The sequence below is a fragment of the Patescibacteria group bacterium genome (assembly GCA_041667185.1).
Classification (GTDB): Bacteria; Patescibacteriota; Patescibacteriia; order SG8-24; family SG8-24; genus JBAYFM01.
In genome coordinates this window covers 1-56,109 of record JBAYFM010000006.1, presented here as the reverse complement: position 1 = coordinate 56,109, position 56,109 = coordinate 1, and the positions used below count along the sequence as shown (strand labels likewise).

The window sequence follows — 56,109 nt, the reverse complement described above, 5'->3', positions numbered from 1 at the left end:
ATGGTGGTGACCGGAGCGCCGGCGATCTGAAGCCGGCTGGCGGCGCTGGCATTGCGGATCATAGTGATCCTTTGTCGTTCCGCTTCGACCTGGCAACCGCGCGCGGCGAGCCGGTCGTAACGTCCGGAGGCAAGTTTGATCAACATCTCGACCTCGCCATGCAGCAACGAGGCGCAATCGCGGACGCGGCCAAGCAGCGGCAAGACCTGTCCCTCGCCATAGTCGAGCAGGGCGGACGCGGCCTCGAGATTCCTGGCCGACGATCTCTCCAGCCGCTCCGAGATCTCGCGATCGACCTGGAAATGCTGCCGGCCGAACTGGATCATCTTCAGCGTCATATCGAGTCTGGCCCCGACCTCTTTGCGCAAAGCCTGGACCACCCGGCAATTCCAACCCAGCGGGACCGGCTCCGGATGCAGACGTCCGAGCAGATGGCACCAGGTCCGATAATGATCGACGAAGATCCGTTCGAGTTGGCGACGGCTGGCGGCGCGAGTCGCCAACCGACCGAGAGCGTAACCGACCGATAAGACGAAACAGACAGCGGTGGCCAATGTTAGCCAGTTCATGTTGACCTCCTAGTCTTCCTGAAATGATCAAAAGTGCGATCGCCGAATGAGCCCGGAGGCTTCGGCAGTCCACAGTATGGGCCGCCGGCAATTCCCGGTCAAGTTCAAAACGCCGCCCGCGGAGGCGACGTTCTGATATTCGAGGCGCTGATCAGTCGAGGACGATGTGTTCCCAGGGGAATTCGTCGCGGCCGAAGTGCCCGTAAGCGGCCGTGGGGCGATAGATCGGCCGGCGCAGATTCAGCCGTTCAATGATGGCGCGCGGCCGGAAATCAAAATGCTGGTTGACGTAGCCGCTGAGATCGCGTCCATCGCCGGAGACGGCCCGCAGCATGAGCGGCTCTTCCTTGCCGATGACGTAGGCTACCGAGATCAGGCAGCTCTTGGCGACGCCGTTCGCCACGACGTTCTTCGCGGCGAAGCGCGCCATGTAGGCGGCCGACCGGTCAACCTTCGTCGGATCCTTGCCGGAGAACGCTCCCCCGCCGTGCGGGATGAGGCCGCCGTAAGTGTCGACCATAATCTTGCGCCCGGTGAGTCCGGTGTCAGCGGCGAAACCGCCGCGCACGAAGGAACCCGTGGCGTTGATGTAAACGCTCGTGCGCCGCGCGTCATCAACGAGCGGCGCAATAAGGTTCTTGAGCAGCAGCTGCCGCATCGCGGCGGCATCGATCTCTTCGGCGTGCTGCGCGGACACGACGATCGCCACCGGCCGACCCTGATCGATCGTCACCTGGGTCTTGCCGTCCGGACGCAGCCAGGAAAAATCCGGATTGTTCTTGCGGAGATCCGTGAGCCCCCAAGCCAGGCGTTGTGCGAGTACCACCGGCGGCGGCAGATATTCTTTGGTCTCGGCCGTGGCGTAGCCATACATGATCCCCTGGTCGCCGGCGCCGCCGCCGTCCACGCCCTTGGCGATGTCCGGCGACTGCTCATCAATGTTCACGAAAACCTCGAGATCGTCGTCGTAGCCGATCTCCTTGTAGACCTTGGACGCGATCTGGCCCGGATCGACGGTCGCGCGCGAAGTGACCTCGCCGCCGATGATGAGCGCCCCGTGGGTGCCCAAAACCTCCACCGCCACGCGACTCGCGGGGTCGCGTGTCAGGTACGCATCCAAAATAGCGTCAGCGATCTGGTCGCAGACTTTATCCGGATGCCCTTCAGTTACCGATTCGACGGTCTTCATAGCCTCAAATTTGGCCTGATCAACGAAAAATCAGTTCATGAGACCATACACTATTTTCGGCTTTTTGGCAAGATGCCCCGGCCTAAAAATCCGATTGACAAAACCTCGCCTTCTTTCTAAGGTGCTATGAACCTCGCGAAGGCCGCGAGGCGGCGCATCCGGCGCCAGCAGTACTTTGACAACCAAACCCCAAAGGAGGCACGACATGATGCCCACCGACAATAGCAGTGGTTCGTCGACCCGCATCGGTCTGATTTCCCGGATTGATTTTCCGAGCGACGGTTATCGCCAGGCCCTGCTCGAGCAGGCCGCCGAAACGTTCAGCCGCGAAGACGTCCACTTCGTCGTCCTCGCTGGCGGTCTCATCGCCGCCCGGTACGTCCGGGAGAAGACGCTGAAGCTCAAGAGGCGGATCAACGAGATCAACAAGCTGATCAAGCGGATCCAGAAAGACGAGAAGGCGCAGGCCAAGGCGGAAGCCGCGGCCACGACCAAGAAGCCGACAGCGCGAAAGCCCAACAAGGCCGCCGGCAAGCGCCGAACCAAGAAGGACGCCGAGCCCGTCACGGCCGATTCGAAGGACATCGAGATGCTTGAAGCCACGGCAGCGCGGTTCCAGTCGTATCTCGATGAGTTCGAACCCGACCGCATGGCCGAACGCCTTGCCAAGTCCCTCCCCGTCTTCACGAACGCCAAGGGCGAGAAGATCAAGTTGTATATCTTCCCGAGTCCGGCGTACGACGGCGAGATCGGTGAGTCCGTGGCCCAGCTCCTCGCAGAGCTGCGCAACACTGACATCCGCGTCTACCAGACCGGCGGCGACCGCCTACCCATCAAACAGGCTGGCAAGGTCGTCGAAGTGCTCGTTCCCGAAAAATCCGTGTGGATGCGGGGCGACTACTTCTCGACGCCGATCGAGCGCGTCCTCAAAGACAAGCGCCGCCAGAGCTCCCGCGAGCTCCCGGACATCCAGGCCGTCGGCTGTTTCGGCGCGACCATCACCAAGCCTTCAGGCGAACTGCCCCGGCCGTACGTTTCGGTCCCGGTGCTGCATCGTCTGCAGGAAGTGCGGGTCAACGAGAACCAGATCGGCGTCCGCGTCATGACGGTCCATCGCGACCGCAGCGACCCCGTGGTCAAGAGCTTCAGCTTCAAGGATTACGTGCGCCTCGAACGCTCGTACATCGAGTTGCCGAAGAGCCTGACCCCGCGCCAGCAGAAGCTGCTCACGCTCCTCAAGGAGCACGGGCGGATGTCCGCCGGCCTCCTGGCTGATGCTGCCAAGCTCAGCCGCGAGACGGTCGAAGCCGAACTCAAGCCGCTCGCGAACCGCTACGGCAAGCAGCCGAAGAACTGGCCCGGACTGCGCTTCGACAGCCAGTCCAAACGCTGGGACTTCGACAGCTACTGGATGCGCGAAAATCTGCGTTATCCGGCCCTGGTTCAGGAGTGTCACACTGACTCCATCGTGGCGTTCGGTTGTCTGCACGCCGGCTCGATCCGGACCGACATCCGATATTTCCTCGATACCCTGCCCAAAGCCATCATCGAACGCGATGCGCAGATGCTCATCGGCGCCGGCGACCTCGTCGAAGGTTACAAATACCTCGATGAGATCTACGCGGCCATGAACGTCACCGAGCAGGAGACCCTGGCTGGCGAACTCGTCGCCAAGGTCTTGCTGAAGGTCTTCCACCACCGCTTCAACACGGCTATCGAGAAGCTCTCTTCCGGCACCGCCGCGGCCGACCAGATCGCTCGCATCTGCGAGCAGTCGCTGCCGACATTCGTCGTCATCCCCGGCAACCACGACCTGTGGTCGCTCCGGGACGGCCACACGCCGCTCGTGGTGATGAAACATGTCATCGCCACGCGCGTCTACGAGGCGATCGCCGACCTGCTCAACGCGAAGGGGTACTATGTTCCGCACCTCATGGGACTCGTGAACGGCAAGATCGTGGAACCGGAAAACGGCGAGTTCGATCTCCCGTCCGGCCTCCGCGTCTCCGTCATGCATCCGCACATGAGCCGGGCCAAGACCACTTCGCTCCGGCCGCAGGAGATGCTTGAGATGGCGGCGGAAAGCCAGCTCGTCGTGGGCGCCAACTTCCACGTCAGCGAACATCTCGAGATGTGGGATGCCCACCTCGGGCAGCGCGTCTGTCTGGAGCTCGGTACGATCAAGCGTGGTTCGGCCTTCGAGGATCACAAGCTCAAGACCGTTGATACCGGCGTGGGCTTCATCCGCATCGAATCGTCCGACAAGCGCATCATCGCCACCGAAGCGACCTTCTACACCAAAGAACCCGTCGAGGGATCGCTCATCGACCGCGGCAAGCCCTTCAAGGACTTGATTGCGCTCGTTCGCGGCTCCTCCAAGTAGGTTCTTTCGACTCTACGCCCCGCAGCATTCCGCTGCGGGGTTTTTTGTGAGAGACGAAGTCAGGGAGAGACGGAGTTCGGGAGAATCTCTCAACGACTCCGTCTCTCCTACACTTCCTGACTCCGTCACTTCTAAAAAAAGACGGCCCAAGGCCGTCCGAAGATCGAAAAAACGAAGCTGTTCAATTATTGCTGGCGGGCTGGTCGCGTCGGCGAAAACCGTGAGCCGCGGTCAGGAGTTCGCCCGGTTCCGCCCCGTCGCAGAGTTCGGCTTCCGTGAGTCCGGGAAAATGCTGCCGTACGGCGGAATAGATGAGGCAGTAGACCCAGGACTGTTCCGGATGCACTCTGGCCCGAACTCTGGGTCCGTGATCGCCGGGCTCATATTCCAGCACCTCGATGCCGTGGTACCGCAATTGCCCGACAAGATACTGGGTCGCCAGAGCATATTGCAACTGGCGTTTGACCAGAGCGCGCTGGCGCCGCAGTTCCTGAAATTCGGCGAGCGGTGAAACGAGCCAGCGGCGGATCCGGCGAACGAGACCCGATCCTGATGTGGCAATCTTCTCTTTCAATGAACGTCCCATGACTGACCTCCATTCTGTGATACGCTGCTGCTCTGGCAGATGACGCCATCAAACTACTTGTTTCCGGTTCAAAGGTCAATTTGCCAAATCCGCCGAACGCCCGACGACAGGCTTGCACCGGATCCGCTTGACAGACCTCCGATAAAAGCCTGAAAATAAGATTGGATTAAGAAGTGACGGAGTGCTGGAGTGCAGGAGTGCGGGAGAGACGGAGATATGTCGCTCTCGAACGGCGTGACAGAGTTTGGGAGAGTAAAGAATTGAAGGAAAAATTATGATTATGACAAAACATGGCCGCAAGGACAACCGCACCTATCTCGACCCGGCCAAAGCGCCGGATTATTTGCGGCTCCCGCCCCAAAAAGCCGACAAGCTCATCGCGGCCAAAACCAAACTCATCCGGAAATATTTCCAGCGCCACGGCTTCAAGAAAGCTGTGATCGGACTCTCGGGCGGCATCGATTCCGCCGTGGCCGCAGCGCTCGTGACCAGAGCCATCGGACCCGAGAACGTCATCGTGCTCCGGCTGCCCTGCGGACCCGCGACCGAATCCGTGACGATCGCCGGCGAAATCGCGGCCGCGCTCGGCATCCCCGATGTGAACGTCCACACCGTCAACATCGGCGAAGCGGTGGAAGCGAGCTGGCGCGCCGCCAAGGACGTCCTCGGCGAGCGCGGCGACTCCGCGCTCCAGCGCGGCAACATGGCCGCCCGCGAGCGGATGAAGATCCTCGAACACACATGCTCGCTGTTCGGCGGCATCCTCATCGGCACCGAGAACCGGACCGAGCACCTCCTCGCCTACTACACCATCGGCGGTGACAACATCTCCGGGCTCGAACCGTTCCTCGATCTTTTCAAGGTCCAGATCTACGCGCTCGCCGCCCAGCTCGGCCTGCCGGAGAGCGTCCTCAAACGCAAACCGACCGCCGAACTCTGGGCCGACCAGACCGACGAAGGCGAGCTCGGCGTCGACTATCTGACCATCGACATCATCCTCGCCGGCATCTGGGACCGTCGACTGGCGGCACGGACGATCGCGAAGCGCTACGGCGTGGCGCCAGAGACGATCCGCAAAGTGATCGCGCATGTCGCCTCGAAGACCGGCAAACGCGAAGCGCCCTACATCGTTCCGTAACGGCTAGCGCCGACCGCCCGGCCGAACGGACGGTTTTTTCATCGCTCGCGCCCGGCGGCATTGATCACCAGACTCTTGCTATAATACGATCATTGATCTCGAGCTTATGACCGACCAACTGAAAAATCTGGTCATTTACTTCATCGTCGGCGGCACGGTGACGACCCTGATCGTCGCGCTCGAACAGAGCAACTACCGGCTCTTGTCGGGTCTCGCGACGCTCATCCCGGTCTTCACCCTCGTGGCGTATTTTTTCATCGGCGACTCCCGCGGCGGCTCGGCCGTGGCCCAGCACGCCTGGCTCGTCCTCATCGGCTCCATCATCGCCTGGGTCCCCTACATGCTCATCGTCGCGCTGCTGGCTCCCAAGATCGGACCGCACAAGGCGATCGCGGCCGGCCTGCTGGCCTTCTTCGTCCTGGCGCTCGGCTACCTGGGCGTCGTCCAGCGCTTCAACCTTTTCCGCTGATCCAAAAAAAAGAATACCGCCACAGAGCGTGGCGGTATTTCAGATGTCCTCAGCGCCGGATGTCGGCGGCGAAAGCGCCGCGGAAGACGTTCTCTTCGAGCTGGCGCTGCTGCTCCGGTGTGAAGCCGTAAGCGGCGTCGCAGACTGCGGCGACCTCGGGCAAAGAAGCCATGAACAGGTCGTCGTCGGCGTTCAGGGTGTAGATGACGCCCTGATCCAGGAGCTCGCCGATGCGTAATTCGCGCACGTCGCTCAGTAGCCCGCAATACTTGTTCGACAGCGGGCAGCCGGCGACGCGGATGCCGTTCCCGACGATGAACTTGATGAGTTCTGGTTCGTCGGCCAACGGGATCGCCTGGCCGATGCCGTCGACCCGAAGATCGTAGAGCGCGGTCCGGATGTTCCGGACCAAACGTTCGCGATAGGTCGCGGCCGGTTCTTTGGCGACCCACTCGCCGGCGTGGCAGTCGCGCCGGACCTTCGTGCCCTGCGTCAACTTGAAGGCCGGCAGATGCTTCTCCGGCGGGTGGTTCGCCTCGTCGCAGACGAGATCGAGCGCGGCTTCGCCGTCGTACTCGAGCGCGATCCTGGCGATCTTGACGCCAGTCGCCGGATCAGCCTCGCGGCCGATGCAGATCACCGGCAGGATGCGGATAGAGGAAGCGCATTCCGCGCGCCTCAGACCGCTGATCATGGCCTTGGCCACGGCAGCCATCGCGAGTCCGCCAAACACGTGATACTGCGGGGCGAACTTGGCCTCGACATACTTCAGCCCTTCGGCGGCGCGCCGTCGGCCGTAAGCGTAGCCGAGCAGCTCCAGCGCCTCAGTGCTCTGCAGGACGCTCGTGACGGTGTTGAACCGCTTCACGATATCCTCCTGCGGATTCTGGAAGAACGCGAGCCAGGCCTCGACCGACGGGAACGGGAAGTCCTTCCCGGCCAGCCGGTAAAGATCATCAATGATGTCGCTGACGGCTCTTGAGCCGTCGATATGGTCATGATGAGTGCCCTTAAGCAAGGTCATGGCGAACCCCTTTCTGTTGAATAAAGAACGCCACCCAGACCTTGGCATACGAAACGGAAATAATCAAGACGACAACAACGAGACACGCGAACCCGATCCGGATTGTCCTGATCTCGTGTCGTCCGCCGCTTTGACGCCACCACGCTCGACCAAACTCTTGTGCCCGCAGGCGTCCGTGTGTTACGATGACTATAGCAGTTATTCAGCCGCGCCCTTGTCTAGGATCGCGAGTTGAAAAAAGTCGAAATGTTTTTACTCAAACAGGTCATCGTTACAACTATGGCTAAGAAACTCAAGAAGGCGAAGAAGGCCGTGAAGAAAGTCGCCAAGAAATCGAAGAAGGTCGCGAAGAAGTCCAAGAAGGCCGCGAAACGCCGCCGCTAAGCGACTCTTTCCCGAAGATCAAAAGAGGCTCCGCAAGGGGTCTCTTTTTTATTTTATATTTCCGTTCCGACGCGCGAACAAAAGATCGCGCCGCTGACTGCCGGGTCAACCACGCCTCGCCGCAACAGCGGCCGGGATTGACAATCAAGCTTATTTGTGCTAGAGTCCGTCGTCTCGTACCTTACAACAACGCAAAAACGGAGGCTGCAATGAATTATCTAGGCAAAGCCGTGGCGCTCAGACAAACGCTTATCAAACAAGCGCAGTACCCCTTGGTCATGGATGAGGTCATCAAAATCGCCGACCCGCTGTTCGTAGCCTCGATCATCGGCTGCCTGAATCTGGCTCCTGCCTCGAAGATCAATAAAAAAGGCGTCAGGGATCTCCTCGCCATGAGCCTCAACCGCGAAGTGAAAAATGTCATCTGTCTTTCGGCTCGCTCGTTGCGCGACCAGCAAACTCAGGTCGTCACCGACGTCCGCAACACATTTGAGATTTCTGGGTCACCAGAATTCATTCAGCGCTCGGTGAACGGCTGGGCGAACTGCACCCTGGATGACATCGAGCCGACCATCAGACAAGTGAACGACAACGGCAAGCTCGCTGACTTGATCTGGACAGGACTCGCATCCGAAATTGCGAAGCTGCTCGACGCCATCTGCGGTCAGCAGCTCGGCAAATCCCTGAGCCTCGGGATCTGGTCCTGCCTCTGCCGCTGCTTCGATGCCGCCATCACCTGTTCGAAGAAAGAAATGCGGATCCAGACACCGCTCATCAGGCTCATGCCAGCCATGATCCCGCTCGGCTACTGCGTCGGCCAAACCGACACCTGGGTCGTCCTCACAGCCTGACCCGTTCGTATCAGAATGACCCGCCACGATCTCGTGGCGGGTTTTCTTTTGGATTCGAGGCGTCATGATGAGGTTGGACTAGACGTGGCGGAAGCAAATAAAAAAACCGCCGAGCTGAGCTCGGCGGCGAGGCGACGGCGGATGGACAGCGTCCGCTAGGATCTGACCGCCGGCAGCTACTGCTTGGCGGGACAATCGACGACGGTCGCGAGAGCTCTGCCGCCGGTCGGATCCTGGAAAGTCTTTTCTCTTTCATGCGTGAAGATCACGCATTTCGCGGCGGCGGGCAGAGGCTGAGCGAGCTCGTAGTACACGACATCAGTGCCGGCGCTCTGATCGCGCAACAGGGCGAAAGAACGGCCGTCTTCGAGCGTGAAGGCGCCGAGCACCTCCTGGACCTGGCCGACCTCGAGCATGTGGCTGAACCGGGCCTGGCCGAATCTGTTGACCGCGAGAGACGTGGTCGCGACCATGATGCCCAGAAGGAACATGCAGCAGACCAGGACTCTGGAGATCGTCGCGTCATCCCCCTGTTTCCCGACGGATTTGACCACTGTGTTGACGATGACACCGAGCAAAAAGATGATGAACGCGCCAAAGAACACACCAGCGTATGCAGACATTGTAGTCCCCCTTTGTTAAAGAACAGCTTAAAATACCCGATTTCGGGCTAATTGTCAAGCCACCATCCCAGCCGGACGCAAATCGCCCGATCCGAACCTAAAACCCGCCGCGGTTGCGGCAGGTCTGCTCTGGATATCCTCCCCCCCTCGTCGGACGATTCGCCGTCCGCCGAGATCTCGCGAGCGGCGCTTATTCTTGATCAGTTCCGCTCGCGCCGCGCTCCTCAAACATCCCTTAAAAAGCTTTTTTTCTTCCAGTCGTCATTCACGCTCTTCATCCGCTCCCCCACTTCCTTCAGTTCCCCCGTCTGATCAACTTCGACCGACTCATCGTCGAATCCCGGATCGGACCAATCGTCGCCACCCGAGCGGCTGCCGGTGCGACGGCCCGCGAGACAGGCGCCGTCCTTCAGGCAAGCAACGTCGATCTCTTCGAGGAACAGCGACGGCGGCGCGTAATCGAAACCGCCCTCGCGCCCGCCCATAGCCGCGGGATAACTCAGGAACAGCCACTTGCGCGCCCGCGTCACGGCGACGTAGAACAAGCGCCGCTCTTCTTCGAGACCACCCTGTTCAGCCGCGGCCTTGCGGTTCGGGAACGACTGGTCGTTCAGGTGGATGATGAACACCGCGTCCCATTCGAGCCCCTTGGCCTGATGGATGGTCGACAGCACAATGCGGTCGCCGCGCGACGGGGCGCGCCGGCCGCCGCCGGCTTTGAGTTCGCGCGCGCCGCCGAAGACGCCGTCGTCCAAGGTGACGTCCGCGAGAAAATCCTCGACCTTCTCGTAATTCCGGCTGAACACGGCGAGCTGGTCCAGATCCTCCAGCCGCTCGCGGTAATTCGGATATTCGGCTTCAAGATAATCGATGTAGGTCGAGGTCGTCACAGCCTTGATGAGGTCGGCCGGCTTGCCGCCCGCCGCGTGCAGCGCCTCCAGGATGTCGCGCAGATCCTTCCAGCCGCGGGCCACGCGATTGCCGAACTGCTGCTCGATGGGCGCGAGAATGGACTTGGCGAGACTGCCGGCGGCGCGCAGAGCCTCGAAGATCTTGCCAGCCGAGACATCGCCGATGCCCTCCTGAAGTCCCAGCACCCTGAGCCAGGCGGCCTCGTCGCTGAAATTGACCGTGAGACGCAGGAACGCCAGCGTGTCCTTCACGTGCGCGCGGTCGAAGAATTTCAGGCCGCCGCGGTAGTCGTAAGGCAGAGCGGCTTTCATGAGTTCGAACTCCAGCATCTGCGAATGGTGCGTGGCGCGGAAGAGCACGGCGATCTCACGCGCCGGCACGCCGGATTCGAGCAGTTGTTCGATCTTATTGAACACGAACTGCGCCTCCTTCGAAGCGGAGACTGCCGGCACGACCGCTGGTTTCTCCAGGCCTTTCGACACGCTCGTCAATTCTTTCGGGAACTGATTGACGTTCTTGGCGATGATGTCGTTCGCGAGGCTGAGGATCTCCGGCGTCGAGCGGTAATTCGTCTGCAGCCGGAAGACCTTGGCGTCCGGGAACTGCTGCGGGAAATCCAGGATGTTCCGCACGTCGGCCGCGCGGAAAGAATAGATGCTCTGGGCGTCGTCGCCGACGACAAGCAGATTGTGTTTCGGCCCCGCGAGCTCTTTGATGAACGCCACCTGGAGCGCATTCGTGTCCTGATACTCATCGACGAGGATGTAACGGAACTGCTGGGACAAAAGTTCGGCCAGGCGCGGTTCCTGTTTCAAAAGTTCGTAGAGCCGGATGAGCAGGTCGTCGAAGTCCATAGCGTTCGCGGCGCGTTTCTTCTTTTCGTAGAGCGCGGCGATGTCCGTGAACTTGGAGAGGTCCGAAACGAGCCGCGCATCGTGCCGTTCGACCGCTTTCTCCAGGCCTTTGGTCGAGTTGCGCGCGTAGCTCAGGATCTCCTTGACCCCGGCCGGCGACAGAAAACGGCGGCCGGCGGCGTCGAGGTTCAGCTCCTTGATACAAGCCTTGATGAGCGCCTTAGCGTCCTCTTCGTCGAGGATGGTGAAATTCTGGCCGTAGCCGATCTGGCGGCCGTAGATGCGGAGCAGCCGGTTCGCGACCGAATGGAACGTGCCGCCCCAGAGACCGACCGGCCGCGCGTCGCCCGCGAGCCCGAGGAGTTCGCCGATGCGGGTCATCATCTCGTTGGCGGCCTTGTTGGTGAAAGTGAGCAGGAGGATGCTCGACGGATCCACGCCGTGCTCCACGAGATAGGCCACGCGATAGACGATGGTCCGCGTCTTGCCGGAGCCGGCGCCGGCCAAGACCAAACACGGCCCGTCGGCGTTCTTCACGACCGCGAGCTGTTCAGCGTTCAGTTCCTTTTCGAAATCGATGTGCGGCATAACGGTCAGTTTTGGGGATGCGACCGGACCCACGCCTGGAGCAGGATCAGGGCTTCGGGATTGATGAACGGCCGCGGCACGGCGGCGGGATCGCACCAGCGCCACTCGGCGAACTTCTCCGGCTCCATGAGGCGCGGCGGCTGGGACGAACGGCCGATGAAGAGCGGGACGATGTCGCCGGCCCGGGCGCCGGGTATCTCGGCCAACCAGTCGGTGAGCTCGAGTTCGGTCAGGCCGGCTTCCTCGGCCGCTTCGCGCCGGACCGCCTGGCCGATGGTCTCCCCGGTTTCGCAGCGGCCGCCGGGGATGGTCCAGAGATCGGTCGCGGCGATGCCGTGCTTGGCATAGTGCCGCAGACCGACGAGCACTTGGCCGCCACGCAGCACGAAAACGCCGGGACAATGCGCGTTGTCCCCGGGACGATCCAGTTGTCGGGCGAGTTCATCCATGGTCACAACGAAATATTAATGAATGCCCGGCTAGTGTACCGCACCGCCGATTTCCGGGCAAAAGGTACCTGGTACCTTTGGCACCCCAAAAGTACCTGACACCTTTTGTGGATAAATGGATAAAAAAGACCGCGTCTGACGAGACGCGGCAAACTGAGAGAATCGGAAACGAAACTGACGCTGGGCGGCTACTTGAAGTCAGCTGAAGCGGCGATGATCTCAAAAGCCTTGGCAGCCTCGGCATCTTGCGCGGCCAACCAAACACTGGAGATAAGCAACGCCTTGGCGTGCTTATAGCTGCTCAGCTTGAACACCTGACGGCCGGCAAGATCAGTGCCATCAACCGTAACCGTAAAAACGACCCGGGACGAGCTCTTGTCAGCGGCGAGGTCCTGTTCGACGATCTGGCCCTGAGCCTGGTTCACAAGGTCGACCGTCGACTTCAGAGCTTCCTCGACCGGCACTTGTTCGGCCGGCACGCAGAAGACCTTGATCGCGATATCCTCCTTTGCGTTGACAAGGAGTTTCGCTTGCACGCCCTCTTCGTTCAATTCCTTAGCCACTTTCCAGCCTTCAGGCACGGTGACTTGGAACTTGGGCGCACACCCCGCCAACAGGAACAGCGCGAAGACGGACGCGACGATCGTTTTCAGGCTCATTCTCTACCTCCGATGATCTGGGTGAAAGGACACTGCAGCCCGCGGCTGCGGAGAGCACCTTAACAAAGGCCGGGGGAATGGTCAAAACGATGGGTGGGTGGAGAGTGCGGGAGTACTGGAGTGCAGGAGAGACGGAGTCAGGGAGAGACGAGGCCGTGTCGTTCGCGAGCGACATCTCTCCGTCTCTCCATCACTCCCTGACTCTGTCTCTTCACCTCAAAGTGGTGAAAAAAACCGCGCCTCTAGGAGACGCGGGAGCAGGTCAGAACGGACTCATTTGAAATCGATCGAGGCGACGAAGTCGGCGTAAACGCGGGCCAGGTCCGGATCGACCGCCTCCGGCCAATAACCGGAGATGACCAGAGTCTGGCCGAGTCCTGAGGAATCCGTCTTCACGGTGACGCGAGCGACGTAAGCCTCGCCGGAAACCGACTCGTAGGCGTAAGACAGGACAAAGAACTTTTTGGCCGCGTCGTACGCCTCGATGTCCACGGCGCCGGCCATTTCCCGGGCCTGTCTCGCCAGCGACCGGAACCTGACTTCAGGCGGCATCTTGCCGGCCGGCGCGCAGATCACGCCGAATCCGGCCTCGAGACCGGCCTTTTCCGGATTCAGGACCAACATCGCCCGACCGCTGCGGACCAGTTCGGCCGTGACTTTCCAGCCCTGAGGCGACTCGGACCAGAGTCTCGGCTCGCCGGCTGGCGAACAATCGACAGCAGAAAACAACTGGGCCAGACCCAGGATCGCTAGCAGCGAGATCTTCATCCTGAACCTCCTCTGAAGCGGCGTTGTTAAAAAGGTGCGACGAACATCCGATCGACTGCCGCCACCTTAACACGCGGCCGAAATAGTGGAAAGTATGGGAGTGCAGGAGTGCGGGAGAGACGGAGTCAGGAAGTAACAGAGAGACGGAGTCGCGTCGCTTGTGAGCGATATGGCTCCGTCACGTCGTTCGCGAACGACGTGACTCCGTATCTTCGTATCTCCCCAACTCCGTCTCTCCCTGACTCCGTCTCTTCACCTCAAAATGGCGAAAAAAACCGCGCTCATGAGAGAGCGCGGTGAACTGAAGAGAATCGGAGCTGGTGGCGAACCTGCTACTTGTAGTCGACTGAAGCGGCAATGGCTTCGAAGTCCGGCCTGATGACCGCATCCTTATCCAGCGGCCAAACACCCCTGACAGCAACCGTCCGCTTGCCCTTGGTCGACTTGCGCAAGATGATCCTGCCGATGCCCAGAGTGCCATCTGCCAATTCGATCGTGAAGGCCAGCCGCGCGAAGCTCTGATCGGCAACAACCAGGGACTCGATCAGCTTGCCGCCAACACTTTTGATGTAACGGAGATCCGAGTCCAGCTGTTCCTTAACGCGCGGATAAGTTTTATCCGGGGCTATTTTGACGAAGATGTAGGCCTGCTCACCCTCGTTTGCCAACGTCTGGCTGAAGCCGGACTCGAGATCGTGTATCGAGGTGGCCTGCCAGCCGTCCGGCACGATCAGATGCGCCTGCGGAGCGGCGCAGCCTGCAAAAAGACACAGCGCGAATACGGATACGATGATCGTTTTCAAATTCATTCCCCACCTCCAGATGATATTGATGAAAGAACGCGGCAGCTTGCAGCTGCGGGAAGCACCTTAACAAAGGCTGAAGTAATGGTCAAAAAACCGCCTACGGGGCGGTTTTTTGATGAAGACGGAGAGTGTGGGAGTGTGGGAGTTCTGATCCCTCTCCGCTAAAACTGCGGGGGATTCGCGTCTTTTATTCAACCTCGGCTGACGCCGAGGTTTTCTGATAGTTGCGAAAAAAACCGCGCCCTTGAGAGAGCGCGGCGAGCTGAAGAAAATCGGAGCTGATGAAGAACCCGTTACTTATAGTCGGCCGAAGCGGCGACGGCTTCGAAGGCTGGTCCGGCGGTCGCAGCCTGGGAATCCAACCACCAACCAAAAACGACGATGGTCATATTTCTTTCAGTCAACTGACGAAAGAAGACCCGACCAGTCCTGTGAGACTGTTGCGCGACGTACGTGAACTCCAGCCTCGCGGAACTTCTGTAATCCGTGATCACTTTCTCGGTGATCACACCATCCAGATCAGCGATGAGAGATAGGTACTCGTCCACTTGCTTATCCAGCGGCCAAACCTCGGCTGACATTAGGTTGACAAAAATCATGCTATTGCCCGCCTCGTTCGTGAGCTGCCACTTGCCCTGGCCAAAATTATCCCTCTGCTCTTCGATGATCTTGAAGCCGTCCGGAACATCGAAGCGAAACTTGGCGCACCCTGCCAAAAGAAACAAGGCGAAAAGAGAGACCACGATCGTCTTCGGATTCATTCTCTACCTCCGATGATGTTAGTGAAAGAACACGGCAACCAGCGGCTGCGGAAAGCACCTTAACAAAGACTGGAATAATGGTCAAAAAACCGCCTACGAGGCGGTTTTTTGATGAAGATGGGGGGGGTGAGGAAATGCAGGAGTACTGAAGTGCTGAAGTGCGGGAGTGCTGGAGGTTTGAGGTTAAGCTTCCGTACTTCAGTACTCCAGTACTTCAACACTTCGTCTCCCCCACTCTCCGCTACCCTACTCACCGAACAACCTCCGGTGCTGGCGCAACATGCAATCATCCGCCACGACCAGCAGGCCAGCCGCTTCGGCGCGGCGCGCCGCGTCCGGATTTCCGGCTCCGTCCTGCATCCAAACGACCTGGGCGCCTTTGCGGATGGCGGCTTCGACGATCTCCGGCACGGCTTCCGGCCGGCGGAAGATCTGAACGATCTCGACCGGCCCCGGCACGGCGTCCAGGTCCGGATAGGCTTTCTCCCCCAGAACTTCGGTCTCGTTGGGATTCACCGGGATGATCCGATAACCGCGGCCCTGCAGATACGAGCAGACGCCGTAACTCGGCCGCGCGGCGTTCGACGACAAGCCGACCGCGGCGATGGTCTTGATGGCGAAGATCTTCTTGAGTTGTGCGTCGGTCATAGGAATTCAGGAGTTATGAGATCAAACGGCCTACCACGATCCCCCGCCGCCACCGCCTCCGCCGCCGCCGGAAAAGCCGCCCGAAAAACCGCTGCCGCTCGAACTCCGGGACGGCGTCGAGAGCACAGCCGAATTCATCGCGGTCCCGAAACTGTTGAAAGCCGAACTGAACATGACGGCATTGAAGGCTCCGGAACCGAACGCCCGGCCCTCGTACCAGGACGGCTGCTGCAACTGGAGTCCCTCGAACGCCTTGGCCCATTTATCGACGATCCCGAAGACCATGGCGTAAGGCAGGAACTTCTCGAAGATATTTTCCCGCTCCTGCCACTGCAGGCGATATTTTTCCGCGTGCTCCAGATATTCCCGGAAACCCTTGGCGTGATCGAACGCCTGGACGCCCCGGGCCGTGCGCTTGGGCATGATGGCGCCGAAGACCAGACAAATGATGCCGGCGAGGACCGCCGCGATCGCGAGCGGTGCAATGAAGAATCCGACCAGCATGAACGCCACGCCGGCGCCGAAATACTTGGCGCGCACCCGCTCCGGATTCTGTTCGAAATATCCGAGCGTCGTGACCCGGTCATACATCGAATCGGTGATGCCCTTCAGCTGGCCCGAGAAAGCATGGTGCTCTTTGATGTAGGAAAGCCGGACCGTGTCGCCGGCCGGGAACAGCGCGGCGAGCAGTTTGCTCTCATGTTCGGCCAACGGCGCGGCGCCAGTCGGAGCCGCGAGCTTCACGAGCTCGTGATCCTGGCTCTTGAAGATCAGCCCCTGAGTCTCGACCTCGCGGATCAGCAGGAAACCGCGGACCGCCAGTTCCACGATGGCCGCCGAGACCTCCCGGATGTCGGCCGTGGCGTCGTAGATGACGCCGGTCTCGGCCGCTCCCAGTTTGTCCGGCGGATCATATTGGACCACGAGCGTCGGACTGCCTTGGAGATCGCGGCCGTACCGCCGCCAGCGTCCGAACAGATAAATGAAGACGCCCAACGGGATGACGAGCGACGGGAGCAGCGCTGACAGGATCCAGCGCCACGGCACGCCGGGCCAGGACACCGCCGGCGCCGCCGCTGCCTCGACCTTCGCGATGAGTCCCGGCGGCCAGCCGACCACCACGGTCAGCGCGCCGGTCGCCGCAAAATCAGCCTGCCGGCCCTGGACGCTCTTCTGGCAATTCTCGGCGGCCGAGCCGCGCCCGCCGGTGTAACACTTGAGTGTGATCGTTGCCGGATCGATCGGTTCGGGCAGCCTGATGGTCGCGGCGGCGCGGCGGATCGGGACCTGCCACTCGGTCCCCGTGGCGTTCCAATAGAGTTCGTCATGGTCCGCAAAATATCGGAGCGCACCGGTCGCCTCGTAAGCGATGACGTAGACCTGGCGGCCGGTGACGGTCCGGTTCGGATCGCCGATCTTGACGCGCAAGCCGCTCCCGCCGCGTTCGAGGGAATAGTTCCAGTCGTTGCCGCGCTCATCGCGGACGCTCAGGACCGTGATCGGAATGCGGTATTGCTCGCCCCGGTCGTTGACGTATTCCTCCGCGATGTCGCGATAGATGCCGTGGCGCTCGTCGGGAAAATAATATTCGATAGTCTCGACGATCCCGACGATCCCGTCGCTCCGGACCTCGATGTCGGACGCGAACGAACTGATCTCCTCGACGGTTTGCGCCACAGCCGGCCGGACCACGACTGCGAAACCGGCGATAACGAAACTGGCGATCAGGATGATCAGGCCGAATGATCTTCGCGAAGTTGAACCCATATGGTTGCCGGGCTAGCGCCGCAGATAGCGCGCTTTGTTTTGAACGTGTTCCTCGAAGGTCTTGGCGTAATGCACCGCCCCCGCGTCATCGGTCAGGAAATACCAGTACTGGTTCGGCTCCGGATCCAGCACGGCGCTCACGGCGGAGAGACCGGGATTGCAGATGGGACCCGGCGGCAAGCCGGGATATTGGTAAGTATTGAAAGGCGAGTCGGCCTGAAGATCGGCAGCGCTGGCTGCGGCGGCGCTCTTGCCGGTGACGTAATTGACCGTCGAGTCGGCCTGCAGGGCCATCCCCCGCTCCAGGCGGCGCTCGAAAAGATCGGCGACCAGGCGGCGATCCTCCGGCGATCGCACTTCCTGCTCCACGATGCTCGCGAGCGTCAGGATCTCGTTCAGTTTCTTGTCGGCGACGATCCGGTCGAGCAGGCCGGCCGCGCGCAACCGGCGCTCCAGATTGGCGACCAGTTCCTGCACGATCTCCTCGGGCGTCGCTGTCTTGAACAGCCGATAAGTGTCGGGAAACAGGTAGCCTTCGAGGCTCGTGCCGGTCGGCTTCGAGGCCAGCATGGGGAACTCTTCCGTCAGATCCGGCGCGGGCCGCTTGTCGGAACGGCCTGGTTCGGCGAGCGGCTCGCCGGTCGCCCGGAAAAATTCCTTGGCGCCGGCATACCCCAGCTCCTCCAGCCGCTTTTGGATATCACGCAGATCCCAACCCTCCTTGATGAGCAGGACAAACTCGTCAGCGGAGACTCCCCCGCTCGTCAGTCTCTTGATGAGCTCGAACTGGGTCGAGACGCCGGCCAGATCATAATTGCCGGGCTGGAGTTTCGCTTCCAGGCCGCTTTGCCTGAGCGCCAGCTTGAACAGCGCCCGGCTGCGGATGAAGCCGCGATCGCTGAGGCGCGCCACGATACGATCGACGTTCTCGCCCGCGGCCACGCTGAAACTGGCGTCGGCCGGATGCCCCGGCGTGACGAGCCAAGCCGCGATCCAGCCGCCCAGAGCGACGACCGCCGCGACGCTGCCGACCGTGATCAGTAGCTTTCTCATCAGATGAATTTCTTAAGTTTGCCGCAGCCTTCGAGTTGGCTGACGATCTGCTTCACGTCCTGAGCCCGGTCCTGCGGACAGACGAGGACAGTGTCGCCGGTATCGATGATCACCATGTCCGAGACGCCGATGGTGGCGACGAGTTTGCCGGCCGGCGAATAGATGATGTTGCCGCTCGACTCGTGGCCGACATGCAGGCCTTTGACGACGCTGGACCCGCGGGACGGCGACAGGACTTCCTTGACCGCGCGCCAGTTGCCGACGTCGGCCCAGCCGAAAGCGGCCGGTAGCACGAGCATGGACCGTTCTTTTTCCAGGATGCCGTAATCGATGCTCACGGACGGCAGTCGGGCGAACAAGCGGTCGATGGCGGCCTTCTCGCCGCGGGTACCGAACGCGGCCGCCATCCGGCGGAACAGGGCGGCGTGCCGCGGCAAGTACCGGCCGTAGAGTTCGAGAAAGCGATCGATGCGGCCGACGACCAGTGTCGGATTCCAGAGATAGCCGCCGTGCGCCAGATACTCGCGAGCGGTCGCGAGATCGGGTTTCTCCACGAACTTCTCGACCGCGAAAACGAAATCCGTCCGGCGGCTCCGGCCCGCGCCGGCCGCGAGCTTCAGAGCGCGCCGACCGGTCTTGATGTAGCCGTACCCGGTCTCCGGATAATCCGGCGCGATCCCGATGAGTACGGCGTTCTCCGGCCGCGCGGCGGCCAGGCGTCCGGCCAGTCTGATGACGCGCAGATATTCCGGGACGTCCTGAATGTAAGCGTCGGAATTGATGACGACGAAAGTCTCTCCGGGATGGCGCTGCGCGATCCGCAGCAGGGCGAAACCGACGGCCGCGGCTGTGTCGCGGCGGCAAGGTTCGAGGATCAGGTTCTCCGCCGGCAGCTGGGGCAGCTGAGCGGCGATCTTCCGCTGCTGGCCGATGCCGGCGGCGACGAAGATCTTGGCGGCCGGAAAACCGCGGCGGAGCCGGGCGTAGGTCGTCTGCAACAGTGAGCGGTCGCCGATGATCGCCTCGACCTGTTTGGGATTCTTCCGGCGGGAAACCGGCCAGAGGCGCGTGCCGCCGCCGCCAGCCAGGATGAGAGCGATCATAATTTGGCGCGGCGGCCGAGATTCTTGAGCTGTTCCTTGAGCGGCGCCAAGCCGCGGAAACGCAGCTCCGCCAGCCGCGTCACCCAGGCTGAAAAGCAGCCCACGGCCGCGCCGGCGAGAATATCGCTCGGATAATGGACGCCGACGAAGACCCGGCCAAGAGCGACGATCGCGGCTCCGACGAACAGGATCGCGCCGGCGGCCGGTTTCGTATAAACGACGGAAAAAGCCAGCGCGAACGAGATCGCCGTGTGGTCCGACGGGAAAGATTTATCGGTCGCCGGCGTGTCGGTCAGTTTATTGACCGCGCGCAGGGTCACGAACGGCCGCGGCCGGAACCAGACCATGGCGATCAGCTGGTTGATCACATAAGCCAACGCGGCCGCGACCAGGGCCCGGACCGCGGCGACCGCGGCGGCGGCCGAATGCTCCGCGTGGCGGCGCGAGAACATCTCCCCGATCTTGCGGAGGAGCGGTTCGCGCCGGTGCTGATGTTCCCGCCAGTAGATGAGCGCTGCGGCGGCCAGCACGTAACCCAGCATGATGAAGATCAGGTACTTAGCCGCAAAAATGCCGACCCAGTCGAGGATGGAGTTCTGCCCGGCGAGATCATTGAGATAACGGAACGCGCGCGTGTCGGGTATGAACATAGATCAAGTGTCAGGCGGACGTCTAGCCGCCGGATGAATTCATTTCTGGCAACGCGGACAATAATGCGTGCCCCGGCCGGCCAGCCGCACTTTGGCGATCAGGCCGCCACACCGGCGGCACTTCAGGCCCTCGCGGCCGTACGCTTTGAGAGCGGCCTCGTTCGTGCCTTTTTTGCCGTACAGATCCAGATAATCATCGGCCGAAGTGCCGCGATTGCGGATCGAGATCTTCAGACTGTCCCGCACGCCAGCATAGAGCGCCTTGAGCTCCGCCGGTCCGAGCGTGGCGACGCGGCGCTCCGGCCTGATCCGGGCGCGCCACAGGGATTCGTCGGCGTAAATATTGCCGATCCCGGCGAGACAGGTCTGATCCAGGAGCGACGGCTTGATCTTCTTGCGGCCGAACTTGCGCAGGCAGCCTGTGAACCGCGCCAGCGTGAATCCCGGCTCCAACGGTTCCGGTCCGTAATCGCCGGCCACGACGATTGCCTCCTCGACCTCCTCGGTCCGGATGAGTTTCTGATAACCGAACTTGCGCACGTCCTCGAAAAAAAGATCGCGCCCGCCGTTCAGATGGAACACCAGATGATCGTGCTTGCCAGGCCGGGTCTTGGCCGGCACGAGCAGCAGTCGCCCGGTCATCTTCAGGTGCAGTACGAGCGTCCAGCCGCTCGAAAAATCCACGAACAGCAGCTTGGCGCGGCGGCGGGCGGCAATGATCCTGGAGCTGACCAGAGCTTTGGCCAGAACCGCCGGCTTCACATTCAGCCGGCCGGAAAAACGGACATCAACGCCTTTGATGCGCCGACCGACGGCCTCTTTTTCCAACTGGCGGCGGATGGTCTCGACTTCGGGTAATTCGGGCATAAATGCGAGAGACGGAGTCAGGGAGAGACGGGGTCAGGGAGAGACTCGATCTCCCCCGCTTCGCCTCTCCCTGACTCCCCAACTCTAAATGAGCGGCGAGCCGGTCAATTCCTTCGGTTGCGGCACGCCCAGCAGTTTCAGGACCGTCGGCGCCGCATCGGCCAACATGCCGACCGGCGGCATGATCGAAAGATCGCCGCCGATCACCTCGCCCGACGGCGACGCCTGGCCGCGGAAACTCTCGGCGACGACGATGAACGGCACGGGATTGGTGCTGTGCTCTTTGTCGAGCTCGCCGGTCTGCAGGTTGATGACCTCCTCGCCGTTGCCGTGGTCGGCCGTGATCACGATCGCGCCGCCGTGCTGCAGCGCCGCGTTCACGATCGTCCCCAAGCACTGATCGATGACCTCGCAGCCCTGTTTGGTGGCTTCGAACTTACCAGTGTGCCCGACCATGTCGGCGTTCGCGAAATTACAGACGATCAGGTCGTATTTCTTCTCCTCAAATTCCTTGACGATGCGCTCGGCGATCTTTGGCGTGGACATGGCCGGTGCCTGATCATAGGACGAGACGCGCGGCGACGGGATGATCACGCGATCCTCGCCCGGATACGGCTCCTCGCGCATGCCGTTCATGAAGAACGTGACGTGCGCGTATTTTTCCGTCTCGGCGATATGCAGCTGCTTCAAGCCGGCTTCCGAGACGATCTTGGCGAGACAGGTGTCGATGTTCTCCGGCGGATACATGATCTTGGCCGGCGTCCCCTTCTCGTATTCCATCATCGTGGCGAAATACAGGTTGGGCAGGTAGTCGCGCTGGAACTTGGCGAACGACGGGATGCAGAACGCCTGCGCGATCTGGCGCGAACGGTCCGGACGATAATTCGCGAAGACCAGAGCGTCGCCGTCTTTGACGGGACCGACCGGCTGGCCACCCTCGGTGAAGATGGCCGGCTCGATCTCTTCGTCGTAGACCTTGGCGGCGTAAGATTCCTCGATGGCCTTGATCGGATCTTCGTATTTTTTGGCGACGCCGTCCTTGCCGACGATGGCATTGTAGGCTTTCTCGACCCGGTCCCAGCGGTTATCGCGGTCCATGCCCCAGTAACGGCCGCCCATCGAGGCGACGCGCCCGACGCCGAGCTCGGTCATCTTCTTCTGCAGTGCGCGCATGAACTCGATGCCCATGTTGAAGATGGAATCACGACCGTCCATGAACGCGTGCACGAAGACCTTGGTGAGTCCCTGACGCTTGGCGAATTCGAGCAGCGCATAGATGTGCTCGTCCGAACCGTGGACGTTGCCCGGACTCAGGATGCCCATGATATGGAACGCTGAATTGTTCTTCTTGGCGTGTTCGGCAGCCTTGATCAGGACGTCGTTCTCGAAGAACGCCCCGGTCTGGATCTGCATGTTGATGCGCGGCAGCGACTGGTAGAAGATCTTGCCCGCGCCGATCGTCAGATGGCCGACCTCGGAGTTGCCCATCTCGCCCCAAGACAAACCGACGGCTTCGCCGGAAGCGCGCACGGTCGCGGTCGGATAAGTACGGACCAAGTCGTCGAAGACCGGGGTCTCGGCGGCCTCAACGGGATTGCCTTCGCCGGCCGGGGCCACGCCCCAACCATCGAGCACCAGCAGCAGGACCGGTTTCGGTACGCCTTCGGGCATAAAATTGCGTCAGCGGAGAAGCGAAAATCCCGACATTTCGACCGGTTTGGGGATATGCATGATATCAAGGATGGTCGGCGCGACATCGGCCAGCATCCCGTCGCCGATCTTGGCCTTGCGGAAAACATCGCTCACGAGCAGGAACGGCACCGGATTCGCGGTATGTTCGGTCATGAGTTCGCCAGTCTCGGGATTGATCATGAGTTCGGCGTTGCCGTGATCGCCGGTGAGTATCAGGTGGCCTTTTTTCTCCAGCACCGCTTCGGCGATGATCCCGATGCAATGATCGACCGTCTCCACAGCCTTGATGGTCGCGGACAGATTGCCGGTGTGTCCGACCATGTCGAGATTGGCGAGATTCAAGACGGTAAAATCATGGAGTCCGGACCGCACCCGGCGCGCCACTTCGCCGGCGATGGTCATGGCGCGCATCTCCGGTTTGGAATCGTAATGGGCCACGAAAGGCGACGGCACGCGCATCCGCTCCTCGCCGACGCGCGGGTCGGCGAAGCCGCCGTTGAAGAAGTAGGTCACGTGCGCGTATTTCTCGGATTCGGCGATGTAGAACTGCCGCACTGGCGCGAGCACCTCGGTGAGGCCGAGCTGGATGTCGCGGCTGGGGAACGCGGTGAAGACATGCGGCAGATCAGGTCCGAAATCCGCCATCACCGCGAAGCGGGTGTTGCGCGGCACGCACTTGCGCTTGAAGACGCCTTCGGAACGCTGTTCGAAATCCTTCTGCACGAAAGCCTTGGTCAGTTCGCGGGCGCGATCGCTGCGCAGGTTGAAGAAAATGACGACGTCATTGTCGTGGACGCCGCCGATCGGCCGCTTGTCCTCGCCCACCATCACGGTCGGCAAGATGAATTCGTCGGACTCGCCGCGATTGTAGCCGTGCAGGATGGCTGCGTGGGCGTTCGCCGCCACGAGGCCTTCGCCGCAGACGATGGCATTATAAGCCAGCTCGATGCGCGGCCAGCGCTTGTTGCGGTCCATGGCGTAAAAGCGGCCCATGACCGTGGCGATCTGCTGGTTCGGATACAGCCGTTTCTCGAGATCATGCAGGAGCCGCGTGGCCGAGAACGGCGGCGAATCGCGGCCGTCGGTGAAGAGATGCAGCAACACCCGGTCAATGCCTTCGTCGCGGCAAAATTCCAACAGGGCGTAAAGATGCTCCGGACAGGCATGAGCGCTGTTGCCGTTCGAAAGCAAGCCCATGAGATGAACCGTGGTGCCGTATTTCTTGGCGTGCTTCAGGACCTCCTTGAAAGCGGTATTCTTGAAAAAAGTGCGATCCTTGATCGCCTCGGTGACATAAGAAATATCTTGCCGGACGATCCGGCCGGCGCCGATGTTCATGTGGCCGGCCTCGGAGTTGCCTTCCTGGTCGGGCAGCAGGCCGACGTAACGGCCGTGCGCCATGAGCTGGGAATGCGGATATTTGCCGAACAAAGCGTCCAAGTTCGGCGTCTTGGAGAGCGAGATTGCGTTACCCCGGCCTGGCGGTGCCAAGCCCCAGCCATCAATGACAGCCAGAACGACGGGCGGAATTTTAGCGGCGGCGATTTTTTTGGTGGTCATAATGGGCGTGGTAGAAATTATACAAGTAAGAGAGCCAAAAATGAAGCTCCCGACCACCGAAGATCAAGATTAGCCTTAATTAAGCTAAAACCGCCCCCTGCTGGCGCGGGAGGCGGTTGATTGATCCGGTTGTCAGCGGTCAGGCGATCTCCTCTTCGATCTCCATGAGCCGGTTGTACTTCTCCAGCCGTTCGCTCCGCGACAGGCTGCCGGTCTTGATGAATTCGGCCCCGACCGCCACCGCGAGATCGGCGATGAAGGTATCCGCGGTCTCGCCGGAACGGTGCGAGATGGCGACTTTGTACTTGTTCTGCTGAGCCAGCATGATCGTATCCATGGTCTCGGAGAGCGAACCGATCTGGTTGACCTTGATCAGGATGGCGTTGCCGACTTTGCGATTGATGCCCATCTCCAGACGCTTGACGTTCGTGACGAAGAGATCGTCGCCGATGAGCGCCAGCTTCTTGCCGAGCTTAGCGGTCAGGTCCTCCCAGTTCTCCCAGTCATCCTCGGCCAGACCGTCCTCGATGAGGATGAACGGATATTTGGCCAGCCACTTCTCGTACAGCTTGATGAGCTCGGCCGGAGCCAGGACCTTCTTTTCGACATTCAGGTTGTAGACTTTCTTGTCCTCGTCATAGAACTCCGAAGCCGCCACGTCGGCGCCGAGCGCCACGTCCTTGCCTGGAGCGTAACCGGCGTCCTCGATCGCGTCGAGGATGAGTTCGAACGCTTCTTCGTTCGAGGCGAGGCGCGGCGCGAAGCCGCCTTCGTCGCCCACCGAAGTGACGTAGCCCTTCTTCTTCAGGATCTTGCCGAGCGCATGGAAGATCTCGCTGCCGGCGCGGACGCGTTCCGCGAATCTCTTCATCTTCGGGATGATCATGCATTCCTGGAAGTCGATCGCGAAATCGGCGTGCCGGCCGCCGTTCAGGATGTTCATCATCGGCAGCGGCAGTTCGAACCCCTTGCGATCGATGCCGTAGACCGAGCGCAGGTAGACGTAGAGCGGGACGCCGCGGACGGCGGCGCCGGCGCGGGCGCACGCGAGCGAGATGCCCAGGATGGCGTTGGCGCCGAGCTTGGACTTGTTCTCCGTGCCGTCGAGGCCGAGCATCGCGTCGTCGATCTTGCGCTGCAGAGTGACGTCCATGCCGCGCAGCTTCGGTCCGATGATCTTGTTGACGTTCTCGACGGCTTTGAGCACGCCCTGGCCGCCGTAGCGTTTCTTGTCGCCGTCGCGGAGTTCGAGCGCCTCATGGACGCCGGTCGAAGCGCCGGACGGCACCGAAGCGGCGCCGAAGAATCCGCCTTCGACTTCGACCTTCACCGCGAGCGTCGGATTGCCGCGCGAATCGAGAATTTCCCTCGCCCTGATGTCCTTGATCTTGTTAGCCATAAGATGATGATCAGCACTTAGCGGATCTCGTAAGTCACGTCGACATTGATGACGTACTCCGCGCTGCCGGCCTGAATGTCCGGCGCAGCTGGCGCGCCGCCGACGGCCATGGCCTTGTCGGCGAAATACGGCCGGTTATAGATCGGCTCGGTGGAGTTCTCGCTGAAAGAGATGACCCGAACGATCTCGACGCCCACGACCTTGGACAGGGCGTCGGCCTTGCTCTTGGCGTTCTCTAGCGCCTTGACCCGCGCCTGCTCTTTGACCGCCTCCGGTTCGTCGACCGTGAACTCGATGCCGCCGATCTGATTGGCGCCAAGCGTGCCGGCGGCGCCGATGATGTCGCCGACGTTGTCGAGGTTGCGGATCTTCAGCCGCAGATTCTGCGCCACCTGGTAGCCGCGCAAGAGCTGTCTGCCGTCATTCCAATCGTAGACCGGCTGGATGGAATAGTTCGAGGTCTGGACGTCGGCCTTGACGACGCCGAACGAATCCAGTTTCTCGTTGAACGCATTCATGATCCGCGTGTTCTCTTTCTGCGCCGCGCCGACCGTCGGCCGTTCGACCACATTGCCGATCTCGATCTTGGCGATGTCCGGAATGACCGAGACGCGGCCCTCGCCCGCGATCGTGAACGTGTGCCGCTCGATCGGCACGCCGATGAACTCGTATTCGCGCCAGGCATTCCTGGCCTTGAGCCCGAGCCAAGCCGTGAGCGCCAGCATCAGCAGCGCAGCGATCATCATGGGCGCTTTTCCCTTGCAGCGGCAGCAGCCGATCTTGTCATTATTCATGTCCATATTCGAGCTTGGTTAAGCCGTTATTTATGCAATAAGGGTTTGATCCCCGGCAAGACCTTGCCGGACAGGTACTCCAGCATCGCGCCGCCGCCGGTCGAGATGTGGTCGACGTACTCGGCCATGCCGGTCCGTTCCAGGCAGACGATCGTCTCGCCGCCGCCGACGACGCCGAAAGCGCGGCCGCGCGAATGCGCCGCGATGACGCGGCCGAGGATGATCGAGCCGTGGCTGAACTTGCGGATCTCGAAGAGGCCGACCGGTCCGTTCCAGACGAGCGTCCTGGCTTTCTTCAGTTCGAGCGCGAAGTCGCGCATCGTCTGCGTGCCGATATCGACGATGTACTCGTTCGGGCGCACGTCATCGGGCTTGGCCACGCGGACCGCGGCATTTTCCTTGAGCGCCGAAGCCGCGAGCACGTCAACCGGTAGGATCAGTCTCTTGTTCTTCAGGAGCTTCTTGGCGAACCTGACCTCCTCCGGCTCGACTTTCGACTTGCCGATGCCGTAACCCCGGGCCTTGAAGAAACTGTTGGCCATGCCGCCGCCGACAAAAACCTTGTCGGCCGTCTGGAGCATCTTCTCGAGCGTCGGAAGTTTCGACGAGATCTTGGCGCCGCCCATGAGCACATAGAACGGTTTCTTCGGCTTCTTGAGCAGTTTGTCGAGACTCACCACTTCCTTCTCGACGAGCAGGCCGGCATAGCTCGGCAGGAACTTCGTCACGCCGGCGGTCGAAGCGTGGGCGCGATGGCAAGTCGCGAAAGCATCGTTCACGAAAATGTCGGCGAGACCAGCCAACCGCTTGGCGAACCTAGCATCGTTCTTCTCCTCCTCGGGGTAATACCGGATGTTTTCGAGCAGTGCGACCTCGCCGTCCTGAAGCTGCGCCAATTTCTTGGCGACCTGGTCGGCATCATCTTCCAGACAATCATCAATGAACCTGACCGGACGATCCAGCAGCTTGGCGAGATACTTAGCGATCGGCGCCAGCGAATATTTCGGCTCGCAGCCCTGCGGCCGGCCCAGATGCGAGACCAGGATGACTTTGGCGTTCGCGCGGACCAGGTATTCCACGGTCGGAAGCGTGGCCTGAATCTTGGCTCCTTCGGCTGGTTCGATCCGGCCTTTCGGGCCGAGAGGGATGTTGAAGTCCACGCGGACCAAGACGCGTTTGCCGGCCAATTTCTTAAGATCGGCCACGACGGCGAGTTTCATAAAAATTCACGGAAGAGTACTTAAGCTTTTCAATTATAACACATCCGGCCCGGCGGCTCTAACCGCGGCCGGGAGGCATCAATAAGAGATCTCCAGGACCGAGATTTCGGGCGGACAGAGGAGGCGGGCGCGGGTGCCGGTCTCCCCCGCTCCGGGCGTGATGAGCAGGCTGACAGGTCCGTAATCGAAGAGGCCGCGGTCGAAACGCCGGCCGAGTCTGGTCGGCAGCGGAGCCAGCGGCCCGATGAAGGGCAGCCGGATCTGACCGCCATGCGTGTGTCCGGAGACGACGACGTCGAGGCCGAGAGTCTCCGCCCGCTGGACCGCGTTCGGATTATGGGCCGCGAGGATCGTGAACGCTCCGGCCGGAACCTCCGCCAGCGCCGCTTCCCAATCCGGATGGCCGTATTTCAGATCATCGAGTCCGATCAGTCGCACCTCGCGCTCGCTGTCGCCCAGCCGCACCGATTCGTTGGTCAACACCTCAATACCGTAGGACTCGATGCGGCGGCGGATATCCACGCCGCCGATCTCATAATCAATATTGCCGAGCACGGCGTACACGCCGTCTTTCGCCCGGAGATCGCGGAACGGTTCGAGAGCTTCGAGTCCGGCCTGGTTGGCGGCGAAGTCGCCGGCGAGCAGGATGACGTCAGGTTTGAGTTCGTTGATCCGGCGCACGACGCGCTCCGTCCAGGCGCGTCCTTTGTAGACGCCGAGATGCAGATCGCTCACGACCGCGAGCGAGATCTTGTCGGAACCGGAACCAGCGCTGACCTCGTAAGTCCTGACCGTGAGCATTTTCGGCTCGATGAAACTGCCGTAAAAAACCGCCAGCCAAAGAAACCCGAGCGCTCCCGCGAAAAGGACGTAACGCCCCCGAAGCGGGATCTTCGCCCAGCGCCCGCGCAAGGACCAAAAATACAACGGGATCGCCGCCAGCAGAACAGCGGTGACCCCGTCGAACAGCCATGTCGCGACCCGGGCAGACACGGTCTTGGACTCAATTCTTGAGCATCTTCGACGCGTAGAGCTGCGCCATATCGGCGAGCCGCATCGAATAACCCCACTCGTTGTCGTACCAGGCGATGACCTTCAGGAAGTCGCCCTCCATGACCTTGGTCAGTTTCAGATCAACGATGCCGGAATTGTTGTTACGGATGAAATCCGAAGAGACCAGCGGTTCGTCGGTCACGGCGAGCACGCCCTTCATGGGTCCGGCCGCGGCTTTCTTCAGCGCCGCGTTGACCTCCTCGACGGTCGTCTTCTTCTTGAGCAGGAACGTGAAATCCGCGAGCGAGACCACCGGCACCGGGACGCGGATGGCGAGCCCGTCGAAGATGCCCGTCATCGCCGGAATGCACTCCGTGACGGCGATGGCCGCTCCGGTCGAAGTCGGCACGATGTTCGCGGCCGCGGCCCGCGCGCGGCGCAGATCCTTGTGCGGCCCGTCCTGGAGATTCTGATCGGCGGTGTAGCCGTGGACGGTCGTCATGAAAGCGCGCTTGACGCCGAAGGTGTCCTCGATGACCTTGGCCACCGGCGCGATGCAGTTCGTGGTGCAGGAAGCGTTATTGATGATCTTCTCCTTGCCGAACTTGGTCTTGCCGTCGGCGTTCACGCCGAGCACATAAGTCGGCACGTTGCCGCCCTTGGCCGGAGCGGACAGGATGACGAGCCGGGCGCCGGCCTTGAGATGCGTCGAGGCTTTCTCCTCGCTCGTGAACCGGCCGGTGCATTCGAGCACCACGTCGACGCGGAGTTTGGCCCACGGCAGCAGCGCCGGATCCTTCTCGGCGAAGACCGGGATCTTCTTGCCGTCGACGATGAGATTCTTCTCGTCGTAACTCACCTCGCGGTCCCAGGCGCCGTAAGAAGTGTCGTGCTTCAGGAGATGCGCCAGGGTCTTGGTGTCGGTGAGATCGTTCAGAGCGACGAATTCGAGATCCTTGAGCCGGCCCCAGGCTCCTTTGAGCGTATTCCGTCCGATGCGGCCGAAACCGTTGATGGCGACGCGGATAGGCATAATGGCTGATCTGGCGCTTAGTTGCCGGCCGTTAGCTGCTGGCCGACAGGAAAATATTATATCAGAAAAATAAAATGACCGCTCGGGTGTTTGCCCGAAACGGTCATATAAGAAATGACGTTGACCTCTCAACCCTGACTGGCGACGATGATGTCGATCTCCGCGCAGTCAAGACGGCGCTGGCGAAGAAGGGCTTCGATGAGCGGTTCGATCAGACCGGCTTGTTGCCGCAGCAGTTCGCTGGCGCGTGCCAGACAAAATTCGCGGATGTCAGCGGCCGAATACGATCGGCGTACGGCATCGGTCTGCCAGGGCGGACGGATATCCTCGCCAGCCGACTGCCGGCGCACCAATTCTCGCGCTACCGATCCGAAATTCTCCAGGTCATTTTCACAGCCCATGTCGCTCTGCACGGCAACCTCGCCGGCTGACACCAGCGCACCGCACTCCCAAAGAGACGCGCTGGAATTAATGTTGAGACCGCTGAGATCGATCCCGCCGAAAACCACACGTCCTCCTTCTTCACTGAATGGAAGGAGTGGCGACGTCAGCTTCGTGTAATGCACCTGGAGACAAGTGCTGGCTAGCCCTACGATCGTATGGCCAACTTCATGCCTGGCATTAAATTCGCTGTTGCGAAAGGCATGGCGTACGCCGATGAGATAACCACAGAAAATCATCGTGATCTGAAACATCATCGGGAAATACCAACACTCCGAAAAATCCGTGGTCATCGAGGTCTCCTTCTGGGTTATCAAAGAGCTTATTCAGCCCGGATGTGTGCCGGATGCAACCTGACAATTAAGCATAAAAATGCCGTCTTGTCAAGGCGCTTCGGGTCCGACGGAGCCTGGTTCTCAGCCTTCAAAAGCCATTGACAACGGCTGGGGCAAGACTATCATTCGTGTCTGCGGAAAACATCGTTCCTTGGCAACGGAAGGAGAACACATGGCAGCAGGAGTCCTTTTGCTGATCGCGGTCGCCGCCGTCGGATTGCTCATCATCAAACTCGATGAGAAACAGGCGCGGCGCCAACAACTGCGCCTCGGCCTGACGGACTGGGAGGTCGACCATTGCCGGAAATTCGGCATCAGTCTTGAAGAAATGGCGGCCCGAAAACAGGCGGCCGCGGAAACCCTCCGTCAATTCTGCGAGATCGCGGCGTGTCTGCCGCGGCAGTCGGACCTCCAGTCGAAAGCGGATCCGATCGTCGCCGCCGATCCGTCCGATCCGCTCGTCCTCAAGAATGACGGACCAAGCGGCAACCGACGCTACAGCAACGGCAGCGGCGGCCAAAGCGGCTGACGCAGCAGCGATGATCGAACGGCAACCGCTCGCAGTTCTTTTCTGCCGGACCCGGACTGGGTCCGGTTTTTTTATTGCGCCAAAAAAAAGGAAATTAAAAACCGCCCCGCAGTATTGCAGGGCGGCCAAGCTGACGAACGGCGGACTCACTTGCCGGTCGCGTCGATGATAGCCTCGATCTCCTCGTGCTCGAGGCTGCCGCGGCGCAGAAGCGCTTCGGCCAAGGCGTCAATCTGAGGACGATGCTGGGCGACCACTTCGGTCGTCCGACGCCACGCCTCTTCGCTGATGTCCGTGAAGTCAAACTGTCGGAGGGACAGATCGTTGGGCCACGGCGGACTGATATCCTGACCGCTTTGCTGTTCATCCAGGAGGACTAAAACAACATCCCGGAAGGTGCGGATGTCGTTGTCGCCGCCATCGCGCGACGAAGCGGCGGCCATGCCAGCTAAGAGCAGCACAAGCGTGTGCCACTGCTCGGCCACGCTGATATTGCCGCGACAGTCGTCGCCGCTGCAGTTCGTCGTGCGCCCCATCGTGTTGCTCAGTTGGAACGTAGTCAGAGCGACGCGATACGGCGCCTTGCCGAAACCGACGAAATGCGCGACGACGTGGCCGGCTTCGTGGCGGGCAGTCTCCGGCTCCGACATCAACTTCGTCCCCACGAGGATGACATAGGTCAATAGCGGCCAAAGTATCCCTATTACCACTCCCGCGATCAACGCAGAATGCAAATCAAGCTCGTGCCGCATCATCGACTCCTTTGGATTTTCAATGACCTACAGAAACCCGACCTGTCGTCAGGCCGCGAAAAGAGCTGTTGCCGACCTTAATCCACCCCTCGCGGGTTGTCAACTTGGGAGAGTGCGGGAGCCACGTCGTTCGCGAACGACGTGGCGGAGTGCGGGAGTGCGGGAGAGACGGAGTCAGGGAGTGCTGGAGGGCTGAAGTTTTATCGTGTCTCCCCCACTCCTCCACTTCCGCACTCTCCATCTCCTCGGTGTCTGACACCGAGGTCACTAACAATTGGGAGAGTGCTGGAGTTCTGGAGTACTGGAGTCAGGGAGAGACGGAGTCAGGGAGTTTGAGAGTGCTGGAGTATTTGGAGCGGTGAAGCAATGGGGGGGGTGAAGCGGGCGGAGCAGCCAAAAACCCCGCCACGCGGCGGGGTTTGGAATATCATTCGTTCGTGCGTGTATGCGGACCCGGGTCAGCAGACCAAAGCCTCGGAAAGCGCGAAGCGGACGAAGCGCTTCAGGACAACCTTCTCGCCGGTCTTGGCGGAAATATCCTTCAACAGCTCGCTGATGGTCTTATCCTCATCCTTGATGAACGCCTGATTCGTGAGACAGGTCTCGGAGAAATATTTCTCGAGCTTGCCGCAGACGATCTTCTCGACCATCTCTTTCGGTTTCGAAGAACCGGCGAACTCGGCGGCGTAGATCTCCTTCTCTTTCTCGAGCACTTCGGCCGGAACGGCTTCCGGGGAGAGGTACAGCGGGTTCATGGCCGCGGCCTGCATGGCGACGTCGTGGACGAATTGTTTGAACTGTTCGGTCCGCGCGACGAAATCAGTCTCGCACTGGACTTCGATGAGCACGCCGACGCGGCCTTCGCCGTGGATGTAGGCGTAGACGAGTCCGGCCTTGGTGTCCTTACCTTCGCGTTTGGCGGACTTGGCGAGGCCTTTCTTGCGCAGGATGTCGGTCGCCTTGGCGACGTCGCCAGCGGTCTCCTCGAGCGCGTTCTTGCAGTCGACGATCCCGGCTCCGGTCAGATTACGAAGTTCGTTGATGGTCTTGGCATCAATGGCCATAATTTGCGCAGTTGCTGCGGTTAGTTCCGCTTACGCTTTCGGAGCGGCGGCGACGACTTTCGGAGCGGTGACCGCCTTCTCGCGGATGACCTTGCCCTCTTTGACCGCCTCGGCCACGAGTTTGGTCATGAGTTCGATGGTCTTGATAGCGTCATCGTTCGACGGGATGGGATAAGTGATATCCTCCGGATTGACATTGGTGTCGGAGAGGGCGATGACCGGGATCTTCCGGGTCTGAGCCTCGTCGAGGGCGGTCTTCTCTTTCTTGACGTCGATGATGAAGAGCGCGTCCGGCGGACGGGTCAGGTTCTTGATGCCGCCGACCTTGTTCTCGAGATCCTCGATCTCCTTGGCGAAGTTGGACTGCTCCTTCTTGGTGTATTTGGCGAGCGCGCCGGAAGCCTGCTGGGCCTTGAGGTCATTGAAATGTTTGATGAGCCGCATGACCTCGACATAGTTCGTGAGCGTGCCGCCGAGCCAGCGGCCGCAGACGTACGGCATGCCGCAATCGAGCGCGGCCGACTTGACGATATCCTTGGCCTGGCGCTTGGTGCCGAGGAACAAAACGACGCCGCCGCGGGCGACGGTGTCGCGCACGAAGTCGAGCGCTTCGCCCAGCTTCACGAGCGTTTTTTCGAGATCGACGATATGGATGCCGTTCCGCGCGCCGAAGATGTACGGCTTCATCTTAGGGTGCCAGCGGGACGACTGATGTCCGAAGTGGACTCCGGCCTGGAGGAGCTCCAGGACTGTCGGTAATTTAGGCATAGAAACAAAAAAATGTTCCTTAGACCTCTACGCACCCGGCGGCGCGACCGCGTGATCCGCTTCAGCGGATTTTACGCGGCAGGACGCGTCACTTTGAAAATGGGGCGTATGTGGGATGAATAAGCGGGAAAACACCGTGTCGCGCGGTCCTTGCGGACTTAGTGCGATGGACGCTTTCCACGGACGATAGATTACCTAATGCCGCCGGAACTGGCAAGAGGCTGGCGGCCGACGCCGCTGGCGCTTATCCCGGATATCTTTAATATATATCCACCGAACCCCGTCGCTCACGCTGCGACTGACCGGTGACAGCCGCCTGACCCGCTCCAGACTTGATACATTTCTTCCGCCGTGCTAACCTCCTGTCATCGAAATTTAGCTATCAGAGCCTATGAAAAAAGGTATCCACCCGACCTATTTCCCGGAAGCCAAGGTGATCTGCGCCTGCGGCAACACGTTCACCGTCGGTTCGACCGTTGAAGAGATCAACGTCGAGCTTTGTTCGAACTGCCATCCGTTCTACACCGGCAAGCAGAAGCTCGTCGACACCGCGCGGCGCGTGGAGAAATTCCAGGAGCGCAAGGCCAAGAAGTCGACCGAGACCGTCGCTTCCAAGAAGACCAAGACCGCCGAGCGCAAGGCCAAGAAAGCCCTGAAAAAGTCCGCTTAGGTAAATTTTAAAGTGGCGGAAGTCCCGGCGTCCCGGCCCCTTGCGGCCGGGCCTCCGAACCTCCGCCATTTTTATATGGACATCAACAAAGCCCTGGAGACCAAGAAGCAACGCGTCGCCGAACTGGAGCGGCTGCTTTCGAGTCCCGAGGTCCTGGGCGACCAGAAAAAGATGAAAGACCTGGGTCTGGAATATTCCGCGACCAAGGAGTGCTTGGAGATCGGCGACAAGTACCTCGCGACCGCCGCCGCCAAGGAAGAGGCCCGCGCGGCCGCAGCCCTGGGCGATGATCCGGAGATGCAGCAGCTCGCCCGCGAGGAACTGGAGCGGCTGACCGCCGCGGAGGCGGAGCAGCGGATCGAACTCGAAGCCGCGCTCGTGCCGCCCGAACCGCTCGACCGGAAGAACTGCTACGTCGAGATCCGCGCCGGCGCCGGCGGCGAAGAGGCCGCGCTGTTCGCGGCCGAACTCTTTCGCATGTACTCGCGCTACGCCGAACGCCGCGGCTGGAAGACCAAGATGTCCTCGCTCAGCCGGACCGAACTCGGCGGCGTCAAAGAGGTCATCTTCTTCGTCGAAGGCACGAACGCCTACCGCGACCTGAAATTCGAGAGCGGCGTGCACCGCGTCCAGCGCGTGCCGGAGACCGAGAAGACCGGCCGCATCCACACCTCGACCGTGACGGTCGCCGCCATGCCCGAAGCCGAAGATATTGATATCAAGATCGAGGCTAAGGACCTGCGCGTCGACACCTTCCTCTCCGGCGGCCACGGCGGCCAGAGCGTCCAGACGACCTATTCGGCCGTGCGCATCACCTATCTGCCGACCGGCATGATCGTCCAGTGCCAGGACGAGCGCTCCCAGACCCAGAACCGCGAACGCGCGATGAGCATCCTGCGCTCGCGCCTGCTCGCCATCGAAGAAGAGAAGCGCCAGGCCGCGGAGAAAGCGCTCCGGCGCGGCCAGATCGGCAGCGGCGAACGCTCCGAGAAGATCCGCACCTACAATTTCCCCCAAGATCGCGTCACCGACCACCGCATCAAGAAATCCTGGCACAACATCCAGACCATCCTCGACGGCGGACTGGAGACGCTGCTTGCCGCCCTGCGCGCGGGCGCCATGGGCGACGAGGAAGATAATGAAGACTGAGCCGCGGCGGGGATCACGCCGGACCGGACCGCTCATGACGCTTAAAGAAGCCCTGCGCGCGGGCGCGGAACTGCTCAAGAAACATCGCTGCGCCGGGAACGATCCCTGGCGCGAGAGCGAGCTTTTTTTGACCGCGGCCGCGGGTCTCAGCCGGGAAGCGCTGATAGCGGATCCTGAAAAAAAACTGGCGCCAGCGCGAGCGCGGCGTTTCTTTTTGATGATCGCGCGGCGGCTCTGCCATGAACCGGTCGCTTACCTCGTCGGCCGCGCGCCGTTCCTGGGGCGCGAGTTCGCGGTCTCCGAGGCCACCCTCATCCCCCGCCCCGCCACTGAGATCATCGCCCAGGAGATCATCAGACTGCGGGCCGACCACCCGCGCGCCGCGTTCTTCGACATCGGCACCGGTTCCGGCTGCCTCGCCATCACCGCGGCGGCCGAAACTCCGGACTGGCGGATCGGAGCGACCGACATCTCGCCGGCCGCCCTGGCAATCGCCCGCCGCAACGCCCGCGCTTTTGGATTGAACAAAAAGATCATTTTCCGCCGCGGCGATCTGCTCTCCCCGTTCCTGAAGACCGCGCGGCAAGCCGACACGTTGATCATCGTCGCCAACCTGCCGTATATACCGACCGCGGCCCTGCGCCGCCTGCCGCCGGACGTCCGACGGCACGAACCCCGGACCGCGCTCGCCGGCGGACGCGACGGCCTCATCTTATACTATCGGCTCCTGGACCAGCTCGCCGCCGCCCTGGGACCGCAAGCGCACCTGCATCTCTTCTGCGAAATCCTGCCCGGCCAATACCGCGCCCTCGCCGCCGCGGCCGCAAAAAAAATACCCGGCCTCGCAGCCGGCAAGATACTCAACTGGTCGCGCGTGACGATCGGCATCCATTTCAGCCGGAATTGCCGCCACTGATCCGCCAAAAGGATCACGGCGCGAGGAAATGCTCGCCCTTGGAATCGACGGCATCGGTCTCCAAGACGTAACGCAGCGAGTAAGCGCTGCCGCCGCCGTCATAATAGAAACAGCCGCCGGCGTCGTCCGGCGTCTTCGGATCCCGAAGCACGGCCTTGTCGTCAAAGAATTTCTTTTCTTTCAGCGCCAGCATCAGCGGATCATCGCCCGTCACGCACCCTTTCATTTCCGGATACTCCTGGGCATCGGAAACATACATGGCCAGCGCCTTCTGCAGCTGGTCCATATTGGCGACGCGAGTCACGTCGCGCCGCGCCGCTTGGCGGCCGGCGACGCCGATGAGCACCAGGGAAATGAACAGGCCAAAAACCGCGACCGTCAAAAGCAGCTCCATCGCGGAGAAAGCCGCCGCACTATTACCGCTGGTCCGATGAACAAATCTCATATTCATCCGCTCGCGGCGCGATCAATGCGCCACGTCTGATCCGAGCGGCACGACCTCGATCCAGGTCGGCCCGGCATTGAACGTAATCTCAACACCCTGGTCGTCATAGAATCTGGTCCGGCCGTCCACGAGGCTCTTCCAGGTGGCGGAAATGGTCCGGCCATCGACAGCGGCCAGCGCCGGACCTTGGCCGGCGGTCTGGATGCTGCGGCGGCCAGCCTCGTCGAGCACGACCACTTTGGCGAACTGCACCAGGACGTTCTTCGCCTGGATGTCCGCACCGGCGTCGTCGCGCTGCAAGCTGTCATTCTGATAGCGGCGGTAGATGTTGCGGGCCCGGTCATATTTCCAGGCGGCGCGATAGGTCGGCGTCGAATAATCAACGACAATGTCGGGCGAAGCCGCCGGCCGCTCCTCGAGCGCCGCTTCCTCCTTAAACTTCCAGGACCGAGGCAGCGCCGCGGCCTGGCTGCCATAGCGCGCCGAATTCCCGCCGGCCAGCAACTCGACGGACGTGTAGACATTGTGCGGCATCTGGCGGCCGGCATCGCGCCAGAAATATTTTCCCCAGAAGAATTGGTTGAGGCTGCGCGGCGAGGCAGCGTTCAGGATCTTCAGGGCGTCCGGGCTGCCGCCGACGTGGGCGTAAAGCGCGCCGAATTCCCGCGACCACTCGACGAAATAGGGCCGGGCCGAGCGCACCGGACCGATCTTACCGACCGTCGCGGCGGCCGGATACACGGCCAGGAAGCGCGTGATGCCGCCCTCGACCGGAGCTTCGATGACGAGCGCGGCGGCGGCGAGTCCGGACAGCGGCCGGGCCTCGATCATGTTCTCCACGGTCACGGCGAAATATCCGGTATCGTCAGCGGCTGCTGCGAGAGGCAGGCCGTCAATGGCCCGCCGGACCATGGGCGCAGCTGGAGTCTCGGCCGCCGGCGGTGCCGCGGCTGGCGCGGACTCGCGGACGAACCGCGAGAAAAACGATCCCCCGCTGGCCGCGCGGTCGCCGGTCCAGAAAAACCAGCCGAGCGCGGCCAGACCCAGGACGACCGCGAAGAAAATCGCGCTCCAGGCGGCGATGTTAGCCCAGAAAGATTCCCTGAGAGCCAAAACTACCCGCCGGGAGATGCTCTCTCGGCGGGTAGTCGGCGTTTCGTTGGACGGGATGTTCGCGTTGTTCACATTGGCGGGATCACGGCCGGAAACCCGGCCTGCTGGCCCCTTCACTTTAACACTTGCGGGGCGCCGCGTGAACAACCGATCGCGCCGGCCTTACTTCTTCTTTTCTTTCTTGTCCTCGGCCGGTTCCTCGGCGGCAGCCGCGGCCTTCTTCTCATCAGCCTCGACCTTCACGGCGCTGACATCCTCGACCGGCTTGGCCTCCATAGCCTTGAGCTCAGCCTCCGAGATCGGCTCGTTGACGACCGCGATGACCTCGTTCGGGTTGGCCATGAACTCGATGCCCTTGAGGGCCGCCAGATCCTTGACCTTGATGATGTCGCCGATCTTCTTCATGCCGGTCAGATCGACGTCGATGGCGTGGACCAGGTCGCCCGGCAAACAGCGGGCGGCGATGACGCTCATGCTGCGGACCAGGATGGCGCCGGATTCCTTGACGGCCGGAGCCTCGCCGATGAAGTTGATCTCGATGTCGACATCGAGCTTCTCGGTCATGCGGACCTGGCGTAGGTCGACGTGCGTGATAGTGTCCTTGAGCGGATCGCGCTGGACGTCCTGGATCAGGACCTTCACCGTTTCGCCGCCGTCGATCACGAGGTCGACGAGCGTGGATTCGCCGGCTTGATCCAGCACCTTCTCGAAGATCTTGTAATCGACTTCGACCGGGCGCGAATCGACGCCGTGGCCGTAAACGACCGCGGGAATGACGCCGGCCGTCCGCAGCGTCTTCACCTGTTTTCCTTTGACCGACCGGCCTTTGACCGCCAACTTCACTGTTTCCATAGCTGTTCAGAGCTTATTCCAAGCTGAATGAAAAATAAAAAAAAAGGAATTCGCATTCCTAATTGTTTACACTGTTTTTCCGAAACACGCAAGAGTCTCGCCGGCTTTTGGGTTAACGGCGGCCGGCTGGCGGCTGTTGACTGGTTTTGAAGATCGTCAAGTTGGAACAATTCATCCGCGATGAACAGAAAAACTGACCAGTCAAAAAACCGCCCGAGGGCGGCTTGTTGGCTATTGGTCGATCAGGCCATGGCCAGGCGGCGGAACATCTCGTCCTCGTCGCGCAGCAAGTGGTGGGTATCAATGACGTCGTCCGTGGAAACGGCGCGCCCGGATTTGAAACGGTCGACCTCGTCGCCGCTGAGATCGGTCACGAGACCGACGGAACTCACGCCCACGGCCGAGATCAGGACGAGCGCGAGGATGGCGTTGCGGCAGTTGCCGCATTGGATGTGCAGCAGATGGCTATCCTCTTTCTCGCCCAGCACTTTGGTCTCATGCGGATTGTAACTGGCCTCGCATAACGGACAGTAGGAGATCAGTTTGATCCCTTCATCGTAAAATTGCGAAGGACGGGCCGCGGGCTGTTGAAAAGCCATATTTTTGGTTTTACTGGCCGACTTTTTATTTTCAGGGCCGCGGGTCATCCGCATCCCTGTTGATATTTTAGCATTTTTTCAGCCCCCTTTCAATCCCGGTTTATGCACAGGCCGGAGGCTCAGCGCGCGCTGCGGACGGCGACGGATTCGAGGACGCCGAGCGTCAAGAATTTCGCGAGGAGCGAACTGCCGCCGTAGCTCAGGAACGGCAGGGTGATGCCCGTGACCGGCATGAGCCGCAGGTTGCCGCCGACGTTGACCGCGACCTCGGCGGCGAGCGAGATCGCGATGCCGAGGACCAGGAACAGCGAGAAATCGTCGCGCGCGTTCTTCGCCAGGATGAAACACCGGTAGAAGATGATCGCGAACAGGCCGCAGACGAGCAGCACGCCGAGGAAGCCGAGCTCTTCGGCCGTGGCCGCGAAAATGAAATCAGTCTGGCGCTCCGGCAGGAAGTGCAGCTGGCTCTGCGAGCCGTAGCCGAGACCGCGGCCGAAGAAGCCGCCGGAGCCGACGGCGATCACCGACTGGGTGACGTTGTAGCCGCGGCCGAGCGGATCGCGACCGGGATCGAGGAAGGCCAGGACGCGGTCTTTCTGATACGGCTGCAGGACGAGGAGCCAGGCGGTCGCTGCGACGACGGCCGCGAAGATCGCGAGTGCGAGCAGGTGCGACCGTTTGACCCCGGCGATGAGCAGCATGGAGAACCAAATGATGCCGAGCAGGAAGGCTGAACCGAAATCCGGCTGGATCGCGACCAGGCAGAACAGCGCGCCGAAAGCGAGGCCGGAACCGGCGATCGGCAGGAACGGCCGATGGTCGCGCGCGTAGTCGCTGAAGAACTTGGCCAGGAAGACCACCAGGAAAAGTTTCACGAATTCCACGGGCTGGATGCCGAAACCGCCGAAACCGAACCAGCTCCGGGCGCCGCGCGTCGTCTGGCCCATGATCAGGACGGCCATGAGCAACAGGACGGAAACGACGTACAGGACCTTAGAAAAGTTCGACAGGTAGCGGTAATTGACGAGGGTGAAAGCCACTGCCACGGCCGCGCCGACGCCGGCGAACGCCAGCTGCTTGCGGAAATTGGCGAACTCGCCGGCCGCGGCTCCCGTGCCGAGCGAGGTACTATAAAGCACCGCGAGTCCGAAGATCGTGAGCGCTAAAGCCGACCCGAACAGGACCCAATCGAACCGCCTGAATATCGCCGTCAATCTATTCATATAAAGAGAATGCGAAGCCGGGCTTCGCCGTCATCTTTTCAGACCGAGCTGAGCTCGGTCCCACAGCCGAGCGGAACTCAATAAAAACAGAGCTGGACCAGCTCTTTTTACACCAGTCGCGCCGATAAGTGAACCTTGCGACAGTTCATTGTCCCGGCGGGATGAAAACCCGGTCATCAAACAGGTTGACCTCGGGCGTGATCTCGACCCGGTCGACCGGCGGCAGATCGGAGAACCAACTAGCCTCGACCGGCCGCACGTCGCCAGCGCGCAACTCGCTCACAGTGACGTAGTTAGCCGCGACCACCTGCTCGCCCCGCAGCAGCGCGACGAAAAAACCGACCTTCCAATAACCGTAACCGGAATCGTTCTTCAGAGTGAATGACGCCCGGCTGACCTTCAGCTGATCGGACGGATCCGGAGCCTGGAACTTGATGTCCGAGAGCAGGAAATTCAGACGGGCGGCCGACCAGACGGCGTAATCCGGACGAACAATATGATTGTTCACCCGATGCCAGACCAGATCAGTGATCGCGACCTCGGCGCCGCTCGGAAAACTCGCCGCTTTGGTCCCCAGGCCGGAAAGATATTTGACCTCGCCAGGCAGGATGTAGCCGCGCTGCAACGCACCCAGCGGCTCGCTGCCGGACAGGAACTGATAATTGAAATTCGCCCACCACTGCGGATTCGGATTCGCGACCCTGGTCGCCAGATCATAACTACCCTCCCCTGCCTCGAGGACCGACGTGCCCTCGATAGCCAGCTCCCGCGGCGCGAACCGGGCGTGAAAGTAAGGAAAATCAGTCACCGTCTCGGCCAGGAGCCCGATCTCCTGCCGCTCCCTGGCCCCGGACAAGAAGAACCAGTCAATGAAACCGAAGCTGCCGTAACCGACCAGCGCGACATCCAAAACCACCAGCGCGATCGCGAAGATCTTGCGGACCTGCACTTTGTGCGTGACCCACCAGTAGCCCCACTTGAGCTGATCCTCGGTCAATTGTCCTTCCCGGGTCGGATCGAAAGCCATAGGCCGCGTACTTTTTAGGACAGCTCAAATGATATCAGATTTCCCGATCTTTGGCAGGTGCAGCCGGCGTTTGACAAAGGCGGCTGCGGCGGGCAAGGTGCGGATACCGGTTCTTTATATAATAGCTCAGCTCGAGTTCCAGCGGTTCAACGCCGCAAAACCAACAGGAGGATGCCGTGATCCAAGACCGCACACCCCAATTCGTCATCTGGTCCGTTGCGCTGACCATCCTATGCTTCGCGACCTACGCCGCCGTGCTGCTCGCGGGACTGGCGCCAGTGATCGCCGTCGCGTCCAGTCTGGCCGTCCAATGCATGATCCTGACCTGGTCGCTGGTCGCGGCTTTCAGGACGCAGCCGTCCGCGAAGAAAGAATTCCCGCGCGGACCGGTGGCTAGCCTGTTGCCGATCCTCGCTTCCGCGAGCCTCGCGACCCCGCTCTGTTGGACGATCTTCAAACTGACAAGTTCGGCGGCTTTCTTCGTCGCCGGCTGTCTGGTCCTGATGGTCGCCATCCTGTTCGCACTCTTCAAAGATCCCGAAGAACAGGTGAAATTCGGAGCGATCATCGCCAACGCCATAGTCCAAGTAACGCTGATCATGTTCGCTCTGACCTGATCGCCGCCGACAACGCGTCCGCGCCCGAAACTATCGGGCGCTTTTTTTATCCTCCCGAACGGACCCGTGGGCGAATTTACGTCTATTTTTCAGGCCGCCAACCTTGCGATTTGCGGTTCCGCGTGTTACCATTTTCGCGTTATCCGCAGTTCCGCGGATTTTCGATAAAGGCTTTATGGCTGCTGAAAAAAAGGCTAAGGGAGGCCAGGAATATTCCGCCAAACAAATCACCGTCCTTGAGGGTCTTGAGTCCGTGCGCCGCCGTCCGGGTATGTACATCGGCTCGACCGGCGAGCAGGGCTTGCATCACCTCATCTGGGAAGTCGTCGACAACTCGATCGACGAAGCCATGGGCGGCCACTGCAACGAGATCACCGTCACCCTGCTGCCGGATGATTACGTTTCCGTCGAAGACAACGGCCGCGGCATCCCGGTCGACATGCACAAACAGTACAAGGTCTCCGCGCTCCAGCTCGTGCTGACCAAGCTGCACGCCGGCGGCAAATTCGGCGCGGGCGGCTACAAAGTGTCCGGCGGCCTGCACGGCGTCGGCGTCTCGGTCGTGAACGCCCTCTCCACCCACATGAAAGCCGAGGTCAAGCGCGACGGCAAACTCTGGGTCCAGGAATACAAGTGCGGCGTCCCGCAATACAAGGTGAAATCCGTCGGCAACGCCCGCGGTACCGGCACCACCATCACCTTCCAGGCCGACAAGTCCATCTTCCAGACCCTGGAATATAAATGGGAGACCGTGCTCGACCATCTGCGCCAGCAATCCTACCTGACCAAAGGCGTCCGGATGAACATCGTCGACAAACGGACCCGCGGCCAGCTCACCACCTACGGCTTCTATTTCGAAGGCGGCGTCAAATCCTACGTCCGCCATCTGAATCACCAGAAAGAGGTCAAACATCCGACGGTCTTCTACGTCAACAAAGAAGCCGAGGGCGTCCAGGTCGAGGTCGCGTTCCAATTCGTCGAAGATTACCACGAGAACGTGTACGCTTTCGCGAACAACATCTACAACCCGGACGGCGGCATGCATCTCGTCGGTCTGCGCATGGCGCTCACCCGCGTCCTGAACAGCTACGCCCGCAAGCAGAGCTACCTCAAGGAAAAAGATGACAACATCAGCGGCGAAGACAGCCGCGAGGGCCTGACCGCCGTCGTGAGCGTCAAGATCAAGGAGCCGCAATTCGAGGGCCAGACCAAAGCCAAACTCGGCAATCCCGAAGCCCGCACGGCCGTCGAGTCGGTGTTCTCCGAGGCGTTCGAGATCTTCCTTGAGGAACACCCGAAAGATTCCCAGGCTATCGTCGAGAAATGCATCCTGGCCGCGCGCGCCCGGGCCGCCGCCAAGGCCGCCCGCGACACCGTGCTCCGCAAGGGCGCTCTCGAGGGATTAACGCTTCCCGGCAAACTGGCCGACTGCTCGACCCGCGACGCAGCCCGCTCGGAACTCTACATCGTCGAGGGCGACTCCGCCGGCGGTTCGGCCAAACAGGGCCGCGACCGCGAATTCCAGGCCATCCTCCCCTTGCGCGGCAAGATCCTGAACGTCGAGCGCGCGCGCCTCGACAAGATCCTGGCCAACAACGAGATCAAGAACCTGATCGTCGCGCTCGGCACGAACATCGACGAACAGTTCGACATCACCCGGCTGCGCTACGGCCGTATCATCATCATGACCGATGCCGACGTTGACGGCGCGCACATCCGCACCCTGCTCCTGACGCTCTTCTACCGCTATTTCCCGGATCTCATCAATCAGGGCCACCTGTTCATCGCCCAGCCGCCGCTCTATCGCGTCGGCGGCGCCAAGGATTTCAAATACGCCTTCACCGAAGCCGAACGCGACCGCCACATCGCCGAATACCAGAAGAAACGGGCTGACACCAAACAAGCCAAGGTGAGCGCGAAGAAAGCCGAAGGGACTCCGACCGAAGAAGCTGAAGAGGCGGCGGCCGAAGAAGCGGCGACCCAGACCGTGAGCGGCGTGGCCGTCCAACGCTACAAAGGTCTCGGCGAAATGAACCCAGAACAGCTCTGGGAGACGACCATGAATCCCGCGAGTCGCATGATGAGGATCGTGACCGTCGAGGACGCGCAAAAAGCCGACACCATGTTCGACATCCTGATGGGTTCCGAGGTCGAACCGCGCAAACGCTTCATCCAGACGCACGCAAAGAACGTGAAGAACCTAGACATCTAGCGAATCACACGATAAAAAGGCGCCGGGCTCCAGCCGGCGTCTTTTTGAACCTGTAAGATTTTGCCACGAACGGCGTCATATATTATGCTATTAAGCGCCTTATTAAATTAACGCTAATCAAGCGCCCATAAACTATGTTCAAACGCTACCTCGGCACGGCCGTCCTGGCCTCGCTCATGGCCTCGACCCTGGCCCTCCCGGTCCTTGCGACCGAGACCAACGACAACTCGAATTCCAATTCGAACGTCAACGTCAACACGAACGCAAACACGAATACGAACACCAACAGCAACTCAAACTCCAACACAAACACCAACGCGAACACTAACGTCAATTCCAACGTCAACGACCATGATGATGACGACTGGAAAGAGAAAGCTAAAACCGAACGCGAACGGATCAAGGAAGAAAAAGAGAAGCTCCGCGAACAGCTGAAAAAGGAACGGGAACAGCTCAAGGAAAAAAAGCGCCTGGAGGCTGAAGCCGCGAACGCCGCGATGATCGCCTGCATGCAGACCGCCGTCGCCAGCCGCGAAACCGCTCTCCTCAAATCCATCGAGACCCGCTACAACGCCCACAAAGCCGCGCTCGAGGCCCGCAAGACCGCGCTCGTCGCAGCCTGGAAGATCGTCGATCTCAAGGAACGCCGCGCCGCGGCCAAGGCTGCCTGGTCCGCCTACCAGACTTCACTCCGCCAGGCCAACAAGACTTTCAAGAGCGAAAAGAACGCCACTTGGAAGCAGTTCTATGCCGATCGCAAGACCTGCAAGGCCAGCGGCAATTCCGGCGACTACACCACCGAAGGCGCCGACGCCACGCTCTAGCTGACAGCCGAAAAACCGCCCCGCAAGGGGCGGTTTAGTATTGCGCGCAATTCCCTGATAGTATTAGATGAGACGCGCTGACCTATGATGCCACTGACCCGCGAAGAACTCTTCAGAAAAAATTTCCCGGACGAGCCGGCTTTCCGCTGGAAGCAGATCGGCTCGGCCTTGTTTCAGGATGGCTGGAACAGCTGGAACAACGCCACTTCCCTGCCGGCCGGCCTGCGGCAAACTTTGGCCGAAAACACTCCCTGGACATCCTATGTCGACGCGACCATCGTCGGAAGCGGCGACAACGAGACCCACAAAGCGGCCCTGAAACTGACGGACGGACAATGCATCGAGACCGTGCTCATGCGCAACCGCCGCGGCGCCTGGACGATCTGCGTCTCCTCGCAGGTCGGCTGCGCCATGCGCTGCACGTTCTGCGCCACCGGCCGGATGGGGCTCCAGCGCAATCTGACCGCCGACGAGATCGTCGACCAGTACCGCTTCTGGAAACGCCACCTGGCGGAACACACGGAACAAGCCGGACGGATCAGCAACCTGGTCTTCATGGGCATGGGCGAACCGATGGCGAATTATGACAACGTCAAAGCGGCGATCCGGACGCTCCTTGAGCGGACGGACGTCGGCCCCACCCACATCACTGTCTCGAGCGTCGGGCTCCTGCCGCAGCTCGAAGCGCTCCTCGGCGACCAAGACTGGCCGCCGGTGCGTCTCGCCATCTCCCTGCACAGCGCCGACCCCGTGACGCGCCGCGAGATCATGCCGACCTCATACGAAGGCTTCCTCGGACGGCTGGCCGCCTGGTCGAACCGCTATCTCCAGGAAAAAGGCGGCCGGCGTCGGCACGTGACTTTCGAATACCTCCTGCTCGCCGGCGTCAACGACACGCCGCGACACGCCGAACTTCTGACTGCTTTCGTGCGCGCGTCCGGCCGGGCCCGGGTGAACCTCATCCCCTACAATGCGACCGACTCCGGCTTCACTGGTTCCGACGAGACGGCGACGCAGGATTTTCTGGCCGCCCTGGAACGCGCCGGGATCGACGCCACGCGCCGGCGCTCCATGGGCACGGACATCGCCGCGGCGTGCGGTCAACTCATATTGAAAGTCAAAAAAGACTCCCCCGCCGCAGACGGGGCAGCCAGCTAATCTTCGGTATTAAGAAGCGACCGCTCCGGCGACCGAGCCGTCCGACCGCGAAACAAAAAAAGACCGCCCTCCAAAGAGTGCGGTCTTAAGATTCAGCGGCCGTAAAAGAGCTGTTCCAGCAGGACGCGGTCATAGCGGCGCAGAGCCGCTTCATCCGTACCGCAACGAACGACCGACGCCATGGTCGAACGACCCTCCTCGCCATAGTGAGACAGCCCCAGCATATGGCCGAGTTCGTGGCGAACGATCCGGTTCAGATCGCAATGATCCAACTCATCACCGAACCAGACCTGGCGGCGCCAAACGATGACGTCGCCGCCCGGCCAATGCCAGCCGCAGGCGATGAAACGTCCTATGCCATCCACGCCCTCGCCGGAACTGGCCGGATCGGAGTCATCCGGAGCGACCACGTTCAAACCATCGCACGGCTTGGATCCGAAGACCGGGGCCAGATAGAAACGATCCGGCTGATAACCGGCGGCGCCGCGCCGCAGGATGAAAGCCGGACGGCCGGTCATCTCCAGGACCAGTCCGTTCCAATAATCCGCGGCCGCGATGATCTCGATCCTCTCGACCTCGGACCAAGAATCAGAAATGATGATCGTGACGGGCAAAGCGGAAATACCGGTGCGATCGGCCAGGATCGTGCCGCCGTAGCCAGCCGCCGCGAGCGACCAGATGACGACGGTCGCGGTTCTGAGGCCGCGGCCGCCGCGAAAGCGACGGAGCAGCAGCATGACCGCGATCGACACGACCGCGGCGAGTATCCACAGCGGGATGAGTCGAAGTAAAAGGTTCTCCCCATACATAGGACTCTCCTTTGTCTGGGTCCGCCCCTACTTAACACCCTGGGCGCAAACAGCGCAACTGGGCTTGTGGCCGGGCTGAAGTCGGCGCTGGCCGGCAAAACAGCGTCCCACTTGCCAACCCGCAGTTTCTGCGCTATAGTCGGCATATCAATCTATATACCGCCCCCGGGGCGGTTTTAAGAACCTGAAATTTGGCTCACTATGGCCAATCCTCTCATCGCTTATATAAAGGAATCGCGGGCCGAGCTCACGAAGGTCACCTGGCCGACTCGCAGCCACGTCGTCAAGGACACCTTGGTCGTCATCGGCATTTCCCTGTCGACCGCCGTGTTTTTCGGCGTCATCGATTACGCCCTGGTCATCATCTTCCGCCGCGTTCTTAACATTTAGTCCTTTGGGCGCGGCCGGCGCTAGCTGGCAGCTGCCAATTGCCTCTCGGCCCCTATGCCGAAACAGACATCACAACTCGGACGACGCTGGTTCGCCATCCACACCTACTCCGGTTACGAGGAGAACGTCGCCCACAATCTCAAGCAGCGCATCGAGTCCATGGACATGCAGGACAAGATCTTCGGCGTCCTGATCCCCAAGGAAAAAAAGATCAAGATCAAGAACGGCAAGCGCAAGATCGTCGAGGAGAAGATTTTCCCCGGCTACGTCATGGTCGAGATGATCGTCACCGACGACTCCTGGTATGTCGTCCGCAACACGCCGAACGTGACCGGCTTCATCGGCACGGGCAACACGCCGACTCCGATCTCCGAGGAGGAGATCAAGACCATCCAGAAACGGATGGGCGTCAACGAGCCGGAATACAAGATCAACATTGATGTCAACGCTCCGGTCAAGATCACCGACGGCCCGTTCAAGGGCTTCGAAGGCAAGGTGGCCGAGATCGACGAGTCGCGCGGCAAAATCAAGGTGCTCGTCTCCATGTTCGGCCGCGAGACGCCGGTGGAGTTGGATTTCTTGCAAGTGAAGAAGATTTAGAAAGTTGGGAAGTTTAGGAGAGACGGAGTCAGGGAGAGACGAAGAGACGGAGTCACGTCGTTCGCGAACGACGTGGCGGAGTGTAGGAGTTTTTGTCGGGTCTCCCCGACTCCTGCACTCCCGCACTCTCCCGTTCATTGGATCAGGGAGAGACGCGGGCTGGCAACGGCCCGCGTTTTGATATGCGAGCAACCGCCTTGACCCGGCCAATGCGCCATGATAAGAAATGAGCGTTCTTTCGACAACCATGGAGGCTCTGATGGCGAAAAAGATCGACCCTAAAAAGGCCATTGAGAAAACGACAGCGGACCTGGCTGAAAGCATCCGGGCGTACGCCCGCTCCCAGAAGGAGCAGTGGCGGCTCGTGCCCTGGCTCGCACTCGAGGCCGACGGCCGCAGCGGCTACCTGGACAACTACTCCCGGGCCTACAACTTGGGGGTCTGGGCGCTCGACGCGAGCCGCTCCGACGGCGGCTACAACATCTACGTTGACCTCGCGACCGGCGAACTGATCCGGGCCGGCATGTTCCACTGGGACCAAGGCAAGCCCACTCCCGCCTCAGACAGAGAGGTGCTCGCTCTCGCCGCTCACATCAAGGAACTGGACGCCGCCGCGATCATCAAGGGACTCCAGAGGAAATCCAAGAAACCGACCAACAAGTTCTACGACCCCGCTAAACAGGCCGCCTGGCGCAAAAAGATCCGCCGGGAGCGTGGTCTGAAGCCGGTCTACACCGCCGACCAGCGCGGCCCAGCCAACCTCTCAAGCATCTTCTGATAAGGCAAAAGGGACAGTCTTTTTCACATCGAAGAGGACTATCCGCTTTTGAACCGCAGGCGCCAACCCTTGGCGCCTTTTTTTGTATGAAATACGGAGATGCGGAGCTACGTCGTTCGCGAACGACGTGGCGAAAACGCTGGCTAGCAACGGCCCGCGTTTTGATATGCGAGCAACCGCCTTGACCCGGCCAATGCGCCATGATAAGAAAAGGGCGTTCTTTCGACAACCACGGAGGCTCTGATGGCAAAAAAGATCGACCCCAAAAAGGCCATTGAGAAAACGACAGCGGACCTGGCTGAAAGCATCCGGGCGTACGCCCGCTCCCAAAAGGAGCAATGGCAGCTCGTGCCCTGGCTCGCGCTCGAGGCCGACGGCCGCAGCGGCTATCTGGACAACTACTCCCGGGCCTACAACTTGGGGGTCTGGGCGCTCCGGGCCACTAGTTCCCACGGCTGCTACCTGATCTACGTCGATCTCGCGACCGGTGAACTGGTTCAGTCCTACACTTTCCACAATACCCGAGGGAAACTCGTGACCGCATCTGACCGGGAGGTCCTCGTTCTTGCCACGCATCTTGAGGAACTGGATGCAGCAATGATCGTCAAGGAGCTCCAAAAGGAATCCAAGAAGCCGACCAATAAATTCTACGAACCCGCTGAACAAGCCGCCTGGCGCGGAAAGATCCGCCGGAAACTCGGCCTGCAGCCGGTCTACGCCGCCGATCAGCGCGGCTCGCTCCATTCTTCGGGCGACCTCGATGATTGAACACGCAAAAGGGACACCCCTTTTTTTTGACCGGAAGGTGCCAACTCTTGGCGTCTTTTTTTTTGTACAAAAAAATGGGCATCCGGAGAGGATGCCCAAAGGGTCGGTGTCTAAAGATCGATGACAGTCACGGGCTCAAGATCCGAACGGATGAGCTTGATCCCGGAACCAGCCAAGGAAGCCTCGACGCTCACGATGGCGTTCATAGAGCCGTGCGTGAGGATCGCTGTTTCCGGAGCCAGATCCAGGAACCACTTGATGGTCCCCTGCCGGTCGTTGTGGCCGCCGAGGCGGAAATGTTCCACCTGGCAAGCGAGATCCAACGAGACGGACTGGATGTGTCCGAGACGGTCGGTCTCCCGGAATTTGACCCGCTGGTCGTTACCGGTGCGCTGCCGTTCGGCTTCCGCGGCCAGAATGATCTGACCGTCGGTATCCGGGGCGACGAAACCGGAGAAAGCGACGACCGCGCCCGGATCCGGCAACAGCTCACGCCGCCACCAGGTGCCGACGCCGCCGGGTCCGCCCATGCCCGGAGGGGCGATGACGACGTACCCGCGGTTCGAATTCAGGACCGCTTCGCGCTGCTTACGTTCCCAGATGTGGTTCACCCGATCGATGACGAGCTTCTCGTCGCGATCGCACCAGATGTGATCGTCCGACGTGTACAGATCGGCGAAACCACAGGCTGAACCGTCGAGGAACACGCGGCCACCGCGCGTCAGACCGGCGCGCTGCAACTCGTGGGCGATGGCGCCGGCGCGATGCAGCGAAAAGGCGTAGAACAACACCCGCCGCCGTTCGTCCAGAGCCTTGCGGCACATCTCGATGGCGCGATCCATTTCGGAGCGCCACGCGGGAACCGTGCCGCCGGAGTCGTAGCCGTAGGTGCAGTCCGAGCCGGCGACGATCTGCGGCCGCCAAGCTGGCGGCAGCGGTCGGGCGCCGAGGATCCCGGGCTGGTCGTGGTCGCAGCGGTCGCCCGCGTAATGCACGCGGGTCTGGCCGGCGAGCAGGGTGTAAGAACACGCCCCGCTGATATGGCCGGCCGACTGGACCCAGACCTGAAGGCCGGGCAGCAGCTCGTGGCAGCCGGCGCTCGTGATCTCCGTGACGCGCGACAGCATCTTGCGGACGTCATCCAAACCGTAGGGCTTGGCGACTCCAGGCGCTGTCTTGGCGATCGCTTTGGAAGCCGCCCTGAGTTCCAGCATGAACGCCTGGTTGACCGCGAGTGCGGTCGGCCGGGTCATGATGAACTGGGCGTCCAGAGAGAGATACGGCACGAGAGCCGGCAGACAGCCGACGTGATCGTGATGCGCGTGCGTGACGAGCACCGCGTCGATCGGCCGGCCATCCTCGAAGAGCGACAGGTCCGGTCCGAAGAAAGTCTCGACGCCCTTGTGGCGCCGCGAACCGGAGCCGCAATCGATGACCAGACGCTGTTTGATCTCCGTTCCTTCGCGGATGTCGATCACGCCGCACGAGGGTTCGATGTCATCAGGACCAGAATGCGTTCCGAGCCGGTGTAACACTGCGTTCTTCGCCATTAGGAACCGCCTTTCTCGACCGCGCGCCCGTGGCGCTCACGGCCGATGTTTCTTATTCGGTTGTGAAGGGGCTGATGGTCTTCCGAACCGAAAAAGTGCGGAAGATCTTATCTAAGCAGTAAAACAGGCAAAAGTCAATGCGCTGTTCCGCGGTTGAAAACCGACTTTTCCCGGCTGAAAGGCTGTCGGTCCGTCCCTGGCAGCGACGCCAGAATCAGTAACGCTTCAAACCGCGGAACTGGAATGACGGACTTGGACCAAACTGAAAAACCTGGCTTATTTTCGCCAAAATCAGCGGGGTCGAGACGAACAGGATCGTCGCTAGCCACCGAGACCGCCCCGGTCTTGCGCGATAACCGAATTTGAGGTAACCTGCCGGACACGTGCCGGGTGGGGTTCTTACGGACCCGCTTCTCACCACGGCCAGATCAAGGCTAATTATTCGCACAAAAATATGGCCAAGAAGGTCAAGACAGTGATCAAACTGCAGATCCCGGCAGGCAAGGCCAATCCGGCTCCGCCAGTCGGCCCGGCGCTCGGCCAGCACGGCCTGAACATCGCCGAATTCTGCCAGAAATTCAACGCGGCGACGTCCAAACTCGGCGGCGACATCACCCCGGTCGTCATCACCGTTTACGAAGACCGGACCTACTCGTTCATCCTCAAGACCCCGCCGGCTTCCGAGCTGATCAAGAAAGCCGCCGGCATCACCAAGGGTTCCGGCAAGCCGCTGACCGAGAAGGTCGGCAAGATCACCAAGGCTCAGGCCAAAGAGATCGCCGAGAAGAAGATGCCCGACCTCAACACGACCGACATCGAGGCCGCCATCCGCATCATCGAAGGCACGGCCCGCCAGATGGGCGTGGAGATCGCCGGCTGAACTCCAGCACTCCAGCACTCCGTCTCTCCCCAACTTCCCAACTTCACCAACTAATTGTGGGAGGCTGCCAACGCAGCCGCCCGTCCTCGACGGACCTTGATCCGCCGGGATGAACACCACGAAACCTATGCCGCACGGCAAACGCTACAAGGCGCAGCTCGCGAGCTTCGACGCCAAGAAGACCTACGCTCCGGAAGAAGCGATCGAGATCGCCAAGAAGACCTCGACCGTCAAATTCGACGCCTCCGTCGAAGTCCACATCCACCTCGGCATCGACCCCAAGAAGGGCGAGCAGCAGGTCCGCGCCACGGTCGCCCTGCCCCATGGCACCGGCAAGACCAAGAAAGTGGCCGCTTTCGTCATGAGCCCGGAGAAGGAACGCGAAGCCAAGGAAGCCGGCGCCGACCCGGTCGGCGGCGAGGAACTGATCGCCAAGATCGCCTCCTCCGGCAAGATCGACTTCGACATCGCCGTCGCGACGCCGGACATGATGCCGAAACTCGCCAAGGTGGCCAAGATCCTCGGCCCCAAAGGCCTCATGCCGAGCCCGAAGAACGAGACGGTCACCGCCAACATCAAGAAGGCCGTCGAAGAGCTCCGCCGCGGCAAGGTCGCTTTCAAGGCTGATGATACCGCCAACGTCCACCAGATCATCGGCAAAGTTTCCTTCACCAAGGAGCAGCTGACCGAGAATTTCAACGCCATCATGGACGCCATCCGCCGGGCCAAGCCGGCCACGGCCAAAGGCACCTACGTCCAGTCGGTCACGGTCACCTCGACCATGGGCCCGGGCGTCAAAGTGTCGGTCTGAGCGGAAAACAGGATTCATCAACAGGGCGGCGGGCGGTGATTTGAAAAACCGCCCGCCGTTTGGTATAACCAGTCAGTAACAAACCCCCGCGCGACCTTATGATCCTGTCGGATCGGGACATCAAAAAATACCTGGAACAAGGCAAAATTTCGATCGCGCCTTTCGCGCCGGAATGCGTCCAGCCGGCGTCGGTTGATCTGCACCTGGACCGCGCTTTCCTGATCTTCGACACGGTCAACCACCACATCATCGACGTCCGCCAACCGGTCGACAACCTGATGCGGCGCGTGGAAATCGACGAGGACCGGCCTTTCATCCTGCATCCGGGCGAATTCGCGCTGGGCGCGACCTATGAAGAGGTCGGCGTCGGCGACGATGTCGTCGGCCGGCTCGAAGGCAAGAGCTCGCTCGGCCGCCTCGGCATCATCATCCACGCCACGGCCGGTTATCTCGATCCCGGCAACCGCCTCAAGCTGACGCTCGAACTCTCGAACATCGGCAGCCTGCCGGTCAAGCTGTTCTATAAGATGCCGATCGCCCAGATGTCCTTCTCGCCGCTGTCTACGGCCTGCGAAAATCCCTACGGTTCGAAAAAACTCGGCTCGAAATATTTCGGCGCCCGCGAACCGCAGGCTTCCCAGATGTGGAAGAATTTCGGCGCCAACATCGTGGCCGGCGAAGCCAAGGCGGCCAAGCCGTCCCAGAAACCGCGGACCAGCCGCGGCAAAAAATGATCATCCAGCCCGGTCGCATCGACCGAGCTTCTTTATGGACCTCCCTGGCAGTAAAACTAAATTCCGCCTATCGCTCGCTCTCGGCCTGATCCTGATGTTCGCGCCGTTCGCCGCGGCGGCTCAGGCGGTCGATCTCGGACTGGTCTACGCCCAGTCGTCCGGCTTGCCGAATCTCGACATCAGGATGATCGCCACAGCGCTCATCCGCTGTCTCCTGGGTCTCGCCGGTTTCATATTGGTCCTGCAGATCCTCAAAGGCGGCTTTCTGCTCATGACCCAGGGCTCCTCGGCCGATGGCCACGACGAGGCCGTCGAGGTCATCAAGTCCGGCATTTTCGGCTTCATCCTGGTCGGCATTTCCTCGTCGCTCACCGATTACATCGTCCGCACCGTGGCCGACGCCGCCGGCATGGTCATCACCAATTACCTATGATCAACCTCGAGATCAGCCGGATCGACCCGACGCTGCCGCTGCCGACCTACGCCACGCCCGGCTCGGTCGCTTTCGATATCTACGCCCGCGAGGAGACGGCCATCGCCCCAGCCAAGCTGGCGCTCATCCCGTCGAACCTGATCGTGCGCGTGCCAGAGGGCTATGTCCTGCTGCTGGCGTCGCGCTCTTCCACTCCCCTGAAGAAAGGCCTGCTCACGCCGCACGGCATCGGCATCGTGGACCAGGATTTCTGCGGCCCGACGGACGAGATGAAAGTGCAGGTCTACAACTTCACCGCCGCCGAAGTCGTCATCAAGCGCGGCGAGCGGATCGCCCAGGCCCTGGTGCTGCCGGTTGCGAAATGCGATCTCGTCGAGGTCGAGATGACCGGCGCGAGCCGCGGCGGTTACGGCAGTACGGGAAGCTAGCGGCTGACAATCCGCGCAGCGGGCCTCCGGGCCCGTTTTTCAGAACGACTTTCGATAACGCTATGGCGAATCGACACCGCTTCAATCTCAACCGTCTGGATTTCGGCGACCCGCCCCCTGAGCGGGAACGGTGTTTCGGCGACGACACGGGCGGCGGGAAAGCGATCTTCGAGGACGAACAGTCGGCCCTGAATGAAGCCGCGCGCCTCTGGGATTCGGAAGGCCTCAAGCTCGACGTCTACTGGTGCCCGCACTGCTTCCACTGGCACTTCACCAAATCCGCCCGAACCTAGGGGACTGTCCCCAGGTCAAAAATGGTTGGCTGGGTTGAGCCAAGTCTTAGGGGCAAGAGTGTCCCAGCCCGGCAGTTCTGGTTATTTTTTCCGGCGCAGTTTTTTGGCCGCGAGCGCGATGATCATCAACACAAAGAAACCCCGCTCAGGAAAGCGGGGTTTTGGTTTCAGTCGGTTGGCTGTCCGGACCGGCTCACGCGCTCGCGTCGATGATGCGGCGCAGTTCAGCGACCGCTTCGTCGAGCTTGCCGTCGGCGTTCACGACCCGATGGTCGAACTCGCGCCCGGCGGAGGCCATCTCTTCCTGAGCCTTGCCGAAACGCCGGGCCACATCCTCCGGCGTGGAGCCGGGGCGGGCTTCGAGTCGGCCACGCAACTCATCGAGCGACCCCGGCGTGACATAGACCGTCACGCACTCGGGAATGGCCGCTCTGACCGCGCGGACGCCCACGATATCCAGGATGCCCAAAACCACCCGATGATCGCGCCACAATTTCTCGAGTTCGCGGCGCGAAGACCCGTAGAAATTGCCGTAGGTCTCGGCCCACTCGAAGAACTCACCCTGATCGCGGCGGGCGATGAACTCCTCGCGCGACAGGAAATGATAATCGCGGCCGTCGACCTCGCCGGGACGCGGCGAGCGCGAAGTGTTGGTCACGAGCCGCGTCAAAGACGCGTCAGCTTTGAGCAGCGCTTCGGCCACCGTCGTCTTGCCCGAACCCGAAGGCCCGGAAATCACCAGATAGACTTTCTTGGACATACTGCCTCCTCCTATTGCCGACCTTTTAAGAATCCTTAATGAACGACGCAAGATTAACACCGGGCGGACCAATTGACAACACCGGCCTCAGGCCGCAATCCCGCGGAAATATTCCAGGATCCGGACCATGGCCAAAGTGTCGAGCGCGCAATATTCGAGCATGGCCCGGCGCAGCTCGCGGCGCTCGCGTTCCGGGACGGCCGGATCCGTGAGGATGGCCCAGCTCGCGGCCGCAGTCTCCCCTTCCCGGATGGCCAGCTCTTTGTAGGAAAGGTCGGGAGCGAGCACGGGCAGGACTTTCTTGATGGAAGCGCTGCCGTGAAAACCGGCGTCGACGTATTCGCCGTCCTGGACGATGTGGATCGGGTCGAAGATCCGCCCGTTCAGCT

The 56,109-nt window shown here is 61.0% G+C and carries 60 protein-coding genes (1 of these 60 only partly in view); 22 read left to right on the top strand and 38 right to left on the bottom strand.

The window, feature by feature from the left end:
• Together WCT10_03085 and metK are read right to left on the bottom strand one after the other, a co-directional pair.
• Window positions 1–569, bottom strand: the 5' portion of a protein-coding gene (locus tag WCT10_03085) for a hypothetical protein (GenBank protein MFA6603804.1). 94 nt of this gene lie to the left of the window's left edge; 569 of the gene's 663 nt are visible here — the first part of the coding sequence; the start codon lies at window positions 567–569; its stop codon lies beyond the left edge, outside the window.
• 151 nt (window positions 570–720) lie between these two features.
• Window positions 721–1,758, bottom strand: coding sequence for a methionine adenosyltransferase (gene metK / locus WCT10_03080; protein MFA6603803.1), 1,038 nt, complete (start codon window positions 1,756–1,758; stop codon window positions 721–723).
• A gap of 205 nt (window positions 1,759–1,963) precedes the next feature.
• Between metK and WCT10_03075 the strand changes: the two genes are divergently transcribed.
• Window positions 1,964–4,141, top strand: coding sequence for a hypothetical protein (locus WCT10_03075; GenBank protein MFA6603802.1), 2,178 nt, complete (start codon window positions 1,964–1,966; stop codon window positions 4,139–4,141).
• Between the two features lie 181 nt (window positions 4,142–4,322).
• Here the strand turns inward: WCT10_03075 and WCT10_03070 are convergent, their stop codons facing one another.
• A complete protein-coding gene (locus WCT10_03070; GenBank protein MFA6603801.1) occupies window positions 4,323–4,727 on the bottom strand; it encodes a hypothetical protein in 405 nt (134 codons plus the stop codon).
• A gap of 280 nt (window positions 4,728–5,007) precedes the next feature.
• Here WCT10_03070 and nadE point away from each other — a divergent pair, with 280 nt between their 5' ends.
• Both nadE and WCT10_03060 read left to right on the top strand, forming a co-directional pair.
• Window positions 5,008–5,865 (top strand): NAD(+) synthase, encoded by an 858-nt coding sequence (gene nadE / locus WCT10_03065; GenBank protein MFA6603800.1) that lies wholly within the window; start codon window positions 5,008–5,010, stop codon window positions 5,863–5,865.
• Between the two features lie 106 nt (window positions 5,866–5,971).
• Complete coding sequence (locus tag WCT10_03060; protein ID MFA6603799.1) at window positions 5,972–6,334, top strand: GlpM family protein; 363 nt, start codon at window positions 5,972–5,974, stop codon at window positions 6,332–6,334.
• A 49-nt stretch (window positions 6,335–6,383) separates the two neighbouring features.
• On the opposite strand, the gene WCT10_03055 is transcribed toward WCT10_03060, so the two are convergent.
• On the bottom strand, window positions 6,384–7,358 hold the full coding sequence (locus WCT10_03055) for a hypothetical protein (protein ID MFA6603798.1): 975 nt from the start codon (window positions 7,356–7,358) through the stop codon (window positions 6,384–6,386).
• 593 nt (window positions 7,359–7,951) lie between these two features.
• Between WCT10_03055 and WCT10_03050 the strand changes: the two genes are divergently transcribed.
• Window positions 7,952–8,593, top strand: a complete 642-nt coding sequence (locus WCT10_03050) for a hypothetical protein (GenBank protein MFA6603797.1) — start codon at window positions 7,952–7,954, stop codon at window positions 8,591–8,593.
• A gap of 176 nt (window positions 8,594–8,769) precedes the next feature.
• Here WCT10_03050 and WCT10_03045 read toward each other — a convergent pair whose 3' ends face one another.
• From WCT10_03045 to WCT10_02945, 21 genes are all read right to left on the bottom strand, one after another.
• Window positions 8,770–9,216, bottom strand: coding sequence for a hypothetical protein (locus tag WCT10_03045; GenBank protein ID MFA6603796.1), 447 nt, complete (start codon window positions 9,214–9,216; stop codon window positions 8,770–8,772).
• A 224-nt stretch (window positions 9,217–9,440) separates the two neighbouring features.
• On the bottom strand, window positions 9,441–11,570 hold the full coding sequence (locus tag WCT10_03040) for an ATP-dependent helicase (protein ID MFA6603795.1): 2,130 nt from the start codon (window positions 11,568–11,570) through the stop codon (window positions 9,441–9,443).
• A 5-nt stretch (window positions 11,571–11,575) separates the two neighbouring features.
• Complete coding sequence (locus WCT10_03035; GenBank protein ID MFA6603794.1) at window positions 11,576–12,019, bottom strand: NUDIX hydrolase; 444 nt, start codon at window positions 12,017–12,019, stop codon at window positions 11,576–11,578.
• 188 nt (window positions 12,020–12,207) lie between these two features.
• A complete protein-coding gene (locus WCT10_03030) occupies window positions 12,208–12,678 on the bottom strand; it encodes a hypothetical protein (GenBank protein ID MFA6603793.1) in 471 nt (156 codons plus the stop codon).
• A gap of 273 nt (window positions 12,679–12,951) precedes the next feature.
• The gene (locus tag WCT10_03025) at window positions 12,952–13,446 is read right to left on the bottom strand and encodes a hypothetical protein (protein ID MFA6603792.1); all 495 of its coding nucleotides are present in this window, start codon (window positions 13,444–13,446) and stop codon (window positions 12,952–12,954) included.
• Between the two features lie 332 nt (window positions 13,447–13,778).
• Window positions 13,779–14,255: a hypothetical protein gene (locus WCT10_03020; GenBank protein ID MFA6603791.1), complete on the bottom strand. Its 477-nt coding sequence runs from the start codon at window positions 14,253–14,255 to the stop codon at window positions 13,779–13,781.
• 290 nt (window positions 14,256–14,545) lie between these two features.
• Complete coding sequence (locus WCT10_03015; GenBank protein ID MFA6603790.1) at window positions 14,546–15,013, bottom strand: hypothetical protein; 468 nt, start codon at window positions 15,011–15,013, stop codon at window positions 14,546–14,548.
• A 246-nt stretch (window positions 15,014–15,259) separates the two neighbouring features.
• Entirely contained in the window at window positions 15,260–15,661 is a 402-nt protein-coding gene (locus WCT10_03010; protein MFA6603789.1) for a CoA-binding protein, read from the bottom strand.
• Between the two features lie 30 nt (window positions 15,662–15,691).
• Window positions 15,692–17,428 carry a DUF2207 domain-containing protein gene (locus WCT10_03005; protein MFA6603788.1) on the bottom strand — a complete coding sequence of 579 codons (1,737 nt, stop codon included), beginning with the start codon at window positions 17,426–17,428 and terminating at the stop codon, window positions 15,692–15,694.
• A 12-nt stretch (window positions 17,429–17,440) separates the two neighbouring features.
• Entirely contained in the window at window positions 17,441–18,481 is a 1,041-nt protein-coding gene (mltG, locus tag WCT10_03000; GenBank protein ID MFA6603787.1) for an endolytic transglycosylase MltG, read from the bottom strand.
• Window positions 18,481–19,584: a sugar phosphate nucleotidyltransferase gene (locus WCT10_02995; protein ID MFA6603786.1), complete on the bottom strand. Its 1,104-nt coding sequence runs from the start codon at window positions 19,582–19,584 to the stop codon at window positions 18,481–18,483. The genes mltG and WCT10_02995 overlap by 1 nt, the downstream gene beginning before the upstream one ends.
• Window positions 19,581–20,234 (bottom strand): phosphatase PAP2 family protein, encoded by a 654-nt coding sequence (locus WCT10_02990; GenBank protein ID MFA6603785.1) that lies wholly within the window; start codon window positions 20,232–20,234, stop codon window positions 19,581–19,583. The genes WCT10_02995 and WCT10_02990 overlap by 4 nt, the downstream gene beginning before the upstream one ends.
• 39 nt (window positions 20,235–20,273) lie before the next feature.
• On the bottom strand, window positions 20,274–21,101 hold the full coding sequence (gene mutM, locus WCT10_02985; protein ID MFA6603784.1) for a bifunctional DNA-formamidopyrimidine glycosylase/DNA-(apurinic or apyrimidinic site) lyase: 828 nt from the start codon (window positions 21,099–21,101) through the stop codon (window positions 20,274–20,276).
• A gap of 84 nt (window positions 21,102–21,185) precedes the next feature.
• Complete coding sequence (gpmI, locus tag WCT10_02980) at window positions 21,186–22,772, bottom strand: 2,3-bisphosphoglycerate-independent phosphoglycerate mutase (GenBank protein MFA6603783.1); 1,587 nt, start codon at window positions 22,770–22,772, stop codon at window positions 21,186–21,188.
• A 9-nt stretch (window positions 22,773–22,781) separates the two neighbouring features.
• Window positions 22,782–24,353, bottom strand: coding sequence for a 2,3-bisphosphoglycerate-independent phosphoglycerate mutase (gene gpmI, locus WCT10_02975; GenBank protein ID MFA6603782.1), 1,572 nt, complete (start codon window positions 24,351–24,353; stop codon window positions 22,782–22,784).
• A 139-nt stretch (window positions 24,354–24,492) separates the two neighbouring features.
• The gene (eno, locus tag WCT10_02970) at window positions 24,493–25,752 is read right to left on the bottom strand and encodes a phosphopyruvate hydratase (GenBank protein ID MFA6603781.1); all 1,260 of its coding nucleotides are present in this window, start codon (window positions 25,750–25,752) and stop codon (window positions 24,493–24,495) included.
• A 17-nt stretch (window positions 25,753–25,769) separates the two neighbouring features.
• On the bottom strand, window positions 25,770–26,552 hold the full coding sequence (locus WCT10_02965) for an SIMPL domain-containing protein (protein ID MFA6603780.1): 783 nt from the start codon (window positions 26,550–26,552) through the stop codon (window positions 25,770–25,772).
• A 20-nt stretch (window positions 26,553–26,572) separates the two neighbouring features.
• On the bottom strand, window positions 26,573–27,766 hold the full coding sequence (locus WCT10_02960; GenBank protein MFA6603779.1) for a phosphoglycerate kinase: 1,194 nt from the start codon (window positions 27,764–27,766) through the stop codon (window positions 26,573–26,575).
• Window positions 27,767–27,844: 78 nt separating this feature from the next.
• Window positions 27,845–28,759, bottom strand: coding sequence for a metallophosphoesterase (locus tag WCT10_02955; GenBank protein ID MFA6603778.1), 915 nt, complete (start codon window positions 28,757–28,759; stop codon window positions 27,845–27,847).
• A 10-nt stretch (window positions 28,760–28,769) separates the two neighbouring features.
• Entirely contained in the window at window positions 28,770–29,792 is a 1,023-nt protein-coding gene (gene gap / locus WCT10_02950; protein MFA6603777.1) for a type I glyceraldehyde-3-phosphate dehydrogenase, read from the bottom strand.
• Window positions 29,793–29,920: 128 nt separating this feature from the next.
• Complete coding sequence (locus tag WCT10_02945; protein MFA6603776.1) at window positions 29,921–30,526, bottom strand: hypothetical protein; 606 nt, start codon at window positions 30,524–30,526, stop codon at window positions 29,921–29,923.
• Between the two features lie 214 nt (window positions 30,527–30,740).
• On the opposite strand from WCT10_02945, the gene WCT10_02940 reads away from it, so the two are divergent.
• A complete protein-coding gene (locus WCT10_02940) occupies window positions 30,741–31,097 on the top strand; it encodes a hypothetical protein (protein ID MFA6603775.1) in 357 nt (118 codons plus the stop codon).
• 146 nt (window positions 31,098–31,243) lie between these two features.
• On the opposite strand, the gene WCT10_02935 is transcribed toward WCT10_02940, so the two are convergent.
• The 3 genes from WCT10_02935 to rpsB form a co-directional block, all read right to left on the bottom strand.
• On the bottom strand, window positions 31,244–31,780 hold the full coding sequence (locus tag WCT10_02935; GenBank protein MFA6603774.1) for a hypothetical protein: 537 nt from the start codon (window positions 31,778–31,780) through the stop codon (window positions 31,244–31,246).
• A gap of 527 nt (window positions 31,781–32,307) precedes the next feature.
• Complete coding sequence (locus WCT10_02930; GenBank protein MFA6603773.1) at window positions 32,308–32,913, bottom strand: translation elongation factor Ts; 606 nt, start codon at window positions 32,911–32,913, stop codon at window positions 32,308–32,310.
• Window positions 32,914–32,943: 30 nt separating this feature from the next.
• Window positions 32,944–33,681: a 30S ribosomal protein S2 gene (rpsB, locus tag WCT10_02925; protein ID MFA6603772.1), complete on the bottom strand. Its 738-nt coding sequence runs from the start codon at window positions 33,679–33,681 to the stop codon at window positions 32,944–32,946.
• A gap of 391 nt (window positions 33,682–34,072) precedes the next feature.
• Between rpsB and rpmE the strand changes: the two genes are divergently transcribed.
• The 3 genes from rpmE (at window position 34,073) to prmC (ending at window position 36,416) form a co-directional block, all read left to right on the top strand.
• The gene (gene rpmE, locus WCT10_02920; GenBank protein ID MFA6603771.1) at window positions 34,073–34,351 is read left to right on the top strand and encodes a 50S ribosomal protein L31; all 279 of its coding nucleotides are present in this window, start codon (window positions 34,073–34,075) and stop codon (window positions 34,349–34,351) included.
• 75 nt (window positions 34,352–34,426) lie between these two features.
• Window positions 34,427–35,500, top strand: a complete 1,074-nt coding sequence (gene prfA, locus WCT10_02915; protein ID MFA6603770.1) for a peptide chain release factor 1 — start codon at window positions 34,427–34,429, stop codon at window positions 35,498–35,500.
• The gene (prmC, locus tag WCT10_02910) at window positions 35,490–36,416 is read left to right on the top strand and encodes a peptide chain release factor N(5)-glutamine methyltransferase (GenBank protein ID MFA6603769.1); all 927 of its coding nucleotides are present in this window, start codon (window positions 35,490–35,492) and stop codon (window positions 36,414–36,416) included. The genes prfA and prmC overlap by 11 nt, the downstream gene beginning before the upstream one ends.
• Before the next feature lie 13 nt (window positions 36,417–36,429).
• Here the strand turns inward: prmC and WCT10_02905 are convergent, their stop codons facing one another.
• The 6 genes from WCT10_02905 to WCT10_02880 form a co-directional block, all read right to left on the bottom strand.
• Complete coding sequence (locus tag WCT10_02905; GenBank protein ID MFA6603768.1) at window positions 36,430–36,861, bottom strand: hypothetical protein; 432 nt, start codon at window positions 36,859–36,861, stop codon at window positions 36,430–36,432.
• Window positions 36,862–36,882: 21 nt separating this feature from the next.
• Complete coding sequence (locus WCT10_02900; protein MFA6603767.1) at window positions 36,883–37,974, bottom strand: DUF3048 domain-containing protein; 1,092 nt, start codon at window positions 37,972–37,974, stop codon at window positions 36,883–36,885.
• Between the two features lie 162 nt (window positions 37,975–38,136).
• On the bottom strand, window positions 38,137–38,826 hold the full coding sequence (locus WCT10_02895) for a 50S ribosomal protein L25 (GenBank protein ID MFA6603766.1): 690 nt from the start codon (window positions 38,824–38,826) through the stop codon (window positions 38,137–38,139).
• Window positions 38,827–39,068: 242 nt separating this feature from the next.
• On the bottom strand, window positions 39,069–39,425 hold the full coding sequence (locus WCT10_02890) for a hypothetical protein (GenBank protein ID MFA6603765.1): 357 nt from the start codon (window positions 39,423–39,425) through the stop codon (window positions 39,069–39,071).
• A gap of 119 nt (window positions 39,426–39,544) precedes the next feature.
• A complete protein-coding gene (gene rodA / locus WCT10_02885) occupies window positions 39,545–40,648 on the bottom strand; it encodes a rod shape-determining protein RodA (GenBank protein ID MFA6603764.1) in 1,104 nt (367 codons plus the stop codon).
• Between the two features lie 145 nt (window positions 40,649–40,793).
• Entirely contained in the window at window positions 40,794–41,675 is an 882-nt protein-coding gene (locus WCT10_02880; protein ID MFA6603763.1) for a hypothetical protein, read from the bottom strand.
• Window positions 41,676–41,851: 176 nt separating this feature from the next.
• On the opposite strand from WCT10_02880, the gene WCT10_02875 reads away from it, so the two are divergent.
• The 4 genes from WCT10_02875 (at window position 41,852) to rlmN (ending at window position 46,486) form a co-directional block, all read left to right on the top strand.
• A complete protein-coding gene (locus tag WCT10_02875; protein ID MFA6603762.1) occupies window positions 41,852–42,292 on the top strand; it encodes a hypothetical protein in 441 nt (146 codons plus the stop codon).
• Window positions 42,293–42,467: 175 nt separating this feature from the next.
• Window positions 42,468–44,504, top strand: a complete 2,037-nt coding sequence (gyrB, locus tag WCT10_02870) for a DNA topoisomerase (ATP-hydrolyzing) subunit B (GenBank protein MFA6603761.1) — start codon at window positions 42,468–42,470, stop codon at window positions 44,502–44,504.
• Between the two features lie 134 nt (window positions 44,505–44,638).
• Entirely contained in the window at window positions 44,639–45,328 is a 690-nt protein-coding gene (locus WCT10_02865; protein ID MFA6603760.1) for a hypothetical protein, read from the top strand.
• Window positions 45,329–45,412: 84 nt separating this feature from the next.
• A complete protein-coding gene (rlmN, locus tag WCT10_02860; GenBank protein ID MFA6603759.1) occupies window positions 45,413–46,486 on the top strand; it encodes a 23S rRNA (adenine(2503)-C(2))-methyltransferase RlmN in 1,074 nt (357 codons plus the stop codon).
• Between the two features lie 92 nt (window positions 46,487–46,578).
• Here rlmN and WCT10_02855 read toward each other — a convergent pair whose 3' ends face one another.
• Window positions 46,579–47,295, bottom strand: a complete 717-nt coding sequence (locus tag WCT10_02855; protein ID MFA6603758.1) for a matrixin family metalloprotease — start codon at window positions 47,293–47,295, stop codon at window positions 46,579–46,581.
• 201 nt (window positions 47,296–47,496) lie between these two features.
• Between WCT10_02855 and secE the strand changes: the two genes are divergently transcribed.
• The 4 genes from secE (at window position 47,497) to WCT10_02835 (ending at window position 49,831) form a co-directional block, all read left to right on the top strand.
• On the top strand, window positions 47,497–47,685 hold the full coding sequence (gene secE / locus WCT10_02850) for a preprotein translocase subunit SecE (protein ID MFA6603757.1): 189 nt from the start codon (window positions 47,497–47,499) through the stop codon (window positions 47,683–47,685).
• Between the two features lie 54 nt (window positions 47,686–47,739).
• Window positions 47,740–48,285 carry a transcription termination/antitermination protein NusG gene (gene nusG, locus WCT10_02845; GenBank protein ID MFA6603756.1) on the top strand — a complete coding sequence of 182 codons (546 nt, stop codon included), beginning with the start codon at window positions 47,740–47,742 and terminating at the stop codon, window positions 48,283–48,285.
• Between the two features lie 259 nt (window positions 48,286–48,544).
• Window positions 48,545–49,063 carry a hypothetical protein gene (locus tag WCT10_02840; protein ID MFA6603755.1) on the top strand — a complete coding sequence of 173 codons (519 nt, stop codon included), beginning with the start codon at window positions 48,545–48,547 and terminating at the stop codon, window positions 49,061–49,063.
• A 243-nt stretch (window positions 49,064–49,306) separates the two neighbouring features.
• Window positions 49,307–49,831 carry a hypothetical protein gene (locus WCT10_02835; protein ID MFA6603754.1) on the top strand — a complete coding sequence of 175 codons (525 nt, stop codon included), beginning with the start codon at window positions 49,307–49,309 and terminating at the stop codon, window positions 49,829–49,831.
• Window positions 49,832–49,941: 110 nt separating this feature from the next.
• On the opposite strand, the gene WCT10_02830 is transcribed toward WCT10_02835, so the two are convergent.
• Entirely contained in the window at window positions 49,942–51,381 is a 1,440-nt protein-coding gene (locus WCT10_02830) for an MBL fold metallo-hydrolase (GenBank protein ID MFA6603753.1), read from the bottom strand.
• 454 nt (window positions 51,382–51,835) lie between these two features.
• Here WCT10_02830 and rplK point away from each other — a divergent pair, with 454 nt between their 5' ends.
• The 6 genes from rplK (at window position 51,836) to WCT10_02800 (ending at window position 54,960) form a co-directional block, all read left to right on the top strand.
• On the top strand, window positions 51,836–52,261 hold the full coding sequence (rplK, locus tag WCT10_02825) for a 50S ribosomal protein L11 (protein ID MFA6603752.1): 426 nt from the start codon (window positions 51,836–51,838) through the stop codon (window positions 52,259–52,261).
• A gap of 127 nt (window positions 52,262–52,388) precedes the next feature.
• The gene (gene rplA / locus WCT10_02820; protein ID MFA6603751.1) at window positions 52,389–53,072 is read left to right on the top strand and encodes a 50S ribosomal protein L1; all 684 of its coding nucleotides are present in this window, start codon (window positions 52,389–52,391) and stop codon (window positions 53,070–53,072) included.
• A 98-nt stretch (window positions 53,073–53,170) separates the two neighbouring features.
• A complete protein-coding gene (gene dcd, locus WCT10_02815; GenBank protein MFA6603750.1) occupies window positions 53,171–53,806 on the top strand; it encodes a dCTP deaminase in 636 nt (211 codons plus the stop codon).
• A 34-nt stretch (window positions 53,807–53,840) separates the two neighbouring features.
• A complete protein-coding gene (locus WCT10_02810; protein ID MFA6603749.1) occupies window positions 53,841–54,239 on the top strand; it encodes a hypothetical protein in 399 nt (132 codons plus the stop codon).
• Window positions 54,236–54,667 carry a dUTP diphosphatase gene (locus WCT10_02805; GenBank protein ID MFA6603748.1) on the top strand — a complete coding sequence of 144 codons (432 nt, stop codon included), beginning with the start codon at window positions 54,236–54,238 and terminating at the stop codon, window positions 54,665–54,667. Before WCT10_02810 ends, WCT10_02805 begins: the two co-directional genes overlap by 4 nt.
• A 62-nt stretch (window positions 54,668–54,729) precedes the next feature.
• Window positions 54,730–54,960, top strand: coding sequence for a hypothetical protein (locus WCT10_02800; GenBank protein MFA6603747.1), 231 nt, complete (start codon window positions 54,730–54,732; stop codon window positions 54,958–54,960).
• 193 nt (window positions 54,961–55,153) lie between these two features.
• On the opposite strand, the gene gmk is transcribed toward WCT10_02800, so the two are convergent.
• Window positions 55,154–55,720 (bottom strand): guanylate kinase, encoded by a 567-nt coding sequence (gene gmk / locus WCT10_02795; protein MFA6603746.1) that lies wholly within the window; start codon window positions 55,718–55,720, stop codon window positions 55,154–55,156.
• Between the two features lie 87 nt (window positions 55,721–55,807).
• Window positions 55,808–56,109: DUF2779 domain-containing protein (locus tag WCT10_02790; protein ID MFA6603745.1), on the bottom strand; the 302-nt coding region annotated here is incomplete at its 5' end.

Coding starts and splice junctions, on each gene's coding strand:
- rodA (MFA6603764.1), bottom strand. CDS start 40,648: ATGAATAGATTGACGGCGATATTCAGGCGGTTCGATTGGGTCCTGTTC.
- prmC (MFA6603769.1), top strand. CDS start 35,490: ATGAAGACTGAGCCGCGGCGGGGATCACGCCGGACCGGACCGCTCATG.
- metK (MFA6603803.1), bottom strand. CDS start 1,758: ATGAAGACCGTCGAATCGGTAACTGAAGGGCATCCGGATAAAGTCTGC.
- rplA (MFA6603751.1), top strand. CDS start 52,389: ATGCCGCACGGCAAACGCTACAAGGCGCAGCTCGCGAGCTTCGACGCC.
- WCT10_02880 (MFA6603763.1), bottom strand. CDS start 41,675: ATGGCTTTCGATCCGACCCGGGAAGGACAATTGACCGAGGATCAGCTC.
- WCT10_02940 (MFA6603775.1), top strand. CDS start 30,741: ATGGCAGCAGGAGTCCTTTTGCTGATCGCGGTCGCCGCCGTCGGATTG.
- WCT10_02800 (MFA6603747.1), top strand. CDS start 54,730: ATGGCGAATCGACACCGCTTCAATCTCAACCGTCTGGATTTCGGCGAC.
- gpmI (MFA6603783.1), bottom strand. CDS start 22,772: ATGCCCGAAGGCGTACCGAAACCGGTCCTGCTGCTGGTGCTCGATGGT.
- WCT10_03015 (MFA6603790.1), bottom strand. CDS start 15,013: ATGAATCCGAAGACGATCGTGGTCTCTCTTTTCGCCTTGTTTCTTTTG.
- prfA (MFA6603770.1), top strand. CDS start 34,427: ATGGACATCAACAAAGCCCTGGAGACCAAGAAGCAACGCGTCGCCGAA.
- gyrB (MFA6603761.1), top strand. CDS start 42,468: ATGGCTGCTGAAAAAAAGGCTAAGGGAGGCCAGGAATATTCCGCCAAA.
- gmk (MFA6603746.1), bottom strand. CDS start 55,720: ATGTCCAAGAAAGTCTATCTGGTGATTTCCGGGCCTTCGGGTTCGGGC.
- WCT10_03075 (MFA6603802.1), top strand. CDS start 1,964: ATGATGCCCACCGACAATAGCAGTGGTTCGTCGACCCGCATCGGTCTG.
- nadE (MFA6603800.1), top strand. CDS start 5,008: ATGACAAAACATGGCCGCAAGGACAACCGCACCTATCTCGACCCGGCC.
- WCT10_03020 (MFA6603791.1), bottom strand. CDS start 14,255: ATGAATTTGAAAACGATCATCGTATCCGTATTCGCGCTGTGTCTTTTT.
- WCT10_02895 (MFA6603766.1), bottom strand. CDS start 38,826: ATGGAAACAGTGAAGTTGGCGGTCAAAGGCCGGTCGGTCAAAGGAAAA.
- rlmN (MFA6603759.1), top strand. CDS start 45,413: ATGATGCCACTGACCCGCGAAGAACTCTTCAGAAAAAATTTCCCGGAC.
- mltG (MFA6603787.1), bottom strand. CDS start 18,481: ATGAGAAAGCTACTGATCACGGTCGGCAGCGTCGCGGCGGTCGTCGCT.
- WCT10_03035 (MFA6603794.1), bottom strand. CDS start 12,019: ATGGATGAACTCGCCCGACAACTGGATCGTCCCGGGGACAACGCGCAT.
- WCT10_02960 (MFA6603779.1), bottom strand. CDS start 27,766: ATGAAACTCGCCGTCGTGGCCGATCTTAAGAAATTGGCCGGCAAACGC.
- nusG (MFA6603756.1), top strand. CDS start 47,740: ATGCCGAAACAGACATCACAACTCGGACGACGCTGGTTCGCCATCCAC.
- rpmE (MFA6603771.1), top strand. CDS start 34,073: ATGAAAAAAGGTATCCACCCGACCTATTTCCCGGAAGCCAAGGTGATC.
- WCT10_02865 (MFA6603760.1), top strand. CDS start 44,639: ATGTTCAAACGCTACCTCGGCACGGCCGTCCTGGCCTCGCTCATGGCC.
- WCT10_02945 (MFA6603776.1), bottom strand. CDS start 30,526: ATGACCACGGATTTTTCGGAGTGTTGGTATTTCCCGATGATGTTTCAG.
- WCT10_03055 (MFA6603798.1), bottom strand. CDS start 7,358: ATGACCTTGCTTAAGGGCACTCATCATGACCATATCGACGGCTCAAGA.
- WCT10_03070 (MFA6603801.1), bottom strand. CDS start 4,727: ATGGGACGTTCATTGAAAGAGAAGATTGCCACATCAGGATCGGGTCTC.
- mutM (MFA6603784.1), bottom strand. CDS start 21,101: ATGCCCGAATTACCCGAAGTCGAGACCATCCGCCGCCAGTTGGAAAAA.
- rpsB (MFA6603772.1), bottom strand. CDS start 33,681: ATGCCTAAATTACCGACAGTCCTGGAGCTCCTCCAGGCCGGAGTCCAC.
- WCT10_02995 (MFA6603786.1), bottom strand. CDS start 19,584: ATGATCGCTCTCATCCTGGCTGGCGGCGGCGGCACGCGCCTCTGGCCG.
- dcd (MFA6603750.1), top strand. CDS start 53,171: ATGATCCTGTCGGATCGGGACATCAAAAAATACCTGGAACAAGGCAAA.
- WCT10_02840 (MFA6603755.1), top strand. CDS start 48,545: ATGGCGAAAAAGATCGACCCTAAAAAGGCCATTGAGAAAACGACAGCG.
- WCT10_03045 (MFA6603796.1), bottom strand. CDS start 9,216: ATGTCTGCATACGCTGGTGTGTTCTTTGGCGCGTTCATCATCTTTTTG.
- gpmI (MFA6603782.1), bottom strand. CDS start 24,353: ATGACCACCAAAAAAATCGCCGCCGCTAAAATTCCGCCCGTCGTTCTG.
- rplK (MFA6603752.1), top strand. CDS start 51,836: ATGGCCAAGAAGGTCAAGACAGTGATCAAACTGCAGATCCCGGCAGGC.
- WCT10_02830 (MFA6603753.1), bottom strand. CDS start 51,381: ATGGCGAAGAACGCAGTGTTACACCGGCTCGGAACGCATTCTGGTCCT.
- WCT10_02890 (MFA6603765.1), bottom strand. CDS start 39,425: ATGGCTTTTCAACAGCCCGCGGCCCGTCCTTCGCAATTTTACGATGAA.
- WCT10_02930 (MFA6603773.1), bottom strand. CDS start 32,913: ATGGCCATTGATGCCAAGACCATCAACGAACTTCGTAATCTGACCGGA.
- WCT10_03010 (MFA6603789.1), bottom strand. CDS start 15,661: ATGACCGACGCACAACTCAAGAAGATCTTCGCCATCAAGACCATCGCC.
- secE (MFA6603757.1), top strand. CDS start 47,497: ATGGCCAATCCTCTCATCGCTTATATAAAGGAATCGCGGGCCGAGCTC.
- WCT10_02810 (MFA6603749.1), top strand. CDS start 53,841: ATGGACCTCCCTGGCAGTAAAACTAAATTCCGCCTATCGCTCGCTCTC.
- WCT10_03025 (MFA6603792.1), bottom strand. CDS start 13,446: ATGAAGATCTCGCTGCTAGCGATCCTGGGTCTGGCCCAGTTGTTTTCT.
- gap (MFA6603777.1), bottom strand. CDS start 29,792: ATGCCTATCCGCGTCGCCATCAACGGTTTCGGCCGCATCGGACGGAAT.
- WCT10_02965 (MFA6603780.1), bottom strand. CDS start 26,552: ATGGACATGAATAATGACAAGATCGGCTGCTGCCGCTGCAAGGGAAAA.
- WCT10_02905 (MFA6603768.1), bottom strand. CDS start 36,861: ATGAGATTTGTTCATCGGACCAGCGGTAATAGTGCGGCGGCTTTCTCC.
- WCT10_03030 (MFA6603793.1), bottom strand. CDS start 12,678: ATGAGCCTGAAAACGATCGTCGCGTCCGTCTTCGCGCTGTTCCTGTTG.
- WCT10_03060 (MFA6603799.1), top strand. CDS start 5,972: ATGACCGACCAACTGAAAAATCTGGTCATTTACTTCATCGTCGGCGGC.
- WCT10_02990 (MFA6603785.1), bottom strand. CDS start 20,234: ATGTTCATACCCGACACGCGCGCGTTCCGTTATCTCAATGATCTCGCC.
- WCT10_02855 (MFA6603758.1), bottom strand. CDS start 47,295: ATGTATGGGGAGAACCTTTTACTTCGACTCATCCCGCTGTGGATACTC.
- eno (MFA6603781.1), bottom strand. CDS start 25,752: ATGGCTAACAAGATCAAGGACATCAGGGCGAGGGAAATTCTCGATTCG.
- WCT10_02835 (MFA6603754.1), top strand. CDS start 49,307: ATGGCAAAAAAGATCGACCCCAAAAAGGCCATTGAGAAAACGACAGCG.
- WCT10_03040 (MFA6603795.1), bottom strand. CDS start 11,570: ATGCCGCACATCGATTTCGAAAAGGAACTGAACGCTGAACAGCTCGCG.
- WCT10_02805 (MFA6603748.1), top strand. CDS start 54,236: ATGATCAACCTCGAGATCAGCCGGATCGACCCGACGCTGCCGCTGCCG.
- WCT10_03005 (MFA6603788.1), bottom strand. CDS start 17,428: ATGGGTTCAACTTCGCGAAGATCATTCGGCCTGATCATCCTGATCGCC.
- WCT10_03050 (MFA6603797.1), top strand. CDS start 7,952: ATGAATTATCTAGGCAAAGCCGTGGCGCTCAGACAAACGCTTATCAAA.